The organism is Martinezella lusitana, from assembly GCF_900094565.1.
Classification (GTDB): Bacteria; Pseudomonadota; Alphaproteobacteria; order Rhizobiales; family Rhizobiaceae; genus Rhizobium; species Rhizobium lusitanum.
The window spans coordinates 57,299-114,587 of sequence record NZ_FMAF01000002.1 but is presented as its reverse complement, the minus strand read 5'-3'; the positions used below and the strand labels follow the sequence as shown (position 1 = coordinate 114,587).

Genomic DNA, 57,289 nt, shown 5'->3' with positions numbered 1-57,289 from the left:
TGCTGCCGCCAAGCACCGATCCGTCCGGCAGGGGCCGCGCCTGCGCCGGCGCGGGTTCGACAGAGAAGCGGAAGAGGGCGCTGCTTGCCTCCTCCTCGCCTCCTTGCCGCAACAGAAACAAGGGCCGCTCCGCCGCCTTGGCCCTCAGCGCCAACCGCCGGCTTTCGGTCAGCCCGAAGCGGGCGGGATTGCCGCGCACCTCCAGGATGACGACCGCAAAGGCGGCGCTGGCAAGTGCTGCCTCCGCCAGCCAGAGCGCATCTTCCAGCTTGCGTGGCGAAGCCTGCAGGAATGCCGTCGGCTCCAGTCCGAAATCTCCGATACCGATGGCATAGGGCAGGCCCGCCTCCATCGTGGCGACCGTATCGCCGATCCATAGAACCGGGGATACGGCAGCACCTGTGCCGGCAGCTTGCGCATGAAGCCGCGCGGCAAGAGCAAGGGTAAAGCCGCTGGCCGCCCCCGCATCGCGCAGGCCCAGCGAGCGGACCTCGGTCAGACCATCAAGGGGAACACCGCCCTGCATCGCCGCATCGAGGTCGTCGACGCCGGTCGCAAGCAATGGCTGGGCAACACCTGCAGAACCGGGTCTCGCCTTCTCCGCCAGCGTTTCGCGCGCCGCCGCGGCCAGCGCCGGTATAGGCCTGCCTTCAAGTCGGGCAATAGTTTCACGCAGGGCAAAAAACGTTTCCCGCGCCACGGCGGCTTCGGCCATGACGTTATCTCCAGATCATTTATGTTCCTGTTATGTTCTTATGGATTCCAGAGGTCGGAAAAAGAGTCAACACCAATTTATAAGAAAATATTCCTTTGCCTTAATCCGCACTCGTAAAAGCGGCGCAAAGGCTCTATATGACCAGCGAAGGAAGGAAGCATTCATGGCTCGCATTGACCAGAGCGAGGATTGGCGGGACCGCCACGCGCCCTCAATCAGCACATTCGAATCTCTGGCCATGGAGGCTTACAGCCACTTGCCGGACGAATTTCGCTCGCTCACCGGCAACCTCATCATCCTCATCGAGGATTTTCCCGATGACGATGTGTTCGAGGACATGGCGCTGGAAACGCCCTTCGACCTGCTCGGCCTTTTCGAGGGTCGCGGCATATCCGAGCGCTTCACCGCCCAGACCGGCGAGATGCCCAACAAGATCCGCCTCTATCGTCGGCCGATCATCGATTACTGGGCGGAAAACGAGGAAACCCTCGGCGACATCATCACCCATGTCCTGATCCACGAGATCGGCCATCATTTCGGCCTGAGCGACGAGGACATGGAGCGCATCGAGGAAAGCGCGGAAGAAGCGACGGATCGATGACATCAGACCCCGACCGCAGGACGGTCAGGGGAAGGGCACGAGGTACCCGGTACTTACTGCTCGGAAAGCTTCATCTCAGGATCGTAATCCTTTCCCGCGACTTCCTTGACGACACCCTGGCCGCACTGCATCTGGCCGGTGGCCGCATTGAAGGCGTAGGTCGGCGAGCCCGACAGTTCCCAGCCCTTGTTCAGCGCCGCTGATACCTTGTGGCAGAAGGAAGCGTCGTCGGGCCCGGTGAGGAAGCGGTAGAGTTTCATCAAAGCGTCTTTCATAGGATATCAGCCCTCACCCTGAGCGTGTCGAAGGGTGATGGCGTGCTGCGATCAGGCGAGCTTTATGAACCAGTCTCTCTGCCTGGACAAGATGCAGCCGCTCCACCATCCGCCCGCCGAGGTTCACGACATTGAGATCAGCAGCGTTCGGCGCGGCAAAGGCGCCGATGATGGCCTCAGCCTCGGCAATGGCTGTTGCATCCGGACCGAAATGCCGGTTGGCGGCTTCGATCTGGCTCGGATGGATCAGCATCTTGCCGAAAAAGCCCATGGCGGCGCCCTGGCCGCATTCGGCGTCGAACGCCTCCATATCCTTGAAATCGTTGAAAACGCTGTCGAGGGCCTCAAGCCCGTAGGCGCTCACGGCCAGCACCACCTGCATCAGCCAGGGAACGAGATAGGCGCGGCCCGGCTGCGGCAACACGCCGGTTTCCTTCCTGAGGTCGTTGAGACCGACAACGAAGCAATCGAGCCTGCTGCCCGACGTGCGCCCGGCCTCGGCGATCGAAGCCGCATTCAGGATGCCGCGTGGCGTCTCGATCATCGCCCAGATGCGCAGGCTCTCCGACGCATCCGCCTCGGCCAGCCTGTCGCTGACATCAATCACGTCCTGCGGCTCGTCCACCTTGGGCAACAGCACCGCATCCGGCTCGAGCGCCTGAACCAGGTCCAGATCGTCGGCACCGAAATTGGAGGAAAGCGCATTGATGCGAATGACCCGCTCCTTGCCTGATAGCGGCGAGGCGGCGAAGAATCTCCGTAAATTATCCCGCGCCTCGGCCTTCTTCTCCGGCGAGACGGAATCTTCGAGATCGAAGATGACGGCATCGCAATCGAGGCTATCAAGCTTTTCCAGAGCGCGCCGGTTGATAGCGGGAACGCTCAACACCGAGCGGCGCAGGCGGGCGGGACGAGAGAAGGATGATTGGCTCATAGTGTCGTTTTGCCGCGCTTTTAATCGGCAGGCAAGCCAACAAAAAGCCACGCTCCTCTTGCAGATGGAAAGGAAGAGGACCACATTGCCGTAAGTAGAGAGGTCTCGACCATGCAGAATATCCGTTCCCTGTTCATTGCTCTTGCCGGTATCACCGTGTTTGCAGCCATGGCGCTGTTTACCGTTTCGCTCACGCTTGCCGTCGGCGGTATCCTGACCGTGCTCATGGCAGCCCGCGCGATTTCGCTTCGCATGAAGCCTGCGCCGGTGCGCGCCAAGACGAACAGCCAGCGCGAAATGCGCATCTGGAACGACGGTCGCGGCACGATTATCGATCTCTGAGGTCGAACACAGGGCAGGGGGCAGCCTATTGCCCACTGTCGAATGCGCTCGCACCAATCCCAGGCATGTTCCTGAAGGCGGATTGCGACCAAAGCGCCGGTTTTAGAGCATCTCCAAGATTCTCCTTCATTTCGGGCCGGATTTGCTCTATTGGCAGGATAATTCGTGCTTAGACGAAAATGAAGGCAGGACCCCATGGACAAGTTCGTGAAGTTGACCGGTGTTGCAGCACCGCTCCCGGTCGTCAATGTCGACACCGACATGATCATCCCGAAGGATTATTTGAAGACCATCAAGCGCACCGGTCTCGGTACGGGGTTGTTCGCTGAAGCCCGCTACAACGAAGATGGTTCGCCGAATCCGGATTTCGTGCTGAACAAGCCGGCCTATCAGAATGCGAAGATCCTCATCGCCGGCGACAATTTCGGCTGCGGCTCCTCGCGCGAGCACGCTCCTTGGGCGCTGCTCGATTTCGGTATCCGCTGCGTCATCTCGACCAGCTTCGCCGACATCTTCTACAACAACTGCTTCAAGAACGGCATCCTGCCGATCAAGGTCAGCCAGGAAGATCTCGACAAGCTGATGGACGACGCTTCGCGCGGCTCCAACGCCATTCTGACGGTCGATCTGGAAAACCTGGAAATCACCGGCCCGGACGGCGGCTCGCTCAAGTTCGAACTCGACGAATTCAAGCGCCACTGCCTGCTGAACGGCCTCGACGATATCGGCCTGACGCTGGAAAAGGCATCTGCGATCGACAAGTTCGAAAAGTCGAACGCCGCCGCTCATCCCTGGGCCGCCTGATCGATTTCATCATTGTTTTGCACTTCGAAGCCGGGCCTTGCAGCCCGGCTTTTTTCATGCGGAGGACTCCCTCTCCCCGCAAGCGGGAGAGGGGACTGTCCCGCAATTACACGCTCAAGAACCGGGGAACGCAAATCTCGGAAAACGGATCGGGCACCATCTTTTCCACCCGCTGTAATATGATCGACAAGAAGGGGGTCCATATAAGCCTGCCGAGGCCGTTGCGGCCTCTCCTCCCGTCCTAATTCCTCTCCACGCAATGGAGCCTCTCCATGACTTCCCTCCCTATTGTCGGCGCCGCCATGACGCTCTCCGACGTCGAAACTCATCGCAACTGGCTGCTCGAAAAGCCGCGCGATCTGGAACTGCAGAGCTTCGTCGAAGCCGAAGTCCTGAATGGCGATTGGCAGCCGCTGGCCGAGCGCGCCCGCAAGCTGCTTGACGGCCATGAAGGCCGCCTCGGCATCCACGGCCCGTTCTGGGGTTTCGTCATCGCCTCGCAGGATCCGGAGATCCGCGCCGTCGTTTCCAAGCGGCTGCTGCAGGCACTCGACGTCTGCGCCAATATCGGCGCCACGCAGATGGTCATCCATAGCCCCTATACGTCCTGGTCCTACAACAACCTCGACAACAACAAGGGCGAGCGCGAGAAGATCATCGAATATACGCATCTGACGCTCAAGGATGCGGTGAAGCGCGCCGAAGACATCGGACTGACCATGGTCATCGAAAACATCGAGGACAAGGATCCCCATATCCGCGTCGGCCTCGCCGACAGCTTCAATTCGCCCGCCGTCGCCGTTTCGATCGATACCGGCCATGCCCATTACGCCCATGGCTACACCGGCGCGCCGCCGGTCGACTACTATGTCCACGCCGCCGGCAACCGCCTGCAGCACGTCCACCTGCAGGATGCCGATGGCTATGCCGATCGCCACTGGAGCCTCGGCGAAGGCAATATTCACTGGCGTGCCGTCTTTGCCGCCCTTGCCAAGCTTAACAATAACCCGCGCCTGATCATCGAGATCAAGGACAAGTCGAAGATCCCGGCATCGGCTACCTATCTGGCCTCGCTCGGCCTGGCTGAGTAAACGGAACAGATGACATCGGTCTCTGGTCTTGCGCCAGAGGCCGGCTAGCTATGCGTCACACATCGCCGCAGCGGTCAGGTCCATCAATCGACCACTGCGCCAATCGCCAAGGCAATTGAACGCGGCAGCGGATATGGCTGCTCTTGCGGCAGATGCGTGTCCAGATAGGTCTGATCTCCTGCGTCAACCGCCTTCTTGAGGCGCAAAGCCTGCTCAGTGACATCAGTGATCTTCTTGATCCACTCTTCGGCATATAACGGTACGGTATCGCCGCTGAGACCGATCTGAAGCGACCGATGGGGCAAAGGTCGGAAAAAGATGTCTCGCTCCGGATCCCACTGAATCCGAACCATACTGACCTGAAGCTTTTCCTTCCAAGCCGTCTCGCTGGTATAAAGCTCCGGGTCGAAGTGGCTCAGGCATGCCATCGACAAGGCCCGCTCGAAACCGGCGCGATCGATATCGATGGCCAGCACCCGCTTTTGGTTCTCATCCTTGAGACCCCAGCCGCAGCGATACATCATCCAGAGAAAAGACGGTTTGATCCAGGTCATTCGCGAGAAACTGAACGGCGCTGCAAAAGTGCCCTGCCGAAGCGCTATATCGGCGATCTGATCGCCATAAGCCTGATAAACCCGGATGGTAGTGTCAGTAAAAATTGCTCGTATTTGTTTATGCATGGCCATTTATAGATAGAAAGCCCTGACCGAACAAGCCGACGTCGAAAGATGCGATGGTCGACAGATGGCACCCCAAACTCCCGAAAACCGTACCGTTTCGCGCCCTTCCTCGCTTGAAAAGCCGCATTTGCAGGTCTAAGAACCCGCAACCTATTTCTTTCGCGGAGGCTTTCCCATGACAGTGCGCAATCTCTTCCTCCTGCCGGGTGACGGCATCGGCCCCGAAGCCATGGGCGAAGTCCGCAAGATCATCGCCTATATGAACGAGGCGAAGGATGCCGGTTTCGTCACCGACGAAGGCCTTGTCGGCGGCAGTGCCTATGATGCGCACGGTGCGGCGATCTCCGATGCCGATATGGCAAAGGCAATGGCCGCCGATGCCGTTCTCTTCGGCGCCGTCGGCGGTCCGAAGTGGGATGCGGTGCCTTACGAAGTGCGCCCGGAAGCCGGCCTGCTGCGCCTGCGCAAGGATCTCCAGCTTTTCGCCAACCTGCGCCCGGCCATCTGCTATCCGGCGCTGGCATCGGCCTCGTCGCTGAAGCCGGAACTGGTCGAGGGTCTCGACATCCTGATCGTGCGCGAACTCACCGGCGGCGTCTATTTCGGCGAACCGAAGGAGATCATCGATCTCGGCAACGGCCAGAAGCGCGGCATCGACACCCAGGTCTACGACACCTATGAAATCGAGCGCATCGCCGGCGTCGCCTTCGAACTGGCACGCACCCGCAACAATCGCGTCTGCTCGATGGAAAAGCGCAACGTCATGAAATCAGGCGTGCTCTGGAATCAGGTCGTTACCGCCACGCACAAGGAAAAATATGCCGACGTCCAGCTCGAGCACATGCTCGCCGATGCCGGCGGCATGCAACTCGTTCGCCAGCCGAAGCAGTTCGACGTCATCGTCACCGACAACCTCTTCGGTGACATGTTGTCCGACGTCGCCGCCATGCTGACCGGCTCGCTCGGCATGCTGCCTTCGGCCTCGCTCGGCGCTCCCGACGCCAAGACCGGCAAGCGCAAAGCGCTTTACGAGCCGGTACATGGTTCGGCGCCCGATATCGCCGGCAAAGGCATCGCCAACCCGATCGCCATGATCGCCTCCTTCGCCATGTGCCTGCGCTACTCCTTCGGCCTCGTGGCTGATGCCGATGCGCTGGAAAAGGCGATCGCCAACGTGCTCGACAGCGGCATCCGCACCGGCGACATCATGTCGGCAGGCAGCCGCCAGGTCGGCACCGCCGAGATGGGCGACGCCATCCTCGCCGAATTCAAGGCCCTGTCCGCATAAATCGCCTGATATATTTCACGTGAAACACGAAACCCCGCTCTGCTTGTGCAGTGCGGGGTTTTTCGTCGAGCCTCCGGGCAGCGCAGCTATGGCCGGCCACCTTAAAAATACTGTTACAAGAGCCTGCTAGGCTTGATCGTTGACTTGGTGGAAGTTCGACGACGGACGGTGGACATGCAGGCGATCTTGACGTCTCTCGACAGACGTTGGCGGCGAAGCGACGCACGGCTTGCGCCATCCCATTGGAAGATCTGTCTTTTCCTGACGGCCAATATCGTCCTTCTCTCCGCACTGCTGTTCGACTGGCCCGTCGGCGCAACCCTCAAGAACCTGTCGCCATCCATTCGCTTCTTCGGTGGAATGCTGACCGATTTCGGCGATTCCGGCTGGATCATCCTCATCAGCGCCTTCCTGTTCTTCGAAGGCTGGGCCGGCAGCAGGTTGCTTCACTCGCAACGCTGTCGCTGCCAGGCGCTGCGTATCTGCCAGATTGGCGGCTATCTGCTGACCACCATCGTGCTTTCAGGTCTCCTCGCCAATCTGCTGAAGCGCGCCATCGGCCGCGCCCGCCCGATGCATTTCGCGGATTGGGGGCCGTTCGGCTTCTCGCCGTTCAACGGCCGTGCCAGCTTCGAGAGCTTCCCGTCGGGCCATGCGACCACCATCGGCGCGCTGTTCGTGGCACTTGCCTTCCTCCTCCCACGCTATCGCTATATCTTCGCCGCATGTGCCCTCTGGCTGGCGATCACACGCGTCATGATCGGCGCGCATTATCCAAGCGACGTCATGGCCGGCCTGGCGCTCGGTGGATGGTTCTCCTTCATGACGGCGATCGTCTATTCCCGCTACGGCCTGCTCTTCCGCATCAACAATGCCGGTTGGCCGACACCGAGATGGCCACTGCTGAAGACCAGCAAGCCTTTGATCTGAAATCGATCTGCGGCTATTGCGCCGCCTGCGGCATCTCCGTCGAAACACCGGATCGGTCTCCGCACAGAACAGGCGGGACAGGGCACTCCCTTTCGCCTGAACGCGCCTTCATGCCTGGCGCATCGCAAAGGTTGCCAAGGTCATCGGGCATTCATATATCTGGGAGGACAGCCGCCGCACAAAGCGGTCAACCCGATTTCGTTTCCACTGTGATGAAAACCATGGATGCCGGTCCGATACGTTTGAGCGAAAGGCAGCTGGGATTGATTTCCCGGGCGCTGGCCGAGCCGCGCCGCGTGCAGATCCTGAAGGAAATCGGCAAGCGAACCGAGCCCATGGCCTGCAGCGTCCTCAACCAGTGCCACACCGTCAGCGCCGCGACGATTTCGCACCATCTCAAGGAACTTGAAAACGCCGGTCTCATCGAGATCCGGCGTGAAGGCAAGTTCGCAAACCTTGTGTTGCGACGCGACATCCTGGCCGCCTACATGGCGGAGCTTTCCAGAATCTGACAATTTCGTCTGCGGTCGTCGGCGCCTGCCCTTGTATCAGTTAGATGATTATCTAAATATCAAACGGACGATGCCGATCGGTTTTCGGGTCGCATACGCCCAATAGTTCGACAATTGTAAAATCGTCTAACAATTCTCTACAGGAGCTAATATGAGCAAGCTGACAGGCAAGGTCGCGATCGTGACCGGAGCATCCAAGGGCATCGGCGCAGGCATCGCAAAGGCGATGGGCGAGGAAGGCGCGGCCGTCGTGGTCAATTATGCCTCGAGCCGCGAAGGCGCCGACAAGGTGGTGGCAGAAATCACCGCCAAGGGCGGCAAGGCGCTCGCCGTCCACGGCGACGTATCAAAATCCGAAGACGTAAAGCGGCTCTTTGCAGAGGCTAAGCAGGCCTTTGGCGGCGTCGACATTCTCGTCAACAATGCCGGCGTCTACAAATTCGCGTCTCTGGAAGAGATCACCGAGGAGGAATTCCATCGTGAATTCAACATCAACGTCCTCGGCACGCTGCTGACGACGCAGGAAGCGGTGAAGTATTTCGGCCCGGAAGGCGGCAATGTCATCAACATCGCCTCGACCGCCGTCACCATGAATCTGCCGACCACCGCGGTCTATACGGCGACCAAGGCGGCCGTGACCTCGATCACTCAGATCCTTGCCAAGGAACTCGGCCCTCGCAACATCCGCGTCAACACCATCTCGCCCGGCGGCGTCGAGACCGAGGGCGTCATCGCGGCCGGCGTCATCGGCAGCGACTTCGAAAAGCAGATGGTTTCGCAGACGCCGCTCGGCCGCCTTGGCCAGCCGACCGACATCGCCCCGATCGCGGTCTTCCTTGCCTCGAAGGATTCGAACTGGTTGACGGGGGAAACCCTCTATGCCGGCGGCGGCCTGAAATAGGCTTCACGGCGAAGCCGCTCTCCAGGAGGAGGGCGGCTTTATACGGCCGGCTGTGGCGCCGAGCCAATATGTTAGCGAACGATTGCAAAACGACCCCGTTTTCCTATTTACTGCAAATGTTCGGGTTTTCCGCACAGCATCGCAGTCGACCGTGCCGCGAAGCGACATCTCGTCCGCGAAACCTCAAAATAGCTCCTGTCTGCAATGCGATCCCACGCAACAGCGAATGTCATCGAATTCCTTCAAGATCCGCCGGCGATCACTGTCGCGAACATCAAAACGGAGGACGACTTTATGAATACCGCTAACACCAAATCGAAACTGGGTACCCGCACCAATCTCAGTGAAGAAGCGACACGCGATATTTCCGCAGCGCTGAACGCGCTGCTGGCGGATGTCTTTGCCCTCTATCTGAAAACCAAGAATTTCCATTGGCATATGAGCGGCCCGCATTTTCGCGACTATCACTTGCTTCTGGACGAACAGGGCGATCAGATCTTCGCCATGACCGACCCGATGGCAGAGCGAGCCAGGAAGATCGGCGGAACGACGTTGCGGTCGATCGGCAATATTGCCAGGCTGCAGCGCATCCCCGACAACGACGCCGAATATGTCGATCCCCAGGACATGCTCGCCGAATTGGCGGATAACAACCTCAAGCTTGCTGCCGAAATCCGCGCGGCCCATGACGTCTGCGACGAATATGGCGATATCGCCACCGCCAGCCTTCTTGAGAACTGGCTGGACGAGACGGAACGCCGCACCTGGTTCCTGTTCGAATCCACGCGCAACACCAACCGCTAACCGCGGCACTGCCCGCCTTCGGACATAACGACCGCGATGGATGCCATAATCTCGATTTCCTCGCTCCCGCTTCTGCGGAAACGAGGAAATCCTTGACTCCTGTGGAAAACCTCTTAGAACCGGCGACGGAAAAGGAAGACTTCCATGGTTCGCTTCGAGCAGATCGACGGCTTCAGTCACCTGGCGGAATATGCCGGGCTGGATGTCTATTTTCCGGTTTCTTCCAAAACCAAGGCCAAAACGACGACGAAAACCGTCTGACGTCTCTGGCCTGCCGCTCTCTCCCCGGCTCGGTCGGGGACAGGAACCGGTCGTCATGGCCGCAGTTCCCCCCTCGCCAAAGAGGAGAGAAGAGAAAGAGAGCTTGAGAAATGGGTTTCAAAGTTGCAGTAGCGGGCGCGACCGGGAATGTCGGCCGCGAAATGCTCAATATCCTGTCCGAACGCGGTTTTCCGGCCGATGAGGTCGTGGCGCTCGCGTCGGCCCGCTCGCAGGGAACCGAAGTTTCCTTCGGCGACCGGACGCTGAAGGTTTCCAACCTGGAGAACTACGATTTCTCCAACACCGACATTTGCCTTATGTCGGCCGGAGGCGATGTCTCGAAGAAGTACTCGCCGAAGATCGGCGCCCAGGGCTGCGTCGTCATCGACAACTCGTCCGCATGGCGCTACGACGCCGACGTGCCGCTGATCGTGCCGGAAGTGAACCCGGATGCCATCACGCAGTTCACCAAGCGCAACATCATCGCTAATCCGAACTGCTCGACCGCGCAGCTCGTCGTTGCGCTGAAGCCGCTGCATGATTTCGCCAAGATCAAGCGCGTCGTGGTCTCGACCTACCAGTCCGTTTCCGGCGCCGGCAAGGACGGCATGGACGAGCTGTTCAACCAGACCCGCGCCGTCTTCGTCGCCGACCCGATCGAGAACAAGAAGTTCACCAAGCGCATCGCCTTCAACGTCATTCCGCACATCGACGTCTTCATGGAAGACGGCTACACCAAGGAAGAATGGAAGGTGCTGGCCGAAACCAAGAAGATGCTCGATCCGAAGATCAAGGTCACCTGCACAGCTGTCCGGGTGCCGGTTTTCATCGGTCATTCTGAATCGGTCAATATCGAGTTCGAAAACGAGATATCAGCCGATCAGGCTCGCGATATCCTGCGCGAGGCGCCAGGTTGCCTCGTCATCGACAAGCACGAAAACGGTGGCTATATCACGCCTTACGAGTGCGCCGGCGAAGACGCGACCTATATTTCGCGCATCCGCGAGGATGCCACCGTCGAAAACGGCCTCAACATCTGGGTCGTTTCCGACAACCTGCGCAAGGGTGCGGCACTGAACGCCATTCAGATTGCCGAACTGCTCATCAACCGCGGCCTGATCAAGCCACGTAAGCAGGCTGCATAAGCATTCCTAAACCAATTTACGGTTTATAAATCTTCGCCAGCTAAGCAGGATTAAAATGGAAGCCTCGCCATTTCGGACCGAAAGGCGGGGCTTTTGCAAATGCCTTTGGCGGCGATGCTTCCCGTGAAGCGAAAACATCGGTCGCTAAAATGTGATAATGACAGGACGGTCGGATGCTGGCATGGTCCAGTGAAGACTAGACCGCGCACGAGCCCGGATTGGAGGGCTTATGCGCCATTCAAAAACGGTTACCGCGTTTGCGGCGCGGTAAGAATTCGGGGAAACTGAATGCGCATCACAAAGTCTGGAATGGCAACTCTCGTGGCGGGCGGGTTGTTGCTGGCGACGCCGATTGCCGCGAATGCGGCATCCTGTGGCAACACTTCCGCCGGCTTCGAGAACTGGGTGCAGGAATTCAAGCGGGAAGCGCAAGGACAGGGCGTCAGCCCGTCGGTCCTCGATCGGGCCTTCGCCAACGTCCATTACAATCAGCCCACCATCCGGGCCGATCGCGGCCAGAAGAGCTTCAAGCTTTCCTTCGAGGAATTCATGAAGAAGCGCGGCGGCCAGTCGATCATCAATCGCGGCAAGAGCATGAAGCAGGCCAATGCCGCGCTCTTCTCCAAGATCGAGAAGCACTTCGGCGTGCCCCCAGGCCCGATTATCGCCATCTGGGGTATGGAAACCGGCTTCGGCGGCTTCATGGGCGATCAGCATACGCTCTCGGCCGTCTCGACCCTTGCCTATGATTGCCGCCGTTCCGCATTCTTCACCGAGCAGCTCTACTCTGCCCTCAAGCTTGTCGGCGAGGGCTACCTCAGCCCGTCGGCCCGTGGCGCTGCCCACGGCGAAATCGGTCAGACGCAGTTCATGCCGAAAAACGTCGTTGCCTTCGGCGTCGATGAAGATGGCGATGGCAGGGTCGACCTTGTGGGATCGCGCGCAGACGCGCTTGCTTCGACGGCGAACTTCCTGCGCGGTCATGGCTGGCAACCCGGCGCCGGCTACCAGCCTGGCGAACCGAACTTCTCAGCCATTGCCGGCTGGAACGACGCAAAGGTCTATCAGCAGGCAATCGCCTATATTGGTCAGCAGATCGACGGCAGATAAGCTGGATCAAAACGAAAAAAGCGCTGCGACCGGATGGTTCACAGCGCTTTTTATTTGAGCTAATTTCAGCTCCTAGACATCAGGCCGGATGAAATCCCGGGTTTCAGGGTCCATGACCCACAATTCCCCTGTGGAAATATCGAACCATGCGCCATGCAGGCGCAGCTTGCCTTCTTCTTCCCGCGCCTTGATCTCCGGAAAGCTGCGCAGATTGTCGAGCGAATTGCGGATCGAGATGCGCTCCAGCGCCGTCTGACGCTCCGCCGGCGTCATGATGTCGTTGCTCTGGATCTGTTCGGCGGCCGGCTTCAGCAGCCCCATCCACCTACCGATGAAATCACCGGGCGAAAGCGGCTCGGCGTTCGGATCCAGTGCCGCGCGAATACCGCCGCAACGGCCGTGACCCATCACGACGATATCGGAGACTTTGAGCGACAGAACCGCGAATTCGAGCGCCGACGAGGTCGAATGGAAATTACCATCAGGCTCATAGGGCGGCACCATGTTGGCGACGTTGCGGATGACGAAGAGTTCTCCCGGGCCGGCATCGAAGATGATCTCCGGTGCCGAGCGGGAGTCGCAACAGGCAATCACAAGCGTCGACGGGTTCTGGCCGAGATCGGCGAGCGTGCGATAGCGCTCGCGCTCATCGACGTAACGCCCACTCATGAAATTGCGATAGCCGTTCAAAAGGGTGTCGGGAAAGCTTTGCATGGATATTGAATTACAGCGCACATCGGCCGATGGCAACTATTGCGCTGCAAAAAGCGCCCGGCATTCCCGGCTGCTATTTTTTCCGCCGCTGCGCCGGATGCATGAGGTGCCGCAGCTGTACCATCGCCATCGGCGTCGATAGGCTGGCCGCATCCGCGGCGAGCGTCAACTCGTCGCTGCCGCGCTTGACGGCGCGCGCCAGCACTTCATAAACGCTGGCCGTGGCAAGCTGCAGCGCCCGTTCCTCGTCCATCCCGGACACAAGGCGGGACAAGAACAAGGCGGACAGCAGGTCGCCGAGCCCGTTCGGAGCATTCTCGATGCTGCGATGCTCTGCAAGCAAGGCGCTGCGGCCGCTAAGATAGAGATTTCCGATACCGCCAGCCATCATCGGCACCGCCGACGTCACCAGCATGCGCGACGGCCCGAGGGCGAGTGCGGCCTCCATGATGGCATTGTTGTCTTCGAGCGGCGCGCCGGCGAGCCAGGCAAGCTCGTAGCGGTTTGGCGTTGCCAGCGACGCCAGCGGGATCAGATGATCGCGGATCGCCTCCGCCGTCGCTTCGGGCACATAGAGCCCGCCGGCATCGCCGATGACCGGATCGCAGGCATAGAGGAGATCGGGGTTCTTCTCCCGCAAGGCCGCCACCAGCCGGGCAACGGAATGCACCTGCGCTGCATTGCCGAAATATCCCGACAGGACAGCCTTCACCTCAGGCAGCCACGGCGCGGCGATCAGATCGTCGATCGCACGGTCGAAATCCGCCTCGTTGAAGGTCAATCGCGTCGAACGACCGTGGCCCGGATGCCATGGCAGGACGATGGTCGGCAGCGCCCAGACCGGATGGCCGAGCGTTTCCAGCGCAAAGACCGCGGCACGATTGCCGACGGAACCTCTGACGACATGGCTGGAGATGACGATAACGGCGCCGGCCGATATTTGCGACATGATAATAACTTCCAGTTCAGGGCTTCAAACTGCAATGGCGCCGTTGATGATCCCTTTCGCGCCACTCTGTCAACCGCGCTTCACAAACTCATGAAAACCTCTGTTGAATAGCCGGGTTCGGCAATTTCACGTCAACGCCATCTGCTTTGGGGCGAGATCCACCTTTCGGCAAGATTTCTAAAAATTCGCGGCCAAATCGGTCGAAAAGCAATCTAATTTGCATTCATTTTGCCAGTTTTTTCGCTAAACCTTCTGCTACTGTGGTCAAATTTCGAAAATCGGGAGGAATTTCATGGCGTCCAGGACCAATCCGAAACGGGAAAAGCAGCTCGAAGCGGTACGCAAGATCGCGGCCACGACGGGCAAGGCGCATCTCGATCCCGAAATCCTGTTCGGCCGGGCAAGCAATGACGACATGGAGCATTACAGTCCGGAAATGCTGGCCCATGCTGCGGTGCACGCCGCGCGAGAGTTGGCAGCTTGGAACGGCACGTCTCCGCGCGTCAACATCGAACAGGTCGCCAATATCGAGCCTGATGGCGTCGCGGTGTCGATCCTCTCGATCACCGACCACAACATGCCCTTCCTCTACGAATCGATCATGGGCGAGGTGAGCAGCACCTACCGCGATCTCTACATGGCCGTGCACCCGATCCTGGTCATCGAGGAGGGCAAGCAGCCCAGTCTCTATTCCGCCGATCAGTTAAGCAATCCCGCCCATCGCGTCAGCCATATCCAGCTTCATCTGTCGCCATTGACGGCAGCGCAGGCAACGGATCTCATCAAGCGGCTGCAGGCCGTGCTCGATCAGACGCATCTCACCGTTTCCGACTGGAAGCCGATGCTGGCGCGCCTCGATATCGTCATTTCGGAACTCTCCACATATGAGGCCGCGGGACGCCGCAAGGGCGATCGCGACGAGGCTCTTGCCTTCCTTGCCTGGTTGCGCGACGGCAATTTCACCTTCCTCGGCATGCGCGAATATGTCTATTCCGGCAAGGGCGCCGACGCCAAGGTCGAGCGCGATCGCGGCGCCGGCCTCGGCATTCTTTCCAATCCGGATGTCCGCGTGCTGCGCCAGGGTAAGGACGCCGTCACCACGACGCCGGAAATCCTCGCCTTCCTCGACGGGCCGGATTTCCTGATCGTCACCAAGGCCAACGTCAAGTCGGTCGTCCATCGCCGCGCCTATATGGACTATGTCGGCGTCAAGCGCTTCGACAGCGACGGCAATGTCACCGGCGAGCTGCGTATCGTCGGCCTTTACACCTCGACGGCCTACACCAGCGCTGCCACCGAAGTGCCGCTGCTGCGCTCGAAGGTGCAGAAGGTCAAGGATCATTTCGGCTTCGACCCCACAAGCCATTCCGGCCGCATGCTGGAAAATACGCTGGAATCCTATCCTCGCGACGACCTCTTCCAGATCGATACGACGCTGCTCGCAAGCTTCGCCGAACAGATCAACGATCTGGCCGACCGGCCGCGCGTGCGGGCGCTGCCACGCATCGACCATTTCGATCGGTTCGTCTCCGTCATCGTCTATGTGCCGCGCGAAGAATATGATTCCGTCGTCCGTGAAAAGATCGGCAATTATCTGAAAACCGTCTATGACGGCCGCGTCTCTGCCTATTACCCGGCCTTCCCGGAAGGCGGCGTGGCGCGCGTGCATTTCATCATCGGCCGCAGCGCCGGCAAGACGCCGCATATTCCGCAAGCCAAGCTGGAAGAAGCGATCCGCGCCATAACCGCCCGCTGGGACGAGCGTTTCGTCATGCTCGCCGGCCCGAAAGCGCCGCGCATATCCGTCAGCCAGGCTTTCCAGGAAGCCTTCTCGCCGGAAGACGCCTTTGCTGATCTGCCCAATATTACGGCAACGGCCGGCGCCGAGCCGATCCGCATCGGCTTCTATGTCCGCAAGGACGAGGCAGGCGACATCCTTTCGCTGAAGATCTTCCACGGGCGAGGCAATCTGGCGCTGTCGCGCCGCGTGCCGCTGTTGGAAAATCTCGGTTTCAACGTCATCAGCGAGCGGACCTTCGATATCTATGTCACGGCCAAGGATGGCGGGGCGGGTCATGTCGTGCTTCATGACATGGAACTCGAGGCTCGTGGTGGCCTGACGATCGATCTCGCCCGCCATGGTGCCGCGCTGGAGGAAGCCTTCCTCGCCGCCTTCAGCGGCACGATCGACAATGACGCCTTCAACCGGCTGATCGTTTCGGCCGATCTCTCCGCTCGCGAAACCAATGTGCTGCGGGCTTACTCGCGCTACCTTCGCCAGGCCGGCATCGCCTATTCGCAGGACTATATCGCCGCGACGCTGGACAAGTATCCGCGCATTGCAGGATCGCTCTTCCGCCTGTTCCACGACACGCTCGATCCGAAGCTCAACGATAAGAGCCGTACGAAGAAGCTTGTCGAGCTGCACGCCGCCATCGAAACCGAGCTCGCCGACGTTCCAAGCCTCGATGACGACCGGATTCTCCGCCGCTACGTCAACGCCATCGATGCGACGCTGCGCACCAACTATTTCCAGAGGAGTGCCGACGGTACGCCGAAGGCGATGCTCGCCTTCAAGCTCGATCCGAAGCTTCTCGACGGCCTGCCCGAGCCGCGTCCCTTCCGCGAAATCTTCGTCTACGGCGTCGAGGTGGAAGGTGTGCATCTGCGCTTCGGCAAAGTGGCGCGTGGCGGCCTGCGCTGGTCCGATCGCGCCGAGGACTATCGCACCGAAGTGCTCGGCCTGGTGAAGGCGCAGCAGGTCAAGAACGCCGTCATCGTGCCCGTCGGCGCCAAGGGCGGCTTCTATCCGAAGAAACTCCCCGTCGGCGGCAGCCGCGACGAGATCTTCAATACCGGCCGCGAAGCCTACAAGACCTACATCCGCACGCTGCTGTCGATCACCGACAATATCTCCGGCGCCGATATCGTACCGCCGGCCGATACCGTGCGGCTCGATGGCGATGATCCTTATTTCGTCGTTGCCGCCGACAAGGGCACGGCCACTTTCTCCGACACTGCCAATGCACTGGCGCAGGAAGCCGGCTTCTGGCTGGACGACGCCTTCGCTTCCGGCGGCTCGGCCGGCTACGACCACAAGAAGATGGGCATCACCGCCCGCGGCGCCTGGGAAACCGTGAAGCGGCATTTCCGCGAGATGGATATCGATATCCAGACGACGCCCTTTAACGTCGTCGGCGTCGGCGACATGTCCGGCGACGTCTTCGGCAATGGCATGCTGCTCTCGCCGAAGATCCGCCTTCTGGCCGCCTTCGACCATCGCGACATCTTCATCGATCCCGATCCGGACATGGAAAGGACGCTTGCCGAACGTCAGCGCCTCTTCGACCTGCCGCGCTCCAGCTGGCAGGATTTCGACAAGTCGGTCCTGTCGAAGGGTGCGATGATCATTTCGCGCTTGGCAAAGTCGGTGACGCTGACGCCGGAAGCAGTCGCTGCCATCGGCATCGACAAATCGGTCGCCACGCCCTTCGAGATCATGACGGCGATCCTTAGGGCTCCCGTCGACCTGCTTTGGTTCGGCGGCATCGGCACCTATGTCAAGGCGCCGTCGGAAACGGATTCGGATGTCGGCGACCGTGCCAACGATCCGATCCGCATCACCGCCGAAGAGGTTCGCGCCAGGGTGATCGGCGAGGGCGCCAATCTCGGCGTCACCCAGAAGGGTCGCATCGCCTATGGCCTCAAGGGCGGACGCTGCAACTCCGACGCCATCGACAATTCGGCCGGCGTCAACACCTCGGACGTCGAGGTCAACATCAAGATCGCGCTCGCCAATGCCATGCATGACGGCCGCCTGACGCGTGCCAAACGCGATATCCTGCTGGCATCGATGACCGACGAAGTCGGGACTCTGGTATTGCGGAACAACTATCTGCAATCCCTGGCGATCTCGCTGACGGAGCGCAAGGGCACCGGCAACGGCCTGGAACTCAGCCGCTTTATGAGCGTGCTGGAAACGGCCAAGCAGCTCAACCGCAAGGTCGAGACGCTGCCCGACGATCAGACCTTCGCCGAGCGTTATGCCAACGGGCGTCCGCTGACGCGCGCTGAAATCGGCGTGCTGCTCTCCTATGCCAAGATCGTCCTCTTCGACGCGCTTATTGCCAGCAATCTGCCTGACGATCCCTATTTCGCCGCGACCCTCAGCCGCTATTTCCCAGCCAAGATGCAGCGTTCGAACGCCACCGATATCGACAGCCACCGGCTGCGCCGCGAGATCATCGCGACGGCGCTCGCCAACGAGGCGATCAATCGCGGCGGTCCGGGCTTTGCTGTGAGCATGATGGACGCGACGGCGGCATCGGCAGCCGAAGTCGTCAAAGCGGCCGTGGTCGCCCGCGACGGCTTCGATCTCGATCGCCTCTGGAACGAGACGGACGCGCTTGACGGCAAGGTTGGTGGCCAGATGCAGAACCGCGTCTATGGCGAGATCACCGAGGTCTATACGGTGCTCACCCGCCTGCTTCTGAAAACCGGCGCAGCCAAGGGCGACATCGAGGAGACGGTTAGCCGGCTTCAAGCAGCGCTGAAAAAGCTGCGGCCGGTCTTCCTCAGCCATATCCCGGCCGATTTCGCAGCCGAGATTGCCGCCCGCGAGGCGGAATACCAGGCTGCCGGCCTGCCGGAAAAGCTGGCTTCGGAAATCGCCACGATTTATGCGCTCGTCCTCGTTCCGGAGATCATGCAGATCGCCGAGCGCACCGGTGACACGCTGAACCGCGCCGCCGAAAGCTACTTCACCGTGTCGCAGACCTTCCGCGTCGGCCGCCTGCTGCTTGCCGGCAGCCGGATCGTCACGGGCGATCACTATGAAAGCCTTGCCCTGGCCCGCAGCCTCGACCAGATCGCCGGCGCCCGTCGCGATATCGTCATCTCGGCCCTGGCAAACCATCCGAAGGACAAACAGCCGATCCAGGCGTGGCATGCGGAAGATCGCATCCGCATCAACCGCATCGCCGAAGAGCTTGGCAGCCTGAGCGAAAGCGGTGATCCCAACCTCGCGCGAATCACCGTTGCCGCAGGCCTGCTGAGCGATCTTGCGAACGGCCGGGCAAGGTGACACAGTCCGCCCCGACCCCGGCAGGCGGGTGAGGGAATCAGGGGCTGGATTTGGTGACGACCGGGATTGGCGACGACGTGCCGGCAAAAGTGCCGGCACGCGGCATTTGGGGCTGGATGTTCTTCGACTGGGCGGCACAGCCGTTCTTCACCGTCGTCACCACCTTCATCTTCGGCCCCTATTTCGTCGCGCGGCTGACGGCCGATCCGGTCTCGGCGCAGACGACATGGAGCAATATGGCGACGATCTCCTCGGTGATCATCGCCCTCCTGTCGCCGGTCCTCGGTTCGATCGCCGATCAATCGGGCGCGCGCAAACCCTGGATCGCCTTCTTCGCCGTCATCAAGATCGCCAGCCTCTTCTGTCTCTGGGGTGCGGCACCGGGCTCGCCGGTGATCTATCCCGTCATCTTCATGATCCTCGCCTCGATCTCGGCCGAATTCTCGATCGTCTTCAACGATTCGATGATGCCGAGGCTGGTCGGCAAGGACGATATCGGCAAGCTGTCGAATGCCGCCTGGGGTCTCGGCTATCTCGGCGGCATGATCGTGCTGATCACCGTCGTCGCCCTGCTCGCCGGCAATCCGCAAACCGGCAAGACCATCTTCGGCCTGATGCCGCTCTTCGGCCTCGACGCAACGCTCGGCGAGGATGCGCGCGTCACCGGTCCGATTTCCGCCGTGTGGTACTTCCTCTTCATCCTGCCGATGTTCTTCTTCACGCCCGATGCCGCACGCGGCCTGCCGCTTCGAACCGCAGTTCGCTCGGGCCTGCGGGAGCTCAGAACGACGCTCGGCGAGTTGAAGCGCCGGCGCGGCATCAGCCTCTTCCTCGTCGCGCGCATGGTCTATCAGGATGGCGTCAACGGCCTGCTGATCCTCGGCGGCACCTTTGCGGCCGGCATGTTCGGCTGGGCGACGATCGAGATCGGCATCTACGGTATCATCCTCAACGTCATCGCCATTTTCGGCTGCTTTGCGGCCAGCTATGTGGACCGCTGGCTGGGCTCGAAAACGACTGTCGTCATCAGCCTGACGCTGCTGCTCGTCGCGACCTTCGGCATCATCTCGACCGGGCCTGGCTTCACGCTCTTCGGTCTCGTTCCGCTCTCGACCGTCAGCACCGGCAGCCTGTTCGGCACGGCGGCGGAAAAGGCCTATATCGGCTATGGCCTGCTCATCGGCATCGCCTTCGGCCCGGTGCAGGCCTCGTCACGCTCCTATCTGGCGCGCAGCGTCAGCCTTGCCGAGGCCGGCCGCTATTTCGGCATCTACGCACTCTCAGGCCGCGCCACCAGCTTCATGGCGACGCTGTTCTTCTCTCTGGTGACCTATTGGAGCGGCTCGGCGCGGCTCGGCATGGCGACGCTGGTCATCTTCCTCGCCGGCGGCCTGCTGCTTCTGCTGCCGACGCCCTATCCGGCTGACAAGGCGAAATAGGGATATTCCCATTTCGCTGAGGGATATGCTCATACCCTTCTCCCCAGCGGGGAGAAGGTGCCCGAAGGGCGGATGAGGGGGTCCCCCGGCGTATTCGGAACCAGCCTATATCGTTGCGAACAATATATAACTTCCGGCAACGCCCCTCACCCCGCGCTGCGCGCGACCCTCTCCCCGCTGGGGCGAGGGTAAAGCCATTAATGGCGGAAATGGCGGATGCCGGTGAAGACCATCGCGACATTATGCTCATTGGCGGCGTCAATGACTTCCTGATCGCGCATCGAGCCGCCCGGCTGGATGACGGCGGTGGCGCCGGCGGCAATCGCCGACAGCAGGCCGTCGGCAAATGGCAGGAAGGCTTCGGAGGCCACGGCGGAACCGCGCGTCAGCGGTTCGGCTAGCCCCATCGCCTTGGCCGCTTCTTCCGCCTTGATCGCGGCAATGCGGGCGGAGTCGACGCGGCTCATCTGTCCCGCGCCGATACCGGCCGTCTGGCCGTCCTTGGCGTAAACGACGGCATTCGACTTCACGTGCTTGGCGACACGGAAGGCGAATTTCATGTCCTCAAGCTCCTGCGCCGTCGGCGCGCGCTTGGTGACCACCTTCAGCTCCATGTCCTCGACCAAGGCATTGTCGCGGTTCTGGACCAGGAGGCCGCCGGAGACGGTCTTGGCGGTCAGGCCGGCTGCGCGCGGATCGGGCAGAGCGCCGACCGACAGCAGGCGGAGGTTGGGCTTGCGGGCGATGATCGCCTTGGCTTCCTCGCTGACCGCCGGTGCGATGATGACTTCAGTGAAGAGCTTGACGATCTCTTCCGCCGTTTCCGCATCGAGCAGGCTGTTCAGCGCGATGATGCCGCCGAAGGCCGAAACGGAATCACAGGCGAGAGCCCGCTTATAGGCTTCGACCAGGCTCGGGCCGGTGGCGACGCCGCAGGGATTGGCATGCTTGATGATCGCGCAGGCCGGACCTTTTTCCGGCAGGAACTCGGCCACAAGTTCGTAGGCGGCATCGGTGTCGTTGATATTGTTGTAGGAAAGCTGCTTGCCCTGGAGCAGCGTTGCCGTGGAAACGCCGGGACGGTTTTCGCCGGTGACGTAGAAGGCCGCCTTCTGATGCGGGTTTTCGCCATAGCGCATCTCCTCGCGCAGCACGCCGCCGATGACGCGGTGGCGCGGCGTGGCGATATCGAGCGCTTCGGCAAACCAGTTGGAGATCATCGCGTCATAGGCGGCAGTGCGGGCAAAAGCCTTGGCGGCCATGCGCTTGCGGAAATCGTAGGTGGTCTGGCCGGCATCGGCGGAAAGCTGCGCCAGCAGCTCGGCATAATCCGCCGGATCGGTCAGCGTCGTCACATAGGCGTGGTTCTTGGCGGAGGCGCGGATCATCGCCGGGCCGCCGATGTCGATATTCTCCACCGTCGTCGGATAGTCGCCGCCAGCCTTGCGCACGTCCTCGAAGGGATAAAGATTGATGACGGCAAGGTCGATGCCTTCGATGCCGTGCTCCTTCATCGCAGCCTGGTGCTCGGCATCGTCACGGATGGCGAGCAGGCCGCCATGCACCTTCGGATGCAGCGTCTTGACGCGGCCGTCCATGATCTCCGGAAACTCCGTGACTTCCGAGACATCGGTGACGGCAAGGCCTGCCGCGGCAATCGCCTTGTGCGTGCCACCGGTCGACAGCAACCGCACGCCCTGTTCGCTGAGCGCGCGGGCCAGCTCGACGATGCCGGTCTTGTCGAAGACGGACAGAAGCGCGGTCTTCACCTTCACTTTGTCAGGGGCAGGGATTTTCTTGGAAACGACGGCCATGGGCTTTCTCCGGTCTGAAGCAATTCCAGGAAAAGGGCGCAGCAGTTTTCCGTCCGGAATTGCGAGATAACAAAAACAGAGCGAAAACGCTCTGGCATGAGGAGATGTCCGGCGGAAAGGGCGCGGGACGATAATGCCGCCCCGTTAGCATAGCTGACGCGGTTAGCCTATGGCCGATGGGATAAAAACCAGCGGATTTCCGGCTTTTCGGTGATCTGGAAAACGATCTCGAGCTGATCGGAGGAGCGCATACCGGAAGGGTCGGCGAAAAAGATATCCTCCGCCACCAGCACCTCGTTACCCGGCGAGGAGAAGACCCAGGTCTCGCCGTCAGGCGCGATCAGCAGCGCGCTATCCGTCTCGGTCTGCAAAAGGCTGATCGAGGGATGGATATGGAAGCGGGCCGACGCGATACCTTCGCCTTTCGGCGCCTGTTTCCTGCCTTCCGGCACGAGGAAGCGGTCGCGTCCCGCGAGAATCGTGCCGCTAGCATTGAGGCTCAGCTCGCGCTCGTGAACATAGCCGAAGGTAGAGAGATAGCCGTCATGCGCAGCCCGGACATAATCGCGCCCATCTTCCGTCTCCGCGCGCTCGACGATGACCTTCTTCACGCCGCCGACCATGATCGGCCCCAGCGATTTCGACTTGGAGAACAGGCTCGACGAGGTATCGTTGAGGGTGACGGTCGAATGCGCAGCGGTCGCCCGCGCGGCCTGTGCGTAGCGCTCGCCGGCGAATTCCGGCGAACCGGAATTGATGATGAAGCGGCTCTTGCCCGACGACATTTCGAAGGAGAGGCAGCCCGCATGCGCCGTGCGGCTGAGATCGACCGATGCGGGAGCGCCGACATCGACGATGACGACGGCCTGGCCGGCTGCCAGCCGATGATATTTCGTGTGCGGCAGCGCCTTGAACGCCTGACCGGCCGTCTCGTCATAGCGCAGGACCGACATCAGTTCGTTGGCAAGCGTCGACGTCGCTCCGTTGAAGAGCGCCAGATCGCCGTCCTGATGGCGAAAGAAGCGAAGCGCCGGATACATGCGGTCTATGCCGGGAATGAGGCGGATCGGCACGTCATGGCCGAGATTGACATAGGTCTGGCGCAACGGCAGCAAATCGAGGAGCAGCTCCAGCGACACCCGCGGATTGCGGGAGATATGACCGCCATCGGGCAGGATCTGCCGGTCGATCTCGCGATCGAGCGCCTGACCGGCGCGCTTCAGCGCAAGGGCGCTATGGGGCATGGCAACAGAGGACATGGCCAGCGCGATGCGCACACGAAACCGCGTCGTGCCGTCCCTTGCCGTCGACGCCATTCGGCGCAGATAGCGCACGTGGAAGACGAGCATGCGCATGAAGCGGCGGTAGAAGCCGCTATCCGTCCCATGCAGGAGCACGGGCGAATGCGACAACAGGGCGATCAGCCGCTGCGCCGCGATGTCGGGCGACCAGGCAAGGCCATGCAGCCGGCGGCCGTGAACGGCGATCCAATCGCTCAGAATGGAACGCGCTAAAGCCGAAGCCTGGTCGCTCTTCTCTGCCCGCAAATGCCGCAGCCAGCGGAAATTGTGCAGACGCGCGGCGAAGGCCCGCGACGGCAGCTCCAGGGAAAAGGGCGAGGCGCCCTGCAGTTCGAGAACCCGGCCGGCGAGCAGGATGCGGCCGTTCAGAAGTTCTTCGACAAAAAACGGATCGACGCTGCGCAGGTCGGTCGGCGCCACGATCAGGCGTTCCGGCACACGCATGGTGTGGCGGGTGAGACGCAATCGCGTCAACGCCGCGCGGCGCGACATCCGCCGCCATGCTTCCCGCATGTATGAACTCACAAAACCCTGCCGCAGACCTGCATATTCGCTTCTGCTTACTCTCGTTACCCGTAGTTAAAAAGAGGTTACACATATACCAATTAAGGACATGTTACCGGATTCTTAACTGATGCGCGAAAGATGCGATAAGAGTGCGACTAACGCGTGCGTCGCAGCATGGCGGCGAAAAATCCGTCGAGACCGGAGGCAAAGCCGCCGGTCAGCGGCAGCATGTCCGGCGTGGTACGGAAAGCGCCGAGAGGTGAGATCGCTGCTTCGAGGCCGGGCCAGTCGCCGGGCGTGATCGGAACGCGCTCGACACTATCAGTATCGGCGAGAAGACGGGCAACCAGATCCTCGCCTTCTTCGGGATCGAGCGAACAATTGGAGAAGACCACCAGGCCGCCGGGCTTGACCAGCGTCAGGGCATGGCGAAGCAGGCGCTCCTGCAAGGCGGCAAGCTTGGCGATATCCTCCGGGCCCTTGGTCCAGAGCACGTCGGGATGACGGCGGGTGGTTCCCGTCGAGGAGCAGGGGGCATCGAGAAGGGCGGCATCGAAAAGCGCGTCGGGCTGATATTTGTTCATATCGGCAACGACGGTCTCCGCCTCCAGCCCGAGACGCGCCAGATTGGCCGACAGCCTCTTCAAACGATTGGCGGATTGATCGAGAGCCGTGACCTTGCCGCCGGCAAGGATCAACTGCGCCGTCTTGCCGCCGGGCGCGGCACAGAGATCGACGATCCGCTTGCCGGCGAGCGAGCCGAACAATTTCGCCGGAATACTGGCGGCGGCATCCTGCACCCACCATTCGCCCTCATCGAAGCCCTCAAGCGAGGGAATCGGCCCTTCGAAAGCGGCGAGCCGCACGCCGCCGGTCGGCAGCACCACGCCATTGAGGCGTTTCGCCCAGCCTTCGGCATCGGATTTCACCGTAAGATCGATCGCCGCCGGCTCAAGCTGCGTGTCCGAAATTTTGAGTGCAGCCTGCGCCCCGTAGGCTGATTCCAGGCGGGAGAGAAACCAGGCCGGCATCGCCGGCACGCTTGCGACCTGTTCTAGAATGACCTGCTTCTCCCGCCCGATGCGCCGGAGAATGGCGTTGACCAGCTTGGCAAAGCGGCGATTGCGGGGATCGCGATTGGCCTGCTCGACGGCAAGATCGACGGCGGAATGATCCGGCACATCGAGATAGAGCATCTGCGCAGCACCGACCACCAGCACGTGATGCAGGGCGCGAGCGCCTTCCGGCAGCGGCGCATCGAGCAGAGACGATATCGCCGCTTCGATGCGCGGCAAATGCCGCAGCGCGCTGTTCAGGATGGCGCGCACTAGCGCCCGATCGCTATCGCCGAGCGCCTTGTAGGCTGGATTGCCGCCCTCCGCATCCAGCATGCCGTCGAGCGGTGTCTTGCGGTCGATGACGGCAGCCAGAATCTTCGTTGCGGCCGCGCGCGCGGCAAAGCCGGGCTTTGCAGGCGCCGAATCATGCTGGCGAGCCTCAGCCGGCCCCTTGCCCGATCCTCTTCGGTCCTTGTTGAAAGCTTTGTTTTTCTTGTCAGAACTCAAGACCAGGGTCCCTTCGGCGGTTGCGAACCACCGCGACCCGTATTCGGTACGGAGCGCGATTTGCGTTCCGGATTAGCAGTCAAGACCGGTCCCGTCGAGCCAAAGCCGGACGGCGCCCTGGCCGAAGGGCCGCCGCCGCCACCATAGCGCGCCATTTCATGCAATGCGGCGATGCGGTTTTCCGTGTTCGGATGCGTCGAGAACAGATTGTCCATGCGCTCGCCCGACAGCGGATTGATGATGAACATGTGCGCCGTCGCCGGATGGCCTTCGGCCGCTTCGTTCGGGATATGCTCCGCCCCACGGGCGATCTTGCCGAGCGCCGAGGCCAGCGACAGCGGATTGCCGCAGATTTCGGCGCCACGGCGGTCGGCCGAATATTCACGCGTGCGGCTGATCGCCATCTGCACCAGCATTGCCGCCAGAGGGGCGACGATCATCGCCAACAGGACGCCGATCATGCCGAGCGGATTGTTGTTGTCGCGGCGGCCGCCGAAGAAGAAGGCGAAGTTGCCAAGCATGGAAATGGCGCCGGCAAGCGTCGCCGTGATCGTCATGGTCAGCGTGTCGCGGTTCTGCACATGCGCAAGCTCATGCGCCATCACGCCGGCCACTTCGTCCGGCGTCAGCGCATGCAGCAGGCCGGTCGAGGCGGCAACAGCGGCGTTTTCCGGGTTGCGGCCGGTGGCGAAGGCATTCGGCTGCGGACTGTCGTAAAGATAGACCTTCGGCATCGGCAGGCCGGCATTGCGGGCGAGATCCCGGATGATCCGGTAGAATTCCGGGGCGCTGCGCTCGTCCACTTCCTGCGCATTATAGGTGGAAAGCACCATGCGGTCGGAATTCCAATAGGAAAAGAAGTTCATGCCGGCGGCGACGACAAATGCGATCAGCATGCCCGATTGACCGCCGATCAGATAGCCGACGCCCATGAACAGGGCGGTCATGAAGGCAAGCAGCATGGCGGTACGCATGAGATTCATCGAGGGGTCTCCAACACATCTGTCGTCCAAACCTTTTTCTTTACGGCCGGACGCACTATGATTTGGCTATTCATCCGCCTATTTCAACGGTTCCGGACCGATCGCCTCATGCAGACAGCAGATAACGACAATAAATTAGACACCGAAGCCGGTGAAATCACCCGCAAGCCGCTCTCGCCCGCCGCCAGGCGCGCGCTGGCAGAAGCGGAAGAGCGCCGCAAGGCGCAGGAAGCTCAGGCGCAGGCCGAACTCCCCCCCGAAATCGGCGGCCGCGGCGGCGCCGATCCCGCCCGTTTCGGCGATTGGGAGATCAATGGGCGGGCAATTGATTTTTGAGACACATTGCTCATCACCATGATGAGAAGGAGCCACTACGCCCAATAGCCGATACTGCTATCGTGGGGAAACAGAGGGGAAATGATGCCTGTAGGTTTCTCCCAGGGACTGTCCTTCGATCAGAGCCGAACAAATTGGGATGGTACAGGCCCCCGGCCACTCGCTTGGTCTGTTTGGTACCCGGCCAACGATGAAGCGATAGAGACGCCACCATTGGCGCCATCATGGTTTAAGCAGGAAGCCGTCGCGTACGATGCGCCGATCAAGCTGACGTCCGATCCGCTGCCGGTCGTCATGTTGTCCCACGGCTCGGGCGGCGTCGCGGGCGGCTTGAGCTGGCTTGGGCATCGTCTGGCGCAATCCGGCTTTGTTGCCCTGGCGATAAACCATCATGGTCACACGGGCTCCGAGCCCTACAGGCCCGAAGGCTTCCTGTGTCTCTGGGAACGGGCCAGCGATTTAAGCGCATTGTTCGACGCCGATGATTGGAAAGAGGTTCTGGGAGCGACATTCGAGAACCGCGCCCACGTCGCCGGCTTCTCCGCCGGTGCTTATACGACGCTGCTGCTCTTGGGAGCACGCGTGGCATACTCCCAGTTTGAACCTGATAATCCTCGAAAGAGCCCAGTGCGAGGCCCAAGGGAATTCCCTGATTTGGCCAAGCATATCCCTTCACTTCTACATGACAGAATTTTTCTGGAGTCGTGGAATCGGCGAAGGGAAAACTTCAAGGACGAAAGATTTGTGAACGGGCTGGCGATTGCGCCTGGCCGCTCGGTTCTCGGCTTTGCCGAGGACAGCCTCGAACAAATAAATGCGCCGGTTCAAATTATAGGAGGCGATGCGGATACCATCGCTCCCGCGAACGAATGCTGCGTTTGGCTTCACGAAAAGATCCGACCCAGTTCCCTTGAGATCCCCCAGGGAGGAGTAGGTCATTACACCTTTTTACCAGAACCCACGCCGCAAGGCATAAAGACGTCGCCGGAGATATTTTATGACTCCGGTTTGCAGCGAAGAAGCGTACACGATCATGTCGCTCGCTCCGCGATTACCTTTTTCAGAGCTTCCGGATGAGCCTTGAAAATTAGACGAGGATTTAGCCTCGTCTAATCCTGAGGGATTCTCCCTACCAGCCGAAGCAGCGCGGGGTTCACCTAAGCCGCATCGGCCTTGTTCTGCCTGTTGGCGATCAAATCATCAACGACAGCCGGATCGGCCAGCGTCGACGTATCCCCAAGCGCGCCGAAATCGTCCTCGGCAATCTTGCGCAGGATGCGACGCATGATCTTGCCGGAGCGGGTTTTCGGCAGGCCTGGGGTGAACTGGATCTTGTCCGGCGAGGCGATGGGGCCGATTTCGGTGCGAACGTGCTTCACCAGCTCCTGCCGCAGCGCGTCCGAACCTTCCTGGCCGACCATCAGCGTCACGTAACAGTAGATGCCCTGGCCCTTGATCGAATGCGGATAGCCGACGACAGCCGCCTCCGAAACATGCTTGTGCGATACCAGTGCCGATTCGACCTCGGCCGTGCCGAGGCGATGGCCTGAGACGTTGAGCACGTCATCGACACGGCCGGTGATCCAGTAATAGCCGTCCTCGTCGCGCCGGCAGCCGTCACCCGTGAAGTACTTGCCCTTGTAAGTCGAAAAATAGGTCTGGATGAAGCGCTCGTGATCGCCATAAACAGTGCGCATCTGGCCGGGCCAGCTGTCGGCGATGACGAGATTGCCGTCGGCCGCACCTTCCAGCACATTGCCTTCGCTATCGACCAGCTCCGGCTGGACACCGAAAAAGGGCAGGGTGGCCGAACCGGGCTTCAGGTCCGTCGCGCCCGGAAGCGGCGTGATCATATGGCCGCCGGTTTCCGTCTGCCACCAGGTATCGACGATCGGGCTGCGGCTGTCGCCGACCACCTTGTAGTACCATTCCCAGGCTTCCGGATTGATGGGCTCACCCACCGTGCCGAGCAGGCGCAGGCTTGAGCGCGACGAACGCTTGACGAAATGATCGCCGGCACCCATCAGCGAGCGGATCGCCGTCGGTGCGGTGTAGAAGATATTGACCTTGTGCTTGTCGATGACATCCCAGAAGCGGCCCTGGTCGGGATAATTCGGTACGCCTTCGAACATCAGCGAGGTCGCCCCGTTGGCGAGCGGCCCATAAACGATGTAGGAATGGCCGGTCACCCAGCCGACATCGGCCGTGCACCAGTAGATATCGCCGGGGTGATAGTCGAACGTATATTCATGCGTCATCGCCGCATAGACGAGATAGCCGCCCGTCGTGTGCAGCACGCCCTTCGGCTTGCCGGTGGAACCCGACGTATAGAGAATAAAGAGCGGATCTTCCGCCTTCATCTTCGCAGGCGGACAATCCGCCTTCACCTTGGCGATAGCCTCGTGATACCAGAGATCGCGGTCGGCCTCCCAGGCGACCTTGCCGCCGGTGCGGCGGACGACCAGGACATTCTTGACCGCAACCTTCTGCTTGGCCGCGATCTGGATCGCCTTATCGGTGTTTTCCTTGAGCGGAATGGATTTGCCGCCGCGAACGCCTTCGTCGCAGGTAATGACAAAGGTCGATTCGCAATCGACGATACGACCGCCCAGCGCCTCGGGCGAAAAGCCGCCGAAGACGACCGAATGCACCGCGCCGATGCGGGCGCAGGCGAGCATGGCGTAAGCCGCTTCCGGGATCATCGGCATATAGATGGTGACGCGATCGCCCTTCTTGACCCCGTGCTTCTTCAAGACGTTCGCCAGTCGGCAGACCTGCTCGTAGAGCTCGTTATAGGTGATCTTCTTGTCGATATAGGGATTGTCGCCTTCCCAGATGAAAGCGACGCGGTCCCCGTGCTTCTTCAGGTGCCGGTCGATGCAATTGTAGGAGACGTTGGTCACGCCGTCCTCGAACCATTTGATCGAGACCTTGCCGGTAAACGACGTATTCTTGACCTTGGTATAAGGCTTGAACCAGTCGAGGCGCTTGCCATGCTTGCCCCAGAATTTGTCGGGATCCTCGACGCTCTGCTGATACCATTTCTGGTATTTCGCCTTATCGATCAAAGCACGCGCCTTGACCGGTTTCGTCACCGGGTGAATCTTTTCCGACATAGTCTCCTCCTCGAATTCCGGCACCCCTGTCGCAATTATGGGTGCTCTTTCCGCCCAATCAATAGCAGGTCAAACTACGACAGCAATTGGACAAAGTGCATTTCATACTCAAAGAATTGCAATTCCGCGACACTACCGTTATATAGGGCAATATTTCCCGGACAATGTGGTGTTACACCCCGGACCGCGACACCGGCGCGGACTGACAGAAGGACTATATCTATGGCTCAACAATTGCTCATGCCGAAGGCAACTGCCATCTGGCTTGTCGACAATACAGCCTTGTCATTCGACCAGATCGCGCAGTTCTGCAAGCTGCATCCGCTCGAAGTGAAAGCCATTGCCGACGGCGAAGCCGCACAGGGCATCAAGGGTCAGGACCCGATCTCGACCGGCCAGCTTTCGCGCGAGGAAATCGCCCGCGCCGAAGCCAATCCGAACCACAAGCTGAAGCTCTCCGAGCCGAAGGTTCGCGTGCCCGAATCGAAGCGCCGCGGCCCGCGTTACACGCCCGTCTCCAAGCGCCAGGACCGCCCGAATGCCATTCTCTGGCTGGTGCGCAACCATCCGGAATTGAAGGATGCGCAGATTTCCCGCCTCGTCGGCACCACCAAGTCGACCATCGAGCAGATCCGCGAGCGCACCCACTGGAATTCGGCCAACCTGGCACCGATGGATCCGGTGACGCTCGGCCTCTGCAGCCAGATCGACCTCGACATGGAAGTCGAAAAGGCCTCCAAGGGCCGTCCGCTGCCGACCGCCGCCGAACTCGGCGCGACGCTGCAGCCCGCCCAGGAAACCGAAAAGCTCGGCTTCAGCTATGAGCGTGACGAGCCTAAGGAAAAGGAAATCGACGCCGACGCCGTCTTCGCCAAGCTGAAATCGCTGAAGTCGACCACCCGCGACGACGACGACGATCAGTTCTGAGATCCGGCATTATCGGTTGCAAATACGAAGGCCCCGTCGAAATCCGGGGCTTTTTGTTGCTGAGCAGCCGCGGGCCATACTCGATAGAACCAAGTTCTATACAACGACCGTGCGCAGAAGGTTAGCGCCTCATGGTGAGGTGCGTAGGCTCCTGAGCTTGTCGAAGGGGCCGTAGCCTCGAACCACGAGGGCGAATGGTGGACGACCACACGCATCTCTGCCCGACCCATGACGGCGTTGCCTTTGTTTTCGATTGGATCTACCGCGCCCCGAAAATCGCTGAGCCGACGCGAACGCTTGTCGCGCCAAAGGCGACGGCAATTTCATAGTCGCTTGACATGCCCATGGAGAGCTTTTCCACGCCTGCTTTTTTGGCAAGCTTTGCGAGCAAGGCAAAATGCGGCCCCGGATTCTCGTCCGCCGGCGGAATGCACATCAGGCCTTCGATCGAAAGTCCGAGCTCCTTGCGGCAGAGATCGACAAAGGCGGCGGTATCGTCAGGTGCGATCCCAGCCTTTTGCGGCTCCAGACCGGTATTCACCTGCACATAGAGCCTGACGGTCTTGCCTTGCCGCTTCATTTCATCGGCGATCGCACGGGCGATCTTTTCCCGATCGATCGTTTCGATGACATCGAACAGCGCCACGGCATCGACGGCCTTGTTCGATTGCAGCGGCCCGATCAGGTGCAGCTCGATCCCAGGCGTCTCGGCCTTCAGCTCTGGCCATTTGCCCTGGCTTTCCTGCACGCGGTTCTCGCCGAACACGCGCTGACCGGCCGAAATTGCCGGCCGGATCGCAGCGGCATCGAACGTTTTGGAAACGGCAACGAGCTGCACGGCACCATCAGGCCGACCGGCCTGACGCTCCGCCGCCGCGATGTGGGAACGAACTTCGTTCAGGCGCTCTTGAAGTTCCATCTTTTCGCCTCGATATTCACGCTTGCTTCTCAGACTTTGCAGTAATGAGGCGAGCGGCCTTTGCCAAGGGCGAATGCGCCGGAATCCAGCTTTGCTTTGCAAGATAAGGCACTTGCCGCGCCTGCTAAACTTGACGCTTGGGTGGTTTCGTGGTGAAGGTCACGCCTTAATCCCCATGATTTTCCGGAATACAAAATCAGATGACGACCGAACGTTATAATCCGCGCGACGCCGAGCCTCGCTGGCAGCAGAAATGGAACGAGGACGAGGTCTTCGTGACCGACAACGCCGATCCGCGGGAGAAATACTACGTTCTAGAGATGTTTCCCTATCCGTCGGGCCGCATCCACATGGGTCATGTGCGCAACTACGCCATGGGCGATGTCGTTGCCCGCTACAAGCGGGCGCGCGGCTATAACGTGCTGCACCCCATGGGCTGGGATGCCTTCGGCATGCCGGCGGAAAACGCCGCCCGTGACAACAAGGTGCATCCGAAGGAATGGACCTACCAGAACATCGCCTCGATGCGCACACAGCTGAAAGCCATGGGCCTGTCGCTGGACTGGAGCCGCGAATTCGCCACCTGCGACGTCGACTACTATCATCGCCAGCAGATGCTCTTCATCGACATGATGGAGAAGGGCCTGGTCTATCGCAAGAAATCCAAGGTCAATTGGGACCCGGTCGACAACACCGTTCTTGCCAATGAGCAGGTCATCGACGGGCGCGGCTGGCGCTCCGGCGCCCTGGTCGAGCAGCGCGAGCTGACGCAGTGGTTTTTCAAGATCACCGAATTCAGCCAGGAGCTGCTTGATGCCCTGGACACGCTCGACCATTGGCCTGAAAAAGTACGGTTGATGCAGAAGAACTGGATCGGCCGCTCCGAAGGCCTGTCCATCCGCTGGGAGATCGTGCCGGAAACCGCGCCCAATGCCGATCGCGAGATCACGGTCTACACGACGCGTCCCGACACGCTGTTTGGCGCGTCCTTCCTGGCGATATCGGCAGATCATCCGCTGGCCAAGGAAGCCGCTGCGAAGGACCCGGCCATCGAAGCCTTCTGCGAGGAGTGCCGCCGCGCCGGCACCTCGCTGGCAGCACTCGAAACCGCCGAGAAGAAGGGCATGGACACCGGCATCCGCGTCCGTCATCCCTTCGACCCCTCCTGGGAATTGCCGGTCTATATCGCCAATTTCGTGCTGATGGATTATGGCACGGGCGCCATCTTCGGCTGCCCGTCGGGCGACCAGCGCGACCTGGATTTCGCCCGCAAGTACGGCCTGCCGGTCGTTCCCGTCGTCATGCCCGCTGATGGCGATGCTGCGAGCTTTACCGTCGGCGACGTCGCCTATGACGGCGATGGCGTGATGATCAATTCGCGCTTCCTTGACGGCATGAGCACCGAGGAAGCCTTCCAGACGGTGGCGACGAAGCTCTCTGAGACGAGCCTCGGCAACACGCCGCAGGCCGAACGCAAGGTGAATTTCCGCCTGCGCGACTGGGGCATTTCCCGTCAGCGCTATTGGGGCTGCCCGATCCCGGTCATCCATTGCGATGACTGCGGCGTGCTGCCGGTGCCGAAGAAGGATCTGCCGGTCAAGCTGCCTGACGACGTGACTTTCGACCAGCCGGGCAATCCGCTCGACCGGCACGCCAGCTGGCGGCACGTCGCCTGCCCGCAATGCGGCAAGGATGCCCGTCGGGAAACCGATACGATGGATACCTTCGTCGATTCGAGCTGGTATTTCGTCCGCTTCACCGCACCTTGGGAAAACCAGCCGACCGACCAGTCAGCAGCCAACCGCTGGCTGCCGGTCGATCAATATATTGGCGGCATCGAGCATGCGATCCTGCATCTGCTCTATTCGCGCTTCTTCACCCGCGCCATGCGCGAAACCGGCCATCTTGACGTCAAAGAGCCCTTCAAGGGCCTGTTCACGCAGGGCATGGTGGTGCACGAAACCTACAGCCGCGGCCAAGGCCTGACGCGCGAATGGGTATCGCCGGCCGATATCAGCATCGAGGAAGTGGACGGCCAGCGCCGGGCAACGCTGCTGTCGACCGGCGAGAACATCGCCATCGGCTCCATCGAGAAGATGTCGAAGTCTAAGAAGAACGTCGTCGATCCCGATGACATCATCGCGTCCTACGGTGCCGATACCGCGCGCTTCTTCGTGCTTTCCGATTCGCCTCCCGATCGCGACGTCATCTGGTCTGAAGCGGGCGTCGAAGGCGCCCACCGTTTCACGCAGCGCATGTGGCGCCTGGTCTCCGAAGCGGCCGAGGCTCTGAAGTCCGTCGAGCCGACTCCGGCTAAGGAGGGCGAGGCGCTTGCGGTTTCACAGATCGCGCACCGCACGCTGAAGTCCGTTCAGGGCGATTACGACAAGCTCGCCTTCAACAAGGCCGTGGCGCGCATCTACGAATTCGTCAACGCGCTGGCTGCGCCGCTCGGCAAGGTTGCGACTGGCCAGGCCGACGCCGCGTACTGCTCCGCCGTTCGTGAAGCCGTCGAGATCCTGATTGCGCTGGTTGCGCCGATTACGCCGCATCTGGCCGAGGAATGCTCGGCAGCACTCGGCAATAGCCACATGATCGCGACCAGCCCTTGGCCGACTTATGACGAGGTGCTCGTCGTCGAGAACGAGATCATCTATCCCGTTCAGATCAACGGCAAGAAACGCGCTGAATTGACAATCGCGCGCGATGCAGATCAGAATGCCGTCCAGCAGGCCGTGCTTGGCCTGGATGCCGTCAAAAGCGCGTTGAATGATCAGGCGCCAAAGAAGATCATCGTCGTTCCACAGAGGATCGTAAACATTGTCGTCTGATAATCTTTTCAAATTCGCCCGCATTGCCGGCGTAGCATCTCTGATGGCCGCTGCCGGCCTTCTGTCCTCCTGCCAGGTCAAGCCGCTCTATGCCGTCAGCACCGGCGTGACGCAGAAGCTGTCCGAGGTCTCTTTCTCAGACGCCACTTCGCGCGTCGGCCAGCAAGTCCGCAACCAGCTGATCTTCATCGCCGGGCGCGGCGCCGGCGAGACCAAGACACCGAAATACACCGTCGATCTGGGCGTCAGCTCGGGCACGGGCGGCGTTATCTACCTGCCGTCCTCCGATACGTCGGGAGCTGGCCGTACGACCGTCACTGCATCCTTCACGCTGAAGGATGCCAGCAACGGCAAGGTACTGAAGTCCGGCAGCCGTTCGGTCACATCGCTGGTGGATTTCCCGTCGCAGGAATTCGCCAAGCAGCGTGCGATCCGCGATTCGGAAGATCGCGCTGCCCGCGAGGTCGCCGAAATGGTGGCTGCCGACATCGCTGCCGCGCTCAGCCGCTGATCAAGAGCGCGGCATGGCGGAAATCAAGTCTCACGAATTTGACGGATTCCTCCAAAATGCCGCGCGGAACTACCGGATTTTCGTCGTTTATGGCCCGGATCGCGGCCTGGTTTCCGAACGCGCGGCCCAAATCGCGGCCAAGACCGGCGTCGATCTGAAAGATCCTTTTTCCGTTATCAAGTTCGATGTTGCCGACCTGCAGAGCGATGCAGGCAGGCTGCTTGACGAAGTCAATGCCATCGGCCTCTTCGGCGGCGAGAAGCTCGTCTGGATTCGCGGCGCCGCCAACGAAAAAAGCCTCGTCGATTCGTTGCAGATCATCGCTGATAGCCCGCCGGATGCGAGTTTTGTCATCATCGAGGCAGGCGATCTCAAGAAGGGGTCGGGGTTGCGCAAGGTAGCCGAACCGTCTCGCGCGGTCGCGACAATTCCCTGCTACGCAGACGACATTCGCGCGCTCAACGGTCTCATCGATACTGAGCTGGCAAATGAAAATCTCCGCATCACGGCCGCGGCCCGCCAGGTGCTGTTGGAGCTTCTCGGCGGCGACCGTATTGCCTCGCGCAACGAAGTCCGCAAGCTGGCGCTCTATTGCCGCGGGCAGGGTATGATCGAGGAAGGGCATGTTACCGATATCATCGGCGATGCCAGCGCGATCTCCACGGACGACGCCGTCGACGCCATCCTGAAGGGTGATTCGGAAGCGTTGCTGCATGCCATGCAGAAGATCGCCACCTCGAAAACGCCGATGTTTCTCGTGCTGCAGGGCTGCCTGAGGCAATTTCAATTGCTCGATACGATGCGGGCCGAAATGGACGAAAAGCGACTGGCGCCAGCGCAAGTCATGCAGACACTTGGGCGCCACCTGCATTTTCGCCGCAAGCCGATCATCGAGCAGGCACTCAAGAGTTGGACAGCGCCAGCCATTGCCCGCGAAATGAACAGGCTGCAATCCGCCGTCCTGCAGACGCGCCAGCGCGCCAGCCTGGAGGATACGATCGCCACCCAGACCCTGCTGGCAACGACGCTGCAATCCGCCCGCAAGGGCTGATGTTTCACGGGAAACATGTTTCCGCGCACATCAGCGCTTCATGGGATCGCTTATGCGGGCTAACCTATTGTTTTCTATGCAATTCAAGACGAAAAACCGTTGCGGACTTTTCCCGCAACCGCTCTAGCGCCGTTCCAGCAGCCGGCAAATCTCTTCCAGCTGCTCGAGGGTCTTGTAGGATATCTTTACCTGACCGCCATTGCCGCGATGGTTGATCGCGACATCCAGTCCGAGCGCATCGGACAGGGTACGCTCGAGCGCCAGCGTATCGGAATCCTTCTCGTCCTTGCGGGTTCCTGCGGGACGGGGATCGTTCTGGGCCTTGATGTCATTCTGCGCCAGACGCTCGGCATCACGGACCGACATGCCCTTGGAAACGATCGTGCGGGCAAGGGTCGCGGGGTCGGAGGTCGACACCAGCGCGCGCGCATGACCAGCGGAAAGGCTACCGGCGGCGAGCATATCGCGCACTTGATCGGGAAGCTTCAGAAGACGCAGGGAATTGGCGACATGGCTGCGGCTCTTGCCAATGATCTCGCCGAGATCATTCTGGGTATAGCCGTGCTCGGCAATCAGCTGCTCATAGCCCAGCGCTTCTTCGAGCGGATTGAGATCCGCACGCTGAACGTTTTCGACGATGGCAATTTCCAGCGCGGTCTTGTCGTCAACATCACGAACGATGACCGGGATCTCGACAAGGCCGGCCAGCTGTGCCGCGCGCCAACGTCTTTCGCCGGCTATTATTTCATAACGATCGGTCGAAACGGGGCGAACGACGACCGGCTGCACAATCCCGTGCTGGCGAATGGAGCTGGCGAGATCATGCAGCTCTGTTTCGTCGAAATAACGACGGGGATTTCGCGGGTTGCGGGCGATGAATTCGATCGGCACCATACGATCCGGATTGACCGGCGGTCTTCCAACGTCCACCGGCGTCGGCTGGTCCATCTCTCCGATAAGAGCCGCCAATCCGCGCCCGAGACGCCGTTTCGAAAGATCATCATTCATCGCCGATACTCACCCTGGAACAAATATTATATCAGGCTGCAGCCTTACGCTGCCTCTCCCTTTGAATCACTTCCGAAGCCAACTGCAAATAAGCTTGGCTGCCCGCGCACTTCAGGTCGTAGAGAATTGCCGGCTTGCCATAAGAAGGGGCCTCGGACACGCGAACGTTGCGCGGAATCAACGTATGGTAGACCTTTTCACCCAAATGCGTGCGAACGTCGTTCACGACCTGCTGCGCGAGATTGTTGCGGGAATCGAACATTGTCAACACGATACCCTGAATGTCGAGCGATGAATTGACGGTACGCCGAACCTGATCCACCGTCTCAAGCAATTGACTAAGGCCTTCAAGAGCGAAGAACTCGCACTGCAGCGGTACCAACACCGAGTGCGCGGCCGCCATGGCATTCATGGTTAACAAATTAAAAGAGGGCGGGCAATCGACCAATATATAAGAGAAGGCGAGGGCGTCCGAACCGGACAACGCACGTCGAAGCCGAAAGACGCGATCCGGCTGTTGCGCAATTTCCATCTCGACGCCAAGCAAGTCCATTGTCGATGGCACGATAAAGAGATTCGGTACAGCAGTCTCCAGGACGGTTTCCAGGATCGTATGCGTACCGGTCAAAATGTCATAGGATGAAAGCTTCCGATTTCGTCGCTCGATGCCCAGGCCGGTACTGGCATTGCCTTGCGGATCGAGATCAACGATCAACACGCGCTCGCCGATCGCGGCGAGGGCCGTGGCCAGATTGATCGCGGTCGTCGTCTTGCCAACGCCGCCCTTCTGATTTGCGATGGTAATAATCCGATTTCGCTCGCCGATCATCTGCCGCACATCCAATTTATGGTTAAATCAGGCGCCGAAGGCGGCTTAACTCCAGAATAACAGAATCCCGCTCAACGACACTCTGGTGTTTTAACAGATCGAATCCCCAACGACCACGGGCTTTCTGAAGCTCGCGCTCGTAATCCCGGCCTTTGTGGAGCAAGAGACGTATATTTTCGTTGCGCTCCACCCACGGGGCGGCGTAGTCCAGCAACATGTCCAGTTCCGCAAGGGCGCGCGCGGAGATCACATCGCAGTTCTGAATAGTCGCTGGAGCCTCTTCGATTCGGACGGCATGAACTGTGCCACGAGCGCCGCATTCACGTAGACAAACCCTGAGAAAGGCCGCTTTTTTCTGGTTGCTTTCGACCAGATCGACATGGCCTTCACCCTGCTCGGCTAGCAAAATCGCGGTAATAACGCCCGGAAACCCGCCCCCGCTGCCCAGGTCGACCCAGTGAGCAGGTTTTGGATGTAGCTGGAAGATCTGCGCGCTATCGGCGATATGTCGTCGCCAGAGGTCATCGACCGTCGACGGCGCAACCAGATTGATCGTCTTAGCCCATTTTTGAAAGAGTTCCGCAAAATGCTGCAGACGTTCCTGTGTTTCACGTGAAACACGTACACCGTTTAATTCCATAATTGGACTCTCAAACCTTGCAGGATCAGGAAACGAGCTTCCGCTCATCAACACTGCCCAGCTTTCTCAGATGAGCCAGCAACAACGATATTGCTGCCGGCGTCATTCCGTCAATGCGCGAGGCCTGGGCGATGTTCTTCGGTCGGGCCAGGCTCAGCTTCTGCTTCAGCTCATTGGATAAGCCGGACAGAACGGCGAAATCAAACTCCGCAGGGATAAGGCGTTCTTCCTCGCGCCGCGTCTGAACGATATCAGCGGTCTGCCGGTCCATGTAGACGGCGTAAGCGGCCTCGATTTCCACGGCCTCGACAACACCTCGCTCAATCGAACGCAGTTGCGGCCAAAGCTTGGACAGCGATTCGATGGATTGACCGGGATAAGAAAGAAGCTCGTAAGCTGAGCGCCGCTGGCCGTCCTTGTTCAGATGCAGCCCCGTCTTCTCGGCCTCACTCGGCGTCACATTCAATTGCTTCAACTGGTTGCGAGCCTGCCCCAGCTTTTCCAGATAGGTGTTGAACCGCACGCCACGTGCAGCGGTCACACATCCGATCGATAGGCCAACCGGCGTCAGGCGCACGTCAGCATTGTCCGCCCGCAGCGACAGACGGTATTCCGCGCGCGACGTGAACATGCGATAGGGCTCGGCGACACCGCGCGATGTAAGATCATCGATCATCACACCGATATAGGATTCGGTGCGGCTGAGCTCAATTGCTTGACCACCAGAGGCAAAACGCGCGGCATTCAGGCCCGCAACCAGGCCCTGCGCGCCGGCTTCCTCATATCCAGTTGTGCCGTTAATCTGGCCGGCGAGGAAAAGACCGGGAATCTTTTCCACTTCCAGGGACAGTTTCAGCTCGCGAGGATCGACGTGATCATACTCGATGGCGTAGCCGCATTGTAGAATCCGAACTCGTTCCAGACCCGGAATGGTTCTGATGAAGCTTTCCTGTACATCCTCGGGGAGCGACGTCGATATACCGTTGGGATAGATCGTCGTGTCATCCAGCCCTTCGGGCTCAAGAAAGATCTGGTGGCCATCACGTTCCCCGAACTTGACGATCTTGTCCTCGATCGACGGGCAATAGCGCGGTCCAACTCCTTCGATCTGGCCGGAATACATGGCCGAGCGCTTCAGATTGTCGGCAATGATCTTGTGCGTCGCCGGCGTCGTGCGGGTGACGCCACATTCGATCTGTGGATTCACGATGGAATCCGTCATGAAGGAAAAAGGCGTCGGATCTTCATCCGCACCCTGGCGGCCGACCGAATCCCAATCGATCGTCGTGCCATCCAGGCGTGCCGGTGTGCCGGTCTTCAGACGACCAAGCGCCAAGCCATGACGCAGCAAAGTGCCGGATAGCCCGATCGACGGTTCTTCCCCGACCCTGCCAGCTGGAATTTTCTTGTCACCGATATGGATCAAGCCGCGAAGAAAAGTCCCCGTCGTCAGCACCACGGCGCCGCAGGGGATCACTCTGCCATCCTTCAAGGTGACTGCGGAAACTCGCCCATGCTCGATGGCGAGATCGAATGCATCACCTTCGATGATATCGAGATTCTCGATCACGGCGATCTCCGCCTGCATAGCCAGGCGATAGAGCTTACGATCAGCTTGCGTTCGCGGACCGCGGACGGCTGGCCCCTTCTTCCGGTTCAGCATGCGAAACTGAATGCCGGCCGCGTCAGCCACTCGCCCCATCAGGCCATCAAGCGCGTCGATCTCGCGGACCAGATGACCTTTTCCAAGGCCGCCGATCGCCGGGTTGCACGACATCACACCTATTGTACTACGCTTGTGGGTGATAAGCGCCGTACGCGCGCCCAGGCGCGCAGCCGCAGCAGCTGCTTCGCTGCCCGCATGGCCACCGCCCACGACGATCACATCATATGTTCTGACGAGCATTATCAAAGTCCTCGTAATGCCGCTTGTTTGGCACAGCGATTTCAGGAGTCAAGAAGGTTTCACGTGAAACGTTATCTCTGGTGTGCCGATCGCGCTGTTTCACGTGAATCATTTGCCGATACAGAATTCCGAGAAGATGACATCCAGCAAATCCTCAACATCCACGCGGCCCGTAATCCGACCGAGACTATTTGCGCTCCGTCGAAGATATTCCGCCCGTATATCAAGGCCGGCCGAAATGGAGGCGACCGCTGCCGTCAGCGCCTCTAAGCTATCCGAAAGAAGCGTACGATGACGCGTTCTGCTCGGCAAAGCCAGAGAGAGGGAACTGGAGCGGCCTCGCAGATCCTCCAGCAGCAACGCATGCAACTCGGCAAGACCAGCTCCCGTGGCGGACGAGATGCGCAGTTCATAGTCGCCGTCAGCTTCATCGGGATAAATGTCGGATTTGGTACCGATCCTGACGACTCTGCCGGTAAATCCCGGAAACTCCAGTTGAGCCCGTTCACCGATCTCCGCCAGCGAAAGGACAATATCGGCATCAGCGGCCGTCCTCAGCGCACGCCGAATGCCCTCACGCTCCACGACTTCGTCCGTATCGCGCAGACCCGCAGTATCGTAGAGCTTAACGGCGTAGCCATCGATATTGAGATCGACATGCAGAACGTCACGGGTCGTCCCGGCAATTTCGGCAACGATCGCCACCTCGCGGCGCGCCAGCACATTCATCAGGCTCGACTTGCCGGCATTCGGAGCACCGGCAATCACCACCTTCAATCCGTCCCGAATGATCTCGCCGAAATCCGCTCCCGCAAGATGATCCGCCAATTCCAATCGGAGCTTGGCCATGTCGCTCCAGACCAGATCCGAAACCGAGCCCGGCACATCTTCCTCGTCGGCAAAATCCAGTTCCGCCTCGATCAGCGCGCGGGCGCGCGTCAGGCGATCCGCCCATCCGTCATAGAGCTGCGACAGACCACCGGCCGCATGTTCCATCGCCAGGCGCCGCTGCATCTCCGTCTCAGCGCTGATGAGATCGGCTAGACCTTCGACCTCGACAAGATCCATCTTGCCGTTTTCCAATGCCCGGCGAGAGAATTCACCATGTTCCGCAAGGCGGCATTGTTCGAACGTCGCAAGCTCAGCCAGCAGCGCGGCAACGACAGCTTTACCGCCGTGAACATGAATCTCCGCACAATCCTCGCCCGTAAACGAGTTCGGCCCGGGAAAAACGAGCACCAAACCGCGATCAAGAACAAGACCGTTACGAGTCCGAATCGTTTTCAAAACAGCTTGCCGCGCGGCCGGCAACGATCCGGCAAGCGATTCTGTGACTTCCAGAGCCTTAGCGCCACTCATGCGGATCACGGCGACGCCGGAGGGAAGGCCACCGCTGGAGAGTGCGTAGATCGTGTCGCTGGTCACCTGCATGGATTTGGTCCGCATCCGAATCGATTCCGAGTGGAGGCTCATTATCCTTCTCTGGGGTACGGCCTCAAAAGAAATCGGGCCGCCCAAGGCGACCCGATGATATCACATTGTGGGCGCCACCATAATGGCGCCGCCGATGAATCCGGCTAATGATTATGTGTTCATCGACTCGAAGAAATCCGGATTGTTCTTCGTCTGCTTCAGCTTGTCGATCAGGAACTCGATCGCATCGGTGGTACCCATCGGGGCCAGAATACGGCGGAGGACAAAGATCTTCTGGAGATCCTGGCGCGGAACCAGCAGGTCTTCCTTGCGCGTACCGGACTTGAGGATATCCATGGCCGGGAAGATGCGCTTGTCGGCGACCTTGCGGTCGAGAACGATTTCCGAGTTACCGGTGCCCTTGAATTCTTCGAAGATGACTTCGTCCATGCGGCTGCCGGTATCGATCAGCGCGGTCGCGATGATGGTCAGCGAGCCGCCTTCTTCGATATTACGCGCGGCACCGAAGAAGCGCTTCGGGCGCTGCAGTGCGTTGGCGTCGACACCGCCCGTCAGGACCTTGCCGGAAGAGGGAACAACCGTGTTGTAGGCGCGGCCGAGGCGGGTGATGGAATCGAGCAGGATGACGACGTCCCGGCCGTGCTCGACAAGCCGCTTGGCCTTCTCGATCACCATTTCGGCGACCTGGACGTGACGGACGGCCGGCTCATCGAAGGTCGACGAAATCACTTCGCCGCGCACGGAGCGCTGCATGTCGGTGACTTCTTCCGGACGTTCGTCGATCAAAAGGACGATCAGGTAGCAATCCGGGTGATTGGCGGTGATCGAATGGGCGATGTTCTGCAACAGAACAGTCTTACCGGTCCGCGGCGGAGCGACGATCAGGCCGCGCTGGCCCTTGCCGAGCGGCGCCACGAGATCGATGACGCGCGGCGAAAGATCCTTCGTTGTGGGAACGTCGAGTTCCATACGGAAACGATCGTTCGGATAGAGCGGCGTCAGATTGTCGAAGTGGACCTTGTGACGGATCTTTTCCGGATCGTCAAAATTGATCGTGTTGACCTTCAGCAACGCGAAATAGCGCTCGCCTTCCTTCGGGCCACGGATCGGCCCCTCGACCGTATCGCCCGTCTTCAGCGAGAAGCGGCGGATCTGAGAAGGGGAGATGTAGATGTCGTCCGGGCCGGGAAGATAGTTGGCATTCGCGGAGCGAAGGAAACCGAAGCCGTCCTGCAGAACCTCGACGACGCCCTCGCCGATGATTTCCACGTCCTGGCTTGCGAGCACCTTCAGGATCGCAAACATCAGTTCCTGTTTGCGCATCGTGCTGGCGTTTTCGACCTCGAGCGACTCGGCAAAGGCCAGGAGATCGGTCGGGGATTTGTTTTTCAGTTCTTGAAGCTTCATTTCAGCCATGAAGGGAATTACTCGTTTTTTTATGAGGGGAAAGGCAATGTTGTTCGAATTCAGAACCGCGATAGGGGCGTTCGCGGGAGACAGAATGGATACATGCCACGAAGAAGAGATGGCGGGAAAATAGCGATTCAGTCTATGGCCCGCAAGGGGGGCAGGCAAAATGAAGGAAATTTAACTCCGCCGCTAAAAAAGACCCATCTCACGCAAAGGGTTTCACGACGACAAGTATGACGATCAGGATCATCAACAGCGTCGGCGCCTCGTTCATGAGACGCCAATAACGCGCCGAATGCTTGTTCTCATCGCGGGCAAAGGCGCGCGCCGCGCTGCTGAAGTGACCATGAACAGCTGATAGCACGACAACCAGCCCTATCTTCGCATGTAGCCAGCCGCCCTGGAAATCATAAACCGACCAGGCAAGATAGAGCCCGAAAATCCAGGTCAAAATCATCGCCGGCGTTATGATGTAGCGCAACAGGCGCTGTTCCATCACCTTGAACGTCTCGGATTGCTGCGAACCAGGTTCGGCATCGGTATGATAGACGAAAAGCCGCGGCAGGTAGAACATGCCGGCCATCCATGAGATCACCGCGATAATGTGAAGGGCCTTGATCCAGAGATAGAGATCGGCCGGATGCCAGGCGAAGAGCCCGATCGCCAGGGCTGCGAAGATCAGGATCATGAAATAGGCACGTCGCCCGGCTCTCCGGCCCGGAGCTTTGTCCGTCTGCTTCTCCGTCGTCATCAGCCTCTCCATCCCCGCACGCGCTCGACGAGTGCGGCGACATTGGCCGGGTCCGCCTGCGGCGTTATCCCGTGTCCGAGATTGAAAATCAGCGGGCCGTTCCCGAGATGCTGCAGGATATCATCGATCCCTTCCTCCAAAGCCCTGCCGCCGGCAACGACGCGCATCGGATCGAGATTGCCCTGCACTGGGCCCTCCTGCTGCAGCTCCCGGGCGAAAGCCAGAGGCACCGACCAGTCCAGACCGATCGCATCCGCACCGGTCTTCTGCCGGTAGGTCTTCAATTGATAGCCCGCACCCTTGGCGAATGCGATGATCCGCGCCTGCGGCCGGCGTGCCTTGACCGACGCGATCATCCTTGCGACCGGCCTGACGGCGAAGGCCTCGAATTCCTTCTCGCCGAGTACACCAGCCCACGAATCGAAAATCTGCACGGCATCGGCACCAGCATCGATTTGCGCCACGAGATAGTCGGCGGATATGTCGGCGAGCAGCGTCAGAAGATGTTCGAACGCCTTCGGGTGACGGTAGGCGAACAATCGGGCGGGTGCCTGATCCGGCGTGCCGTGACCGGCGATCATATAGGTCGCAACGGTCCAAGGCGCGCCACAGAAGCCGAGAAGCGTCGTTTCGGGGGGGAGATCCCGCCGCAACCGCCGCACCGTCTCCATGACCGGCGCAAGATGGGCAATCACGCCTTCCGGCTTCAAAGTCAGGATGCCTGTCTCGTCGATCGGATCCATCTCGGGGCCATGTCCCTCGGTAAAGCGGACATTGCGCTTCAATGCGTCAGGAATGACGAGGATGTCGGAAAACAGGATGGCGGCGTCGAAACCGTAGCGGCGTATTGGCTGCAGCGTCACTTCCACAGCATATTCGGGCGTATAACAGAGATCGAGAAAGCTTCCGGCCTTGGCGCGCGTCTCGCGATATTCTGGCAGATAACGACCGGCCTGTCGCATCAGCCATAGAGGGGGAGGGCTCACCGTTTCTCCACCCAGCACCCTTATAATCTTCCGACGTTCACCGGTCAAAGACATCATCCCATATAAAATCAAATATATATCTTAAGGTTTCTATTTCTTAGAGTCGGTGACTATCAAGGATTAAAGTTCATTCATCGCCTATCCAATTTGTCGCGCCTCGCCAGCAACATTTCAGGAATTTACGCGCGGCTATGGGGATATGCGGAAAGCAAAGCAGATCTTCTAATCTTTTGAGTAGGTTGCCGTGAATTGCACTCTCAAGCCTTCTGGGGATAAGTTGGGGAGAGGCGCGGAACTTCCCACCTTGTCCACATTGCCCACAGGCAACGCGGAAGCGACCGGACGAAAAACCCAAATGTGGAAAACTCGGCAGTTTTCCCCTTGCCCAGGACAGGCCGCTTCTCGTACCTCTTTTTTTCCCGGGATATTAACAGGCGATGGAAAGTAGCGTGGAAAACCGAACAAGCTTCTTTCATCTTCACCTGATTTCTGACTCAACGGGAGAGACTCTAATCTCGGCCGGTCGGGCCGCATCCGTTCAATTCCATGCCACGCAGCCGATCGAGCACGTCTATCCGCTGATTCGGAATCGCAAGCAGCTTCTGCCTGTACTCGAAGCAATCGATCACAGTCCCGGCATTGTCCTCTATACGATCGTCGATCGCGAGCTTGCCGACTTCATCGACGAGCGTTGCCGGGAGATGGGCGTGCCCTGCGTCAATGTTCTCGAGCCGGTCATGAATGTCTTTCAGACCTATCTCGGCACGGCATCGCGTCGCCGGGTCGGGGCGCAGCATGTGATGAATGCCGACTACTTCGCGCGCATCGAAGCGCTGAACTTCACCATGGATCATGACGACGGGCAGATGCCCGATGATTATGACGATGCCGACGTCGTCATTATTGGCATCAGCCGCACCTCGAAGACGCCGACCAGCATCTATCTTGCAAACCGCGGTATCAAGACCGCCAATATTCCGATCGTGGCGGGCATGCCTTTGCCGGAAAGCCTGGCCAGGGCGACGAAGCCGCTGATCGTAGGCCTGGTGGCAACAACGGATCGGATTTCGCAGGTGCGCGAAAACCGCATTCTCGGCACGACGCCCGGCTTCGATCGTGGCGACTACACGGATCGCGCCGCCATCTCCGAAGAGCTGAAATATGCCCGCTCGCTCTGCGCGCGGCACAATTGGCCGATCATCGACGTCACGCGTCGGTCGATCGAAGAGACTGCGGCCGCCATTGTTGCCCTGCGCCCCAAGCTGCGCTAAGCGCTGCACATCGCTATTTCAAAGGCAGCCGTCATGACCGTGCCCCTTATCCTTGCATCGTCCAGCCCGTTCCGGCGGATGTTGATGGAAAATGCCGGATTGCATTTTCAAGCCATCGCCGCCGATATCGACGAGCGCGCAATCGAAGCGCCGTTGGAACGCGATGGCGCCGGTCCGGATGCCGTAGCCCTGGTGCTGGCCAAGGCGAAGGCGAAAGAGGTGAGCGATCGCTTTCCCGGTTCGTTCGTCATCGGCTCGGATCAGACCATGTCGCTCGGCAGCCGGGTCTTCCACAAGCCGAAGACCATCGCGGATGCCGAAGAGCATCTGCGGATCTTGTCGGGCCAGACACACCGGCTCAACAGCGCCATCGCTCTGGTGCGCAACGGCGATATCATTTGGGAACATGTGTCACACGCCAACTTGACGATGCGTGAGCTATCGGCCGATTTCATCCATCGGCATCTCACCCGTGTCGGCGAGAAGGCGTTGTCGAGCGTCGGTGCCTATCAGCTCGAGGGGGAGGGCATCCAACTCTTCTCCAAGATCGACGGCGACTATTTTACCATAGTGGGATTGCCGATGCTGCCGCTTCTCCAGCAGCTGCGTGAATTGGGAGCGATCGATGGATGATTCACGTGAAACACAATCTCCGAAAGCCTTCGTCACGGGCTATCCGGTCAGGCATTCCCGCTCGCCGCTGATCCACGGCTATTGGCTGCGCCAGCTCGGCCTTGCCGGCAGCTACCGTGCGCATGAAGTCTCCGCGGAAGACTTTCCGGCGTTCATCGCTTCGCTCAAGGAGCGCTCCGGCGGTTTTGTCGGCGGCAACGTGACGATCCCGCACAAGGAGGCGGCTTTCAAATTGGCGGACCGGCCGGACGAATTGTCTGAGGAGCTTGGCGCTTCCAATACCCTATGGCTTGAGGAGGGGCTGCTTCACGCGACCAACACCGATGGTCGCGGCTTCACGGCAAATCTCGATGAACGCCATCCGGGCTGGGATCGCAGCGAGCGCGCCGTGATCCTCGGAGCGGGCGGCGCCAGCCGCGCCGTCATACAGGCAGTGCGCGATCGCGGCTTCCCGGAGATCCACGTCGTCAACCGCACCGTCGAGCGGGCACAGGAATTGGCGGATCGCTTCGGCGACCGGGTTCACGCACATCCTATCGCCGCACTTCGCGAAGTCATGCAGAACGCAGGCCTGTTTATCAACACCACGTCGCTTGGCATGGATGGCGAGGCTGCCCCGCGGATCGATTTCTCGCCCCTTGCGGATGGGGCTGTCGTGACGGACATTGTCTATGTGCCGCTGAAGACGCCGCTTCTGACCCAGGCGGAAGATCAGGGCTTTGCCATTGTCGACGGTCTCGGCATGCTGTTGCATCAAGCGGTGCCGGGCTTTGAAAAATGGTTCGGAAAACGCCCGGTGGTCGATGAGGCTCTAAGGGCTTTAATCATCGCCGACATGGACAGGCACATATGATCAGAATCGGCCTCACGGGATCGATCGGGATGGGAAAGTCGACCTCGGCGAAACTGTTCGCCGAAGCCGGTATTCCGGTGAACGACTCCGATGCCGTGGTGCATGATCTCTACAGCAACGGGGCGGTTCCGTTGGTCGAGGCTGCTTTCCCCGGTTCGACCAGGAATGGGATGGTCGATCGGCAGGAGCTTGGCCGCCAGCTTTCGGGTGATCCCTCCGGCTTCAAGCGACTGGAGGCCATCGTCCATCCGCTGGTGCGCGAGCGCGAGCGCCTGTTCCTCAAGCGCCAACGGCAAGCCGGCGTCGATATGGTGGTGCTCGATATCCCGCTGCTGTTCGAAACCGGGGCGGACAAAAGGGTGGATAAGATCGTCGTCGTCAGCTGCGATCCACAGATTCAAAGGCAAAGGGTGCTTGCCCGGCCGGGCATGACAGAGGAAAAATTCGATATGATTCTCTCTCGCCAGACGCCGGACGCGGAAAAGCGGGCGCGCGCCGATTATGTCATCGATACCGGCCGGAGCATCGATGCGGCGCGCGAACAGGTAAAAGAGATCATAGCGGACCTGCGGCAAAAGCCGCCGACTGACGAATCAAAAGGCGGAGAGCCCTGATATGCGCGAGATCATTTTCGATACGGAAACCACCGGGCTCGACAACAGGGCGGACCGTATCATCGAAATCGGCGGCATCGAGCTCATCAACCATTTCCCGACCGGTAACACGCTGCACCTCTTCATCAATCCAGGCGATCGCAAGGTTCATCCGGACGCACTCGCCGTGCATGGCATCACCGACGAGTCCCTGAAGGACAAGCCGCCCTTCGCCGATGTCGCCGATCAGATCCTCGAATTCTTCGCCGACGCCAAATGGATCGCACACAACGCCACCTTCGACATGGGCTTCGTCAATGCCGAATTCGCCCGGCTCGGCCGGCCGCCGATCCTGCCTGATATGGTGATCGACACCCTGGCCATGGCGCGCCGCAAGCATCCCATGGGGCCGAACTCGCTGGATGCGCTCTGCCGGCGCTACGGCATCGACAACTCACATCGCACTCAACACGGAGCGCTTCTCGACTCCGAGCTGCTTGCCGAAGTCTATATCGAGATGATCGGTGGCCGGCAGACCGCTCTCGGCCTCGGCAGCAGCAACGGTTCATCGGCGCGCTCCCGTCAGAATGACGAGGGGGAGGAGATTGTTGTCGATGTCTTCGTGCGGCCCGAGCCTTTGCCAGGCAGGGTGAGCGAAGAAGAACTGTCCGCCCATGCGGCGCTGATTGCCAAGCTCGGCGCGAAGGGGATCTGGTCCAAATATCGCGCTTCCGAATAGAAGCGCATTTCGAGGCACCAAAAGAAAATGCCCGGACATTGATCCGGGCATTTTCTTTTCTATCGATGATAGGCGGTGAAGGCTTAGTTCGGAACGGCCGAAACCTGGGCGCGGGCCTGCTCTTCGGCCATGCGCTGCGTGAACATCTGCGCGAAATCGATCGGGTCGATCATCAGCGGCGGGAAGCCGCCGTTGCGGGTGATATCGGCGATGATCTGACGCGCGAAGGGGAACAGCAGGCGCGGGCACTCGATGAAGAGCAGCGGCAGCATGTGTTCCTGCGGGAAGCCGGTGACGCGGAAGACGCCGCCATAGACCAGCTCGGTATGGAAGAGAACGCGCTCGCCATCCTTGGCTTCGGCATTCAGCGTCAATACGACGTCGAAATCCGAATCAGACAGCGGATTGGCGTTGACGTTGACATTGATATTGATGTCGGGAGCATTTTCCCGGGCCTGAAGCGAGCGCGGAGCACCCGGATTTTCGAAGGAAAGATCCTTGGTGTACTGAGCAAGGATGCTAAGGCTCGGGCTGGCTGCGCCGTTGCCGCTGGTCTCGTTGGCCATGGGGGTGTCCTCTCACGTCAATAGGTGTCGCCATCTAGCATTTCGAATTGGGGCTTACAACCCTTATGCCCCGGCGCTTTTTGGACCGCTGTTCTAGTCCTCGAGCCGCTTCTGATCGGACCAGGGCGAGTTGCGCTTAGGCTCGCGATGGAAATCGGTTTCGTCGAGATCGACGACCGTTCCGGGTTTGCTTGGCTGAGCCTGCGGACCGGCGCCCGGTCCTTGACCGCGACGAAAGGCGCGGGAATTGCCGACGACGACGATACGGTTGCGCAGGATCCTCCAGGCGAGATCGCGCACGGCCGGAATGAAAAGCAGCAGGCCGATGATATCGGAGATGAAGCCCGGCAGCATCAGGAAGAAGGCCGCGATAACGATCATGGCGCCATGCACCATCTCGCGGCCGGGATCGCCGCCGTTGCGGCTCTCGGTCGAGATGCGCTGGAGAATGCCGATCCCCTGAATTCTCAAGAGTGCCGCACCGAGGAGGGCGCTGAGGATCACCAGCCCCAGCGTCGCCCAGACGCCAACCATCTTTCCGACGACGATGAAGCCGGCGATTTCCGCGAGCGGCATCAGAAAAACGAAGATAGGTAGAAGCGATAGGCGCATGTTATCCTGGTCCTGAACGCGGGTTTCTCGGCATAAGCGTTAGTTGAACGCGCATAATAAAGAAACTGGTCCGCTATTTGAATGATAGATGGATGCAGACTATATGGGGATTGAAACTTTAATTTTAACGGTGGTTCCGATACGAGATGGGTGCAAACGACTTTGTGACGATCTTTTTCCTGGTGGCAGCGGTGCTGATCTTCTTTCAGTTGCGCAGTGTCCTTGGCCGCCGCACGGGGAATGAGAAGCCGCCGCGCGATCTCTATGGTTCCGCCGATCCGGTGAATGGCCCGACGCCGCCGGATGCCGGCAAGGTGGTGACCTTGCCGCGTCGCGACACGGCGGAAGAGGAGGATCGCTTCGCCGCCGTCGACGCCTTCACCCCGGCCGGCACGCCGCTCAATGATTCTCTGCGCGAAGTGAGCAAGACCGATCCCGCCTTCAATCCGAAGGAATTCGTCAATGGCGCCCGCATGGCCTATGAGATGATCGTCATGGCTTTTGCAGATGGCGATCGCAAGGCCTTGAAGGGATTGCTTTCGCGCGAGGTCTATGACGGCTTCGACGCAGCAATCGCCGATCGCGAGGCCAAGGGTGAAAAGGTCAAATCGACATTCGTCGGCATCGATAAGGCCGATATTCTCAGCGCCGAGATCAAGGGAACCGAAGCCTTGGTCACCATGCGCATCGTCAGCCAGATGATTTCGGCGACCTACGACAAGGCCGGCACGCTGATCGACGGCGACGCCGAGGCCGTGGCCGAGGTCAGCGACCTCTGGACTTTCGCCCGCGACACCCGTTCCCGCGATCCGAACTGGAAACTTGTGGCGACCGAATCTGAACAATGACGAGCCCATTGCAGGATTTCAGACTGGAACCGGCAACCTTCGCCGATCTGAAGGGCTGGAAGGACGACGATCCTTCCAGCCTTTTTCGCGCCATGAAGGACTGTCGAAACCATATCCGCGACGTAAAGCCCTACCGCACCGGCGCTGCCGGGCTGACCGCCGATGAACTTCTGGTTCTGCTCGATGCGGCCGAAGATTGGGAACCACGCGATGCGGCCGAGGCACGTGCCTTCTTCGAAGAGCATTGCCGGCCCTTCTTCATTCGCCGTGGCGATGGCGCCAAAGGGTTCGTAACCGCATTCTTTGAGCCGGAGATCGAGGTTTCGGCCACACCGGACGAAACCTATCGCTATCCCTTCTACCGGCGACCGGATGATCTGATCGACCTGGACGACACCAATCGGCCTGCGGATCTCGACCCGTCCTATATGTTCGGACGCCTCCGCGACGGTGCGATTTCAGCCTATCCCGATCGCGGCGAGATCGATCGCGGTTATCTTGAGGGCAAGGGGCTGGAGATCGCCTGGGCGAAATCCAAGGTCGACGTCTTCTTCGTGCACGTGCAGGGGGCTGCTCGCCTGTGCTATCCGGATGGGCGCATGGGCCGCATCACCTATGCCGCCAAGGCCGGGCATCCCTTCTCGGCGGTCGGGCGCCTGCTCATCGAGCGGGGTGTGCTCGACCGCGCGACGATATCCATGCAGACGATCCGCGACTGGCTCTATGCCCACCCACGGGAGGTCGACGAGGTTCTCTGGCACAATCGGTCCTATATCTTCTTCCGCGAGGCCGATGTCAGCGACCCCACGCTCGGTCCGATTGCCGCCGCCAAGGTGCCTCTGCTTGCCGGCCGGTCCCTTGCGGTGGATCGCCAGATCCATACCTTCGGCTTTCCCTTCTTCATCCGCTCGGAAAGTCTCACTCATCTTGATGCCGGCAAGCCTTTCGCGCGGCTGATGCTGGCGCTGGATACAGGCTCCGCCATCGTCGGGCCGGCGCGCGGCGATATATTTACCGGTTCGGGCTATGATGCCGGGGAGCTCGCCGGCACAGTGCGCAATGACGCCGATTTTTATATATTCATTCCAAAGGCGGCGGCGCGAAGGTTCGGCTGATGGCCTCGGAACGAAAGAACAAGGAGCATAAGCTCAGCGCGGAGGACCGCATCCTCTGGGGCAGGGTAGCCAAGAGCACCCGGCCCATGGCCGGCCGAATGGCCGATATGGAGGCTTTCGAAGCAGCGCTGGCAGCCGAAGCGGAGAGCGAGGAAGAGGCCCACGCCGCAAAGGCGGGAACGGCTCCGATGCCAACCGACCCGCAAAATGTGCCGACGCCCGCCAAACAGCCTTCCGGCCGCCACCACCAGCTCGAACGTCCGGTCAAGCGCAAGATCGCCAAGGGGCGGCTGGCGCTGGAGGCCCGGATCGATCTTCACGGCCTCATCCAGAGCGAGGCGCATGGCATGCTTCTGGATTTCCTCCTGCGCGCTCATGGCCGCGGGCTTCGCCATGTGCTTGTCATAACAGGCAAGGGCAGCTCCATGGGCAGCGAAGGGGCGCTCAAGCGCGCGGTACCGCTCTGGTTTTCCAAGCCGGAATTTCGCTTTCTGATCTCTTCCTACGAGACGGCGGCGCAACATCATGGTGGCGACGGCGCGCTCTATATCCGCCTGTCGCGCCTGAAGGGGGACAAGCCTTGACCCCCTTCGGCGAAGCGGTGAGAAAGCTCAGGCTGCGCAAGGGCGTCTCGCAAAAGGAAATGGCGGCCGCGCTGAATGTGACGCCGGCTTATTTATCCGCCTTAGAACACGGAAAGCGCGGGACACCGACCTTTGATCTGCTGCAGCGCATCGCCGGATATTTCAACATCATCTGGGACGAAGCCGAGGAATTGTTCCTGCTGGCGCGCTTTTCCGACCCTCGCATCGTCGTCGACACGTCGGGGCTTGCACCTGAATATACGGCCTTCGTCAACCACTTGGCCGGCAAGATTCGCAATCTTGACGCAGCAACGATACAAGAGCTATCTCGAGTTCTCGAAAATGGCGGCAAATCAGGCTGAAAAGCGCCTCAATCCCCTGTTTTATACCTGATTTAGGGGCCTTCCGTTTGGAAGTTCGGGGTGAAACATCCTATATTCAGGGAAAGAAAAACCGCTGATTCGTCAGTGATCGGCGAGATTCTCTAAACACTGGAAAGACTTCAATAAAATGACCGATATATCCGTAACCGAAAACGGCGGTAACGCCGAGTATGGCGCAGACAGCATCAAGGTTCTGAAGGGCCTTGATGCCGTGCGCAAGCGACCCGGGATGTATATCGGTGACACGGATGACGGTTCGGGCCTGCATCACATGGTCTACGAAGTCGTCGACAACGCCATCGACGAGGCGTTGGGCGGCTATGCCGACATCGTCACGGTCACCCTCAATCCCGATGGATCGGTGACGGTAACCGATAACGGCCGCGGCATCCCGACGGATATCCATACCGGCGAAGGTGTTTCTGCGGCCGAAGTCATCATGACCCAGCTTCATGCCGGCGGTAAGTTCGACCAGAATTCCTACAAGGTCTCCGGCGGCTTGCACGGCGTCGGCGTTTCCGTCGTCAACGCACTGTCCGTCTGGTTGAAGCTGAAGATCCGCCGCCAGGGCAAGATCAATGAAATGAGCTTCAGCCACGGCGTGGCCGATGCGCCGCTCAAGGAAACCGGCGATGCCGGCAATGAGACCGGCACCGAAGTCAGCTTCATGCCGAGCTCTGACACCTTCACCATGACGGAATTCGATTACGGCACGCTGGAGCATCGCCTGCGCGAGCTTGCTTTCCTGAATTCCGGCGTGCGCATCCTTTTGACCGACAAGCGTCATTCCGACATCAGGCAGGAAGAGATGCTCTATGACGGCGGCTTGGAAGCCTTCGTCGCCTATCTCGACCGCGCCAAGAAGCCGCTGGTCCAAAAGCCGGTGTCGATCCGCAGCGAGAAGGACGGCATCACCGTCGAAGTCGCCATGTGGTGGAACGACAGCTACCATGAAAACGTGCTCTGCTTCACCAACAACATCCCGCAGCGCGACGGCGGCACGCATATGGCCGGCTTCCGCGCCGCGCTGACGCGCCAGATCACCTCCTACGGCGAGTCATCCGGCATCACCAAGAAGGAAAAGGTGACGCTGACGGGTGACGATTGCCGCGAAGGCCTGACGGCTGTGCTGTCGGTCAAGGTTCCCGATCCGAAATTCTCCTCGCAGACCAAGGACAAGCTGGTTTCCTCGGAAGTCCGCCCGGTGGTCGAAAGCCTCGTAAACGAAGCGCTCGGCACCTGGCTCGAAGAGCATCCGTCCGATGCGAAGGTACTGGTCGGCAAGGTTGTCGAAGCCGCTGCCGCCCGCGAGGCCGCCCGCAAGGCGCGCGAGCTGACCCGGCGCAAGGGCGCTCTCGATATTGCCTCGCTGCCCGGCAAGCTCGCCGACTGCTCGGAACGCGATCCCGCCAAGTCCGAAGTCTTCCTCGTCGAGGGCGATTCGGCAGGCGGTTCGGCCAAACAGGGCCGTTCGCGCGAAAATCAGGCGATCCTGCCGCTACGCGGCAAGATTCTCAACGTCGAGCGCGCCCGCTTCGACAAGATGCTCTCGAGCCAGGAAATCGGCACGCTGATCACCGCACTCGGTACCGGTATCGGCAAGGACGAATTCAACGCCGACAAGCTGCGCTATCACAAGATCATCATCATGACGGATGCCGACGTCGACGGCGCCCATATCCGTACCCTGCTGTTGACTTTCTTCTTCCGGCAGATGCCCGATCTCATCGAACGCGGCCATCTCTATATTGCCCAGCCGCCGCTCTATAAGGTGACGCGCGGCAAATCGGTGCAATATCTGAAGGATGAGAAGGCGCTGGAAGAATATCTGATCGCGCAGGGTCTTGACGATGCGAGCCTCAGGCTTGGCAATGGCGAGGTGCGCGCAGGACAAGATCTGCGCGAGGTTATCTTCGATGCGCTGCGCCTGCGCACGCTGCTCGACAATCTGCATTCGCGCTACAACCGCGATGTCGTCGAACAGGCGGCGATTGCCGGCGCGCTCAATGCCGAACTGGTCAGCGATCGGGCGCGGGCCGCGGTGCTCGTTGATGACGTCGCCAAGCGGCTCGATATCATCGCCGAGGAAACCGAACGCGGCTGGACCGGCCTCGTGACGGATGAGGGCGGTTTGCGCTTCGAGCGCATGGTGCGCGGCGTCAAGGAAGTCGTGCTTCTCGACATGGCGCTGATCGGTTCGCAGGATGCACGCCTCATCGACCAGCTCGGCGTCCGGCTCAAGGAAACCTACATCGTGCCGCCGAAGCTCGTGCGCCGCGATGGCGAAACCGAGATTTCCGGCCCGCGCAAACTGTTGGAAACGATCTTCACCGCCGGCCGCAAGGGTCTTACCATGCAGCGCTATAAGGGCCTTGGCGAAATGAATGCCGAGCAGCTCTGGGAAACGACACTGGATCCGAATGCGCGCTCGTTGTTGCAGGTCAGGGTCGCGGATGCGAACGATGCCGACGGCTTGTTTGCCCGGCTTATGGGCGATGAGGTCGAGCCCCGGCGCGAGTTCATTCAAGAAAATGCGCTAAGCGTCGCCAATCTCGACATCTGATCTCTGTCACGAGAAACAAAAAGGCCCGCCAGAACATCTGGCGGGCCTTTTCAATTGATATCAATTACTTGGCGATAAACGTGCCATTGAAGGCAACCTCGGAAAGCGGATTGCGATGGTTCGGCACTTCGCGCTCCCTCAGCTTTTCCGGCAGCTGGTTTTTGTCGCCGATCTTGCCGATCGCAACAGCGGTCTCGACGCGGAACCCTTCAGGAATACCGAGAACCTCGTAGGACTTCTCGACATGGAAGCCGCCCATGCCGTGGGCTGCATAGCCGGCTAGATGTGCCTGCATCGCCAGAAAGCCCCAGGCAGTGCCAGCATCGAAGGAGTGGCTGTAGCTGGGCTTCTGCTCGGCGGAACCGAGTTCGCCGCTATGGGTGCGCGAGATGACGAAGAGCAGCGCCGCAGCGGATTTCGCCCAGCCCTGGTTGAATTCGATCAGAAGATCGAGGAACTTGTCCCAGTTCTCCGAACCGCGCAGGGCATAGACGAAGCGCCAGGGCTGCAGGTTCGAAGCGGATGGCGCCCAATGGGCAGCCTCCAGAATGGTCAGCAGATCCTTTTCCGGCATGGTCTCATTGGAATAGGCGCGCGGCGACCAGCGATCGAGGAAGATCTTATCGATCGGATACTGCGATTCGCGATTGTTGCTTGATGTCATTGGGGCTTCTTTCCATCAGTGGGAACCAGTTGCGGGTCTTTTTGCAGGGATTTCGTGGTTGGCCATCAACATATGAGGCGTGTCTATACTCGGCTCTCGTCGGCAGTCCAGATCACATCGAGCTCTTCGCGAAATGCAAAACGCTTGAGGTGATCGGCAACAACTGCCTGCATGCGTTCGAGATCCTCGGGCTTTTCGACACTCAGCGTCATGATCAGGTTGGTGGGATTGGCCGCCAGCCCAAGAGAGGCTTCGGCGCTGAAAGGCACCTTCCCGGCCGTTTCATTGAATTCCACCTCAAATCGGTGGCTCCAGTGCTTGCAGAGCTGCTGCAGATAGCGACTGGCATGCTCTGTTTTCACTGACGAGACGGATGCGGGCATGGGATGCTCCAGTAAACTTGAACAGAAGACACGTGTTTCCATACATAGATCCTTCCGCATTCGCCAGGTAGACAGACTG

53 protein-coding genes (1 of these 53 only partly in view) are annotated in these 57,289 nt (G+C 60.0%); 29 read left to right on the top strand and 24 right to left on the bottom strand.

Annotation, left to right across the window (positions count from 1 at the left end):
* Nucleotides 1-715, bottom strand: partial view of an ImuA family protein gene (locus GA0061101_RS40005; RefSeq protein WP_245297435.1) — the 5' portion only. Its footprint begins 236 nt before the window's first position; the window shows 715 of its 951 coding nt (coding positions 1-715); its start codon is at nt 713-715; its stop codon lies off the left edge, out of view.
* 163 nt (nt 716-878) lie between these two features.
* On the opposite strand from GA0061101_RS40005, the gene GA0061101_RS03825 reads away from it, so the two are divergent.
* Nucleotides 879-1,316: a metallopeptidase family protein gene (locus tag GA0061101_RS03825; RefSeq protein WP_034510894.1), complete on the top strand. Its 438-nt coding sequence runs from the start codon at nt 879-881 to the stop codon at nt 1,314-1,316.
* A 53-nt stretch (nt 1,317-1,369) separates the two neighbouring features.
* Here the strand turns inward: GA0061101_RS03825 and GA0061101_RS03820 are convergent, their stop codons facing one another.
* Together GA0061101_RS03820 and GA0061101_RS03815 are read right to left on the bottom strand one after the other, a co-directional pair.
* Nucleotides 1,370-1,576 (bottom strand): DUF1737 domain-containing protein, encoded by a 207-nt coding sequence (locus GA0061101_RS03820; RefSeq protein WP_047559437.1) that lies wholly within the window; start codon nt 1,574-1,576, stop codon nt 1,370-1,372.
* 28 nt (nt 1,577-1,604) lie between these two features.
* On the bottom strand, nt 1,605-2,525 hold the full coding sequence (locus GA0061101_RS03815) for an HpcH/HpaI aldolase/citrate lyase family protein (protein ID WP_047637645.1): 921 nt from the start codon (nt 2,523-2,525) through the stop codon (nt 1,605-1,607).
* A 111-nt stretch (nt 2,526-2,636) separates the two neighbouring features.
* Here GA0061101_RS03815 and GA0061101_RS03810 point away from each other — a divergent pair, with 111 nt between their 5' ends.
* The 3 genes from GA0061101_RS03810 to GA0061101_RS03800 all read left to right on the top strand — a co-directional run bounded on the left by GA0061101_RS03810 (nt 2,637) and on the right by GA0061101_RS03800 (nt 4,762).
* Nucleotides 2,637-2,867: a hypothetical protein gene (locus GA0061101_RS03810; protein ID WP_037195680.1), complete on the top strand. Its 231-nt coding sequence runs from the start codon at nt 2,637-2,639 to the stop codon at nt 2,865-2,867.
* A gap of 195 nt (nt 2,868-3,062) precedes the next feature.
* A complete protein-coding gene (leuD, locus tag GA0061101_RS03805; protein WP_037195677.1) occupies nt 3,063-3,671 on the top strand; it encodes a 3-isopropylmalate dehydratase small subunit in 609 nt (202 codons plus the stop codon).
* A gap of 272 nt (nt 3,672-3,943) precedes the next feature.
* Entirely contained in the window at nt 3,944-4,762 is an 819-nt protein-coding gene (locus tag GA0061101_RS03800) for a sugar phosphate isomerase/epimerase family protein (protein ID WP_092573072.1), read from the top strand.
* Nucleotides 4,763-4,845: 83 nt separating this feature from the next.
* Here GA0061101_RS03800 and GA0061101_RS03795 read toward each other — a convergent pair whose 3' ends face one another.
* Nucleotides 4,846-5,448 (bottom strand): DUF4291 domain-containing protein, encoded by a 603-nt coding sequence (locus tag GA0061101_RS03795; protein WP_047559429.1) that lies wholly within the window; start codon nt 5,446-5,448, stop codon nt 4,846-4,848.
* A gap of 169 nt (nt 5,449-5,617) precedes the next feature.
* Here GA0061101_RS03795 and leuB point away from each other — a divergent pair, with 169 nt between their 5' ends.
* The 7 genes from leuB to GA0061101_RS03760 all read left to right on the top strand — a co-directional run bounded on the left by leuB (nt 5,618) and on the right by GA0061101_RS03760 (nt 12,393).
* A complete protein-coding gene (gene leuB / locus GA0061101_RS03790; protein WP_047559420.1) occupies nt 5,618-6,730 on the top strand; it encodes a 3-isopropylmalate dehydrogenase in 1,113 nt (370 codons plus the stop codon).
* 174 nt (nt 6,731-6,904) lie between these two features.
* Nucleotides 6,905-7,660, top strand: a complete 756-nt coding sequence (lpxE, locus tag GA0061101_RS03785; RefSeq protein WP_092573071.1) for a lipid A 1-phosphatase LpxE — start codon at nt 6,905-6,907, stop codon at nt 7,658-7,660.
* A 242-nt stretch (nt 7,661-7,902) separates the two neighbouring features.
* Nucleotides 7,903-8,172, top strand: coding sequence for an ArsR/SmtB family transcription factor (locus tag GA0061101_RS03780; RefSeq protein WP_245297434.1), 270 nt, complete (start codon nt 7,903-7,905; stop codon nt 8,170-8,172).
* Between the two features lie 151 nt (nt 8,173-8,323).
* Complete coding sequence (locus tag GA0061101_RS03775) at nt 8,324-9,073, top strand: SDR family NAD(P)-dependent oxidoreductase (protein ID WP_047637637.1); 750 nt, start codon at nt 8,324-8,326, stop codon at nt 9,071-9,073.
* 294 nt (nt 9,074-9,367) lie between these two features.
* Nucleotides 9,368-9,877 (top strand): Dps family protein, encoded by a 510-nt coding sequence (locus GA0061101_RS03770; RefSeq protein ID WP_092573247.1) that lies wholly within the window; start codon nt 9,368-9,370, stop codon nt 9,875-9,877.
* A gap of 371 nt (nt 9,878-10,248) precedes the next feature.
* Nucleotides 10,249-11,283: an aspartate-semialdehyde dehydrogenase gene (locus GA0061101_RS03765; protein WP_037195667.1), complete on the top strand. Its 1,035-nt coding sequence runs from the start codon at nt 10,249-10,251 to the stop codon at nt 11,281-11,283.
* A 288-nt stretch (nt 11,284-11,571) separates the two neighbouring features.
* Nucleotides 11,572-12,393: a lytic murein transglycosylase gene (locus GA0061101_RS03760; protein WP_092573070.1), complete on the top strand. Its 822-nt coding sequence runs from the start codon at nt 11,572-11,574 to the stop codon at nt 12,391-12,393.
* Nucleotides 12,394-12,465: 72 nt separating this feature from the next.
* Here the strand turns inward: GA0061101_RS03760 and GA0061101_RS03755 are convergent, their stop codons facing one another.
* Nucleotides 12,466-13,107 carry a carbonic anhydrase gene (locus GA0061101_RS03755; protein WP_047559410.1) on the bottom strand — a complete coding sequence of 214 codons (642 nt, stop codon included), beginning with the start codon at nt 13,105-13,107 and terminating at the stop codon, nt 12,466-12,468.
* Between the two features lie 73 nt (nt 13,108-13,180).
* Nucleotides 13,181-14,056, bottom strand: coding sequence for a pyridoxal kinase PdxY (pdxY, locus tag GA0061101_RS03750; RefSeq protein WP_037195661.1), 876 nt, complete (start codon nt 14,054-14,056; stop codon nt 13,181-13,183).
* A 292-nt stretch (nt 14,057-14,348) separates the two neighbouring features.
* Here pdxY and GA0061101_RS03745 point away from each other — a divergent pair, with 292 nt between their 5' ends.
* Both GA0061101_RS03745 and GA0061101_RS03740 read left to right on the top strand, forming a co-directional pair.
* The gene (locus tag GA0061101_RS03745) at nt 14,349-19,139 is read left to right on the top strand and encodes an NAD-glutamate dehydrogenase (protein WP_037195658.1); all 4,791 of its coding nucleotides are present in this window, start codon (nt 14,349-14,351) and stop codon (nt 19,137-19,139) included.
* A 50-nt stretch (nt 19,140-19,189) separates the two neighbouring features.
* Nucleotides 19,190-20,578 (top strand): MFS transporter, encoded by a 1,389-nt coding sequence (locus GA0061101_RS03740; RefSeq protein ID WP_051963406.1) that lies wholly within the window; start codon nt 19,190-19,192, stop codon nt 20,576-20,578.
* Between the two features lie 197 nt (nt 20,579-20,775).
* On the opposite strand, the gene purH is transcribed toward GA0061101_RS03740, so the two are convergent.
* From purH to htpX, 4 genes are all read right to left on the bottom strand, one after another.
* Nucleotides 20,776-22,392, bottom strand: a complete 1,617-nt coding sequence (purH, locus tag GA0061101_RS03735) for a bifunctional phosphoribosylaminoimidazolecarboxamide formyltransferase/IMP cyclohydrolase (protein ID WP_037195655.1) — start codon at nt 22,390-22,392, stop codon at nt 20,776-20,778.
* Between the two features lie 167 nt (nt 22,393-22,559).
* Complete coding sequence (locus GA0061101_RS03730) at nt 22,560-24,206, bottom strand: heparinase II/III family protein (RefSeq protein ID WP_037195652.1); 1,647 nt, start codon at nt 24,204-24,206, stop codon at nt 22,560-22,562.
* Nucleotides 24,207-24,355: 149 nt separating this feature from the next.
* Nucleotides 24,356-25,771 carry an RsmB/NOP family class I SAM-dependent RNA methyltransferase gene (locus tag GA0061101_RS03725; RefSeq protein WP_425349991.1) on the bottom strand — a complete coding sequence of 472 codons (1,416 nt, stop codon included), beginning with the start codon at nt 25,769-25,771 and terminating at the stop codon, nt 24,356-24,358.
* Nucleotides 25,762-26,748, bottom strand: a complete 987-nt coding sequence (htpX, locus tag GA0061101_RS03720) for a zinc metalloprotease HtpX (protein ID WP_047559400.1) — start codon at nt 26,746-26,748, stop codon at nt 25,762-25,764. Before htpX ends, GA0061101_RS03725 begins: the two co-directional genes overlap by 10 nt.
* Nucleotides 26,749-26,856: 108 nt before the next feature.
* Here htpX and GA0061101_RS03715 point away from each other — a divergent pair, with 108 nt between their 5' ends.
* On the top strand, nt 26,857-27,084 hold the full coding sequence (locus GA0061101_RS03715) for a DUF1674 domain-containing protein (protein ID WP_047559527.1): 228 nt from the start codon (nt 26,857-26,859) through the stop codon (nt 27,082-27,084).
* Nucleotides 27,085-27,168: 84 nt separating this feature from the next.
* Entirely contained in the window at nt 27,169-28,161 is a 993-nt protein-coding gene (locus tag GA0061101_RS03710) for an alpha/beta hydrolase family protein (protein WP_092573246.1), read from the top strand.
* A gap of 80 nt (nt 28,162-28,241) precedes the next feature.
* Here GA0061101_RS03710 and acs read toward each other — a convergent pair whose 3' ends face one another.
* Nucleotides 28,242-30,200, bottom strand: a complete 1,959-nt coding sequence (acs, locus tag GA0061101_RS03705) for an acetate--CoA ligase (RefSeq protein ID WP_037195645.1) — start codon at nt 30,198-30,200, stop codon at nt 28,242-28,244.
* Nucleotides 30,201-30,422: 222 nt separating this feature from the next.
* On the opposite strand from acs, the gene GA0061101_RS03700 reads away from it, so the two are divergent.
* On the top strand, nt 30,423-31,127 hold the full coding sequence (locus tag GA0061101_RS03700) for a DUF1013 domain-containing protein (protein WP_037195643.1): 705 nt from the start codon (nt 30,423-30,425) through the stop codon (nt 31,125-31,127).
* Nucleotides 31,128-31,386: 259 nt separating this feature from the next.
* Here the strand turns inward: GA0061101_RS03700 and GA0061101_RS03695 are convergent, their stop codons facing one another.
* The gene (locus GA0061101_RS03695; RefSeq protein ID WP_037195641.1) at nt 31,387-32,046 is read right to left on the bottom strand and encodes a YggS family pyridoxal phosphate-dependent enzyme; all 660 of its coding nucleotides are present in this window, start codon (nt 32,044-32,046) and stop codon (nt 31,387-31,389) included.
* Nucleotides 32,047-32,246: 200 nt separating this feature from the next.
* On the opposite strand from GA0061101_RS03695, the gene leuS reads away from it, so the two are divergent.
* Genes leuS through holA form a run of 3 tightly spaced genes read left to right on the top strand, consistent with a single transcriptional unit; the run spans nt 32,247 to nt 36,439 of the window.
* Nucleotides 32,247-34,877, top strand: a complete 2,631-nt coding sequence (leuS, locus tag GA0061101_RS03690; RefSeq protein WP_092573068.1) for a leucine--tRNA ligase — start codon at nt 32,247-32,249, stop codon at nt 34,875-34,877.
* Nucleotides 34,867-35,388 (top strand): LPS assembly lipoprotein LptE, encoded by a 522-nt coding sequence (gene lptE, locus GA0061101_RS03685; RefSeq protein WP_037195635.1) that lies wholly within the window; start codon nt 34,867-34,869, stop codon nt 35,386-35,388. Before leuS ends, lptE begins: the two co-directional genes overlap by 11 nt.
* Before the next feature lie 13 nt (nt 35,389-35,401).
* Entirely contained in the window at nt 35,402-36,439 is a 1,038-nt protein-coding gene (gene holA / locus GA0061101_RS03680; RefSeq protein WP_092573067.1) for a DNA polymerase III subunit delta, read from the top strand.
* Nucleotides 36,440-36,562: 123 nt separating this feature from the next.
* Here the strand turns inward: holA and GA0061101_RS03675 are convergent, their stop codons facing one another.
* The 8 genes from GA0061101_RS03675 to hemE form a co-directional block, all read right to left on the bottom strand.
* Nucleotides 36,563-37,447, bottom strand: coding sequence for a ParB/RepB/Spo0J family partition protein (locus GA0061101_RS03675; RefSeq protein WP_037195629.1), 885 nt, complete (start codon nt 37,445-37,447; stop codon nt 36,563-36,565).
* Between the two features lie 31 nt (nt 37,448-37,478).
* A complete protein-coding gene (locus tag GA0061101_RS03670; protein ID WP_092573066.1) occupies nt 37,479-38,276 on the bottom strand; it encodes a ParA family protein in 798 nt (265 codons plus the stop codon).
* Between the two features lie 22 nt (nt 38,277-38,298).
* Nucleotides 38,299-38,916, bottom strand: a complete 618-nt coding sequence (gene rsmG / locus GA0061101_RS03665) for a 16S rRNA (guanine(527)-N(7))-methyltransferase RsmG (protein ID WP_047559383.1) — start codon at nt 38,914-38,916, stop codon at nt 38,299-38,301.
* A 25-nt stretch (nt 38,917-38,941) separates the two neighbouring features.
* The gene (mnmG, locus tag GA0061101_RS03660; RefSeq protein WP_092573065.1) at nt 38,942-40,822 is read right to left on the bottom strand and encodes a tRNA uridine-5-carboxymethylaminomethyl(34) synthesis enzyme MnmG; all 1,881 of its coding nucleotides are present in this window, start codon (nt 40,820-40,822) and stop codon (nt 38,942-38,944) included.
* A gap of 108 nt (nt 40,823-40,930) precedes the next feature.
* Nucleotides 40,931-42,268, bottom strand: a complete 1,338-nt coding sequence (gene mnmE / locus GA0061101_RS03655; protein WP_245297433.1) for a tRNA uridine-5-carboxymethylaminomethyl(34) synthesis GTPase MnmE — start codon at nt 42,266-42,268, stop codon at nt 40,931-40,933.
* Between the two features lie 138 nt (nt 42,269-42,406).
* Nucleotides 42,407-43,672 (bottom strand): transcription termination factor Rho, encoded by a 1,266-nt coding sequence (rho, locus tag GA0061101_RS03650; protein WP_092573064.1) that lies wholly within the window; start codon nt 43,670-43,672, stop codon nt 42,407-42,409.
* Between the two features lie 199 nt (nt 43,673-43,871).
* Nucleotides 43,872-44,417 carry a protoporphyrinogen oxidase HemJ gene (gene hemJ / locus GA0061101_RS03645; RefSeq protein WP_092573063.1) on the bottom strand — a complete coding sequence of 182 codons (546 nt, stop codon included), beginning with the start codon at nt 44,415-44,417 and terminating at the stop codon, nt 43,872-43,874.
* Nucleotides 44,417-45,451 (bottom strand): uroporphyrinogen decarboxylase, encoded by a 1,035-nt coding sequence (hemE, locus tag GA0061101_RS03640; protein WP_092573062.1) that lies wholly within the window; start codon nt 45,449-45,451, stop codon nt 44,417-44,419. The genes hemJ and hemE overlap by 1 nt, the downstream gene beginning before the upstream one ends.
* A gap of 401 nt (nt 45,452-45,852) precedes the next feature.
* On the opposite strand from hemE, the gene GA0061101_RS03635 reads away from it, so the two are divergent.
* From GA0061101_RS03635 to dnaQ, 5 genes are read left to right on the top strand one after another with little or no spacing between them, the layout of a single operon-like run.
* Nucleotides 45,853-46,674, top strand: a complete 822-nt coding sequence (locus GA0061101_RS03635) for a pyruvate, water dikinase regulatory protein (RefSeq protein WP_037195616.1) — start codon at nt 45,853-45,855, stop codon at nt 46,672-46,674.
* A 33-nt stretch (nt 46,675-46,707) separates the two neighbouring features.
* Complete coding sequence (locus tag GA0061101_RS03630) at nt 46,708-47,307, top strand: Maf-like protein (protein ID WP_092573061.1); 600 nt, start codon at nt 46,708-46,710, stop codon at nt 47,305-47,307.
* A complete protein-coding gene (locus tag GA0061101_RS03625; protein ID WP_092573060.1) occupies nt 47,300-48,160 on the top strand; it encodes a shikimate dehydrogenase in 861 nt (286 codons plus the stop codon). The genes GA0061101_RS03630 and GA0061101_RS03625 overlap by 8 nt, the downstream gene beginning before the upstream one ends.
* Nucleotides 48,157-48,774 carry a dephospho-CoA kinase gene (gene coaE, locus GA0061101_RS03620; protein ID WP_092573059.1) on the top strand — a complete coding sequence of 206 codons (618 nt, stop codon included), beginning with the start codon at nt 48,157-48,159 and terminating at the stop codon, nt 48,772-48,774. The genes GA0061101_RS03625 and coaE overlap by 4 nt, the downstream gene beginning before the upstream one ends.
* Before the next feature lies 1 nt (nt 48,775).
* A complete protein-coding gene (dnaQ, locus tag GA0061101_RS03615) occupies nt 48,776-49,492 on the top strand; it encodes a DNA polymerase III subunit epsilon (RefSeq protein ID WP_092573058.1) in 717 nt (238 codons plus the stop codon).
* Between the two features lie 83 nt (nt 49,493-49,575).
* Here the strand turns inward: dnaQ and secB are convergent, their stop codons facing one another.
* Nucleotides 49,576-50,058 (bottom strand): protein-export chaperone SecB, encoded by a 483-nt coding sequence (gene secB, locus GA0061101_RS03610; RefSeq protein ID WP_037195603.1) that lies wholly within the window; start codon nt 50,056-50,058, stop codon nt 49,576-49,578.
* A 93-nt stretch (nt 50,059-50,151) separates the two neighbouring features.
* Nucleotides 50,152-50,670 (bottom strand): FxsA family protein, encoded by a 519-nt coding sequence (locus GA0061101_RS03605; RefSeq protein WP_034510816.1) that lies wholly within the window; start codon nt 50,668-50,670, stop codon nt 50,152-50,154.
* A gap of 146 nt (nt 50,671-50,816) precedes the next feature.
* Here GA0061101_RS03605 and GA0061101_RS03600 point away from each other — a divergent pair, with 146 nt between their 5' ends.
* The 5 genes from GA0061101_RS03600 to gyrB all read left to right on the top strand — a co-directional run bounded on the left by GA0061101_RS03600 (nt 50,817) and on the right by gyrB (nt 56,163).
* Nucleotides 50,817-51,518 (top strand): Tim44/TimA family putative adaptor protein, encoded by a 702-nt coding sequence (locus GA0061101_RS03600; RefSeq protein WP_037195599.1) that lies wholly within the window; start codon nt 50,817-50,819, stop codon nt 51,516-51,518.
* Complete coding sequence (gene mltA, locus GA0061101_RS03595) at nt 51,515-52,633, top strand: murein transglycosylase A (protein WP_092573057.1); 1,119 nt, start codon at nt 51,515-51,517, stop codon at nt 52,631-52,633. Before GA0061101_RS03600 ends, mltA begins: the two co-directional genes overlap by 4 nt.
* Complete coding sequence (locus GA0061101_RS03590; RefSeq protein ID WP_047637619.1) at nt 52,633-53,217, top strand: Smr/MutS family protein; 585 nt, start codon at nt 52,633-52,635, stop codon at nt 53,215-53,217. Before mltA ends, GA0061101_RS03590 begins: the two co-directional genes overlap by 1 nt.
* Nucleotides 53,214-53,579: a helix-turn-helix domain-containing protein gene (locus GA0061101_RS03585; RefSeq protein WP_047637617.1), complete on the top strand. Its 366-nt coding sequence runs from the start codon at nt 53,214-53,216 to the stop codon at nt 53,577-53,579. The genes GA0061101_RS03590 and GA0061101_RS03585 overlap by 4 nt, the downstream gene beginning before the upstream one ends.
* 148 nt (nt 53,580-53,727) lie before the next feature.
* Nucleotides 53,728-56,163: a DNA topoisomerase (ATP-hydrolyzing) subunit B gene (gene gyrB / locus GA0061101_RS03580; protein WP_092573056.1), complete on the top strand. Its 2,436-nt coding sequence runs from the start codon at nt 53,728-53,730 to the stop codon at nt 56,161-56,163.
* A 64-nt stretch (nt 56,164-56,227) separates the two neighbouring features.
* Here the strand turns inward: gyrB and GA0061101_RS03575 are convergent, their stop codons facing one another.
* Complete coding sequence (locus GA0061101_RS03575) at nt 56,228-56,827, bottom strand: nitroreductase family protein (RefSeq protein ID WP_037195580.1); 600 nt, start codon at nt 56,825-56,827, stop codon at nt 56,228-56,230.
* A gap of 83 nt (nt 56,828-56,910) precedes the next feature.
* Complete coding sequence (locus GA0061101_RS03570) at nt 56,911-57,210, bottom strand: DUF2218 domain-containing protein (protein ID WP_092573055.1); 300 nt, start codon at nt 57,208-57,210, stop codon at nt 56,911-56,913.
* Nucleotides 57,211-57,289 lie beyond the last annotated feature (79 nt).

Coding starts and splice junctions, on each gene's coding strand:
- GA0061101_RS03625 (WP_092573060.1), top strand. CDS start 47,300: ATGGATGATTCACGTGAAACACAATCTCCGAAAGCCTTCGTCACGGGC.
- purH (WP_037195655.1), bottom strand. CDS start 22,392: ATGGCCGTCGTTTCCAAGAAAATCCCTGCCCCTGACAAAGTGAAGGTG.
- GA0061101_RS03820 (WP_047559437.1), bottom strand. CDS start 1,576: ATGAAACTCTACCGCTTCCTCACCGGGCCCGACGACGCTTCCTTCTGC.
- GA0061101_RS03755 (WP_047559410.1), bottom strand. CDS start 13,107: ATGCAAAGCTTTCCCGACACCCTTTTGAACGGCTATCGCAATTTCATG.
- GA0061101_RS03600 (WP_037195599.1), top strand. CDS start 50,817: ATGGGTGCAAACGACTTTGTGACGATCTTTTTCCTGGTGGCAGCGGTG.
- GA0061101_RS03730 (WP_037195652.1), bottom strand. CDS start 24,206: ATGCGGGAAGCATGGCGGCGGATGTCGCGCCGCGCGGCGTTGACGCGA.
- GA0061101_RS03710 (WP_092573246.1), top strand. CDS start 27,169: ATGCCTGTAGGTTTCTCCCAGGGACTGTCCTTCGATCAGAGCCGAACA.
- GA0061101_RS03775 (WP_047637637.1), top strand. CDS start 8,324: ATGAGCAAGCTGACAGGCAAGGTCGCGATCGTGACCGGAGCATCCAAG.
- mnmG (WP_092573065.1), bottom strand. CDS start 40,822: ATGCTCGTCAGAACATATGATGTGATCGTCGTGGGCGGTGGCCATGCG.
- rsmG (WP_047559383.1), bottom strand. CDS start 38,916: ATGGAATTAAACGGTGTACGTGTTTCACGTGAAACACAGGAACGTCTG.
- GA0061101_RS03715 (WP_047559527.1), top strand. CDS start 26,857: ATGCAGACAGCAGATAACGACAATAAATTAGACACCGAAGCCGGTGAA.
- GA0061101_RS03575 (WP_037195580.1), bottom strand. CDS start 56,827: ATGACATCAAGCAACAATCGCGAATCGCAGTATCCGATCGATAAGATC.
- secB (WP_037195603.1), bottom strand. CDS start 50,058: ATGGCCAACGAGACCAGCGGCAACGGCGCAGCCAGCCCGAGCCTTAGC.
- GA0061101_RS03795 (WP_047559429.1), bottom strand. CDS start 5,448: ATGGCCATGCATAAACAAATACGAGCAATTTTTACTGACACTACCATC.
- GA0061101_RS03695 (WP_037195641.1), bottom strand. CDS start 32,046: ATGGAACTTCAAGAGCGCCTGAACGAAGTTCGTTCCCACATCGCGGCG.
- pdxY (WP_037195661.1), bottom strand. CDS start 14,056: ATGTCGCAAATATCGGCCGGCGCCGTTATCGTCATCTCCAGCCATGTC.
- htpX (WP_047559400.1), bottom strand. CDS start 26,748: ATGAATCTCATGCGTACCGCCATGCTGCTTGCCTTCATGACCGCCCTG.
- lpxE (WP_092573071.1), top strand. CDS start 6,905: ATGCAGGCGATCTTGACGTCTCTCGACAGACGTTGGCGGCGAAGCGAC.
- GA0061101_RS03570 (WP_092573055.1), bottom strand. CDS start 57,210: ATGCCCGCATCCGTCTCGTCAGTGAAAACAGAGCATGCCAGTCGCTAT.
- GA0061101_RS03810 (WP_037195680.1), top strand. CDS start 2,637: ATGCAGAATATCCGTTCCCTGTTCATTGCTCTTGCCGGTATCACCGTG.
- GA0061101_RS03670 (WP_092573066.1), bottom strand. CDS start 38,276: ATGATCGGCGAGCGAAATCGGATTATTACCATCGCAAATCAGAAGGGC.
- GA0061101_RS03825 (WP_034510894.1), top strand. CDS start 879: ATGGCTCGCATTGACCAGAGCGAGGATTGGCGGGACCGCCACGCGCCC.
- gyrB (WP_092573056.1), top strand. CDS start 53,728: ATGACCGATATATCCGTAACCGAAAACGGCGGTAACGCCGAGTATGGC.
- coaE (WP_092573059.1), top strand. CDS start 48,157: ATGATCAGAATCGGCCTCACGGGATCGATCGGGATGGGAAAGTCGACC.
- GA0061101_RS03590 (WP_047637619.1), top strand. CDS start 52,633: ATGGCCTCGGAACGAAAGAACAAGGAGCATAAGCTCAGCGCGGAGGAC.
- GA0061101_RS03675 (WP_037195629.1), bottom strand. CDS start 37,447: ATGAATGATGATCTTTCGAAACGGCGTCTCGGGCGCGGATTGGCGGCT.
- GA0061101_RS03815 (WP_047637645.1), bottom strand. CDS start 2,525: ATGAGCCAATCATCCTTCTCTCGTCCCGCCCGCCTGCGCCGCTCGGTG.
- mnmE (WP_245297433.1), bottom strand. CDS start 42,268: ATGCGGACCAAATCCATGCAGGTGACCAGCGACACGATCTACGCACTC.
- GA0061101_RS03700 (WP_037195643.1), top strand. CDS start 30,423: ATGGCTCAACAATTGCTCATGCCGAAGGCAACTGCCATCTGGCTTGTC.
- leuB (WP_047559420.1), top strand. CDS start 5,618: ATGACAGTGCGCAATCTCTTCCTCCTGCCGGGTGACGGCATCGGCCCC.
- GA0061101_RS03765 (WP_037195667.1), top strand. CDS start 10,249: ATGGGTTTCAAAGTTGCAGTAGCGGGCGCGACCGGGAATGTCGGCCGC.
- leuS (WP_092573068.1), top strand. CDS start 32,247: ATGACGACCGAACGTTATAATCCGCGCGACGCCGAGCCTCGCTGGCAG.
- GA0061101_RS03605 (WP_034510816.1), bottom strand. CDS start 50,670: ATGCGCCTATCGCTTCTACCTATCTTCGTTTTTCTGATGCCGCTCGCG.
- mltA (WP_092573057.1), top strand. CDS start 51,515: ATGACGAGCCCATTGCAGGATTTCAGACTGGAACCGGCAACCTTCGCC.
- GA0061101_RS03745 (WP_037195658.1), top strand. CDS start 14,349: ATGGCGTCCAGGACCAATCCGAAACGGGAAAAGCAGCTCGAAGCGGTA.
- hemJ (WP_092573063.1), bottom strand. CDS start 44,417: ATGACGACGGAGAAGCAGACGGACAAAGCTCCGGGCCGGAGAGCCGGG.
- GA0061101_RS03760 (WP_092573070.1), top strand. CDS start 11,572: ATGCGCATCACAAAGTCTGGAATGGCAACTCTCGTGGCGGGCGGGTTG.
- GA0061101_RS03800 (WP_092573072.1), top strand. CDS start 3,944: ATGACTTCCCTCCCTATTGTCGGCGCCGCCATGACGCTCTCCGACGTC.
- GA0061101_RS03770 (WP_092573247.1), top strand. CDS start 9,368: ATGAATACCGCTAACACCAAATCGAAACTGGGTACCCGCACCAATCTC.
- leuD (WP_037195677.1), top strand. CDS start 3,063: ATGGACAAGTTCGTGAAGTTGACCGGTGTTGCAGCACCGCTCCCGGTC.
- holA (WP_092573067.1), top strand. CDS start 35,402: ATGGCGGAAATCAAGTCTCACGAATTTGACGGATTCCTCCAAAATGCC.
- GA0061101_RS03630 (WP_092573061.1), top strand. CDS start 46,708: ATGACCGTGCCCCTTATCCTTGCATCGTCCAGCCCGTTCCGGCGGATG.
- dnaQ (WP_092573058.1), top strand. CDS start 48,776: ATGCGCGAGATCATTTTCGATACGGAAACCACCGGGCTCGACAACAGG.
- rho (WP_092573064.1), bottom strand. CDS start 43,672: ATGGCTGAAATGAAGCTTCAAGAACTGAAAAACAAATCCCCGACCGAT.
- acs (WP_037195645.1), bottom strand. CDS start 30,200: ATGTCGGAAAAGATTCACCCGGTGACGAAACCGGTCAAGGCGCGTGCT.